General features: G+C 71.3%; 51 protein-coding genes and 3 tRNA genes (2 of these 54 cut by a window edge). 18 read left to right on the forward strand and 36 right to left on the reverse strand.

Annotation, left to right across the window (positions count from 1 at the left end; genetic code table 11):
• Both coaD and rsmD read right to left on the reverse strand, forming a co-directional pair.
• Positions 1-457 carry the 5' portion of a pantetheine-phosphate adenylyltransferase gene (gene coaD, locus F1721_RS16560; protein ID WP_150067598.1) on the reverse strand. It extends 26 nt beyond the left edge of the window, so the window shows 457 of its 483 coding nt (coding positions 1-457); it begins with the start codon at positions 455-457; its stop codon lies beyond the left edge, outside the window.
• A gap of 112 nt (positions 458-569) precedes the next feature.
• On the reverse strand, positions 570-1,124 hold the full coding sequence (gene rsmD, locus F1721_RS16565) for a 16S rRNA (guanine(966)-N(2))-methyltransferase RsmD (RefSeq protein ID WP_150067599.1): 555 nt from the start codon (positions 1,122-1,124) through the stop codon (positions 570-572).
• Positions 1,125-1,293: 169 nt separating this feature from the next.
• Here rsmD and F1721_RS16570 point away from each other — a divergent pair, with 169 nt between their 5' ends.
• The gene (locus F1721_RS16570) at positions 1,294-3,348 is read left to right on the forward strand and encodes a HelD family protein (RefSeq protein WP_150067600.1); all 2,055 of its coding nucleotides are present in this window, start codon (positions 1,294-1,296) and stop codon (positions 3,346-3,348) included.
• A 144-nt stretch (positions 3,349-3,492) separates the two neighbouring features.
• Here the strand turns inward: F1721_RS16570 and F1721_RS16575 are convergent, their stop codons facing one another.
• Entirely contained in the window at positions 3,493-6,870 is a 3,378-nt protein-coding gene (locus F1721_RS16575) for a pyruvate carboxylase (RefSeq protein ID WP_150067601.1), read from the reverse strand.
• A 405-nt stretch (positions 6,871-7,275) separates the two neighbouring features.
• Here F1721_RS16575 and F1721_RS34445 point away from each other — a divergent pair, with 405 nt between their 5' ends.
• Positions 7,276-7,449, forward strand: coding sequence for a hypothetical protein (locus F1721_RS34445; protein ID WP_170301511.1), 174 nt, complete (start codon positions 7,276-7,278; stop codon positions 7,447-7,449).
• A gap of 84 nt (positions 7,450-7,533) precedes the next feature.
• Here F1721_RS34445 and recG read toward each other — a convergent pair whose 3' ends face one another.
• The 6 genes from recG to F1721_RS16605 all read right to left on the reverse strand — a co-directional run bounded on the left by recG (position 7,534) and on the right by F1721_RS16605 (position 14,238).
• A complete protein-coding gene (gene recG, locus F1721_RS16580; protein ID WP_150067602.1) occupies positions 7,534-9,771 on the reverse strand; it encodes an ATP-dependent DNA helicase RecG in 2,238 nt (745 codons plus the stop codon).
• Between the two features lie 48 nt (positions 9,772-9,819).
• Positions 9,820-10,296, reverse strand: a complete 477-nt coding sequence (locus F1721_RS16585; protein ID WP_150067603.1) for a hypothetical protein — start codon at positions 10,294-10,296, stop codon at positions 9,820-9,822.
• Between the two features lie 51 nt (positions 10,297-10,347).
• On the reverse strand, positions 10,348-11,229 hold the full coding sequence (locus F1721_RS16590) for a CPBP family intramembrane glutamic endopeptidase (RefSeq protein WP_150067604.1): 882 nt from the start codon (positions 11,227-11,229) through the stop codon (positions 10,348-10,350).
• Between the two features lie 10 nt (positions 11,230-11,239).
• The gene (locus F1721_RS16595; protein ID WP_150067605.1) at positions 11,240-12,196 is read right to left on the reverse strand and encodes a DUF1648 domain-containing protein; all 957 of its coding nucleotides are present in this window, start codon (positions 12,194-12,196) and stop codon (positions 11,240-11,242) included.
• 25 nt (positions 12,197-12,221) lie between these two features.
• On the reverse strand, positions 12,222-12,569 hold the full coding sequence (locus tag F1721_RS16600) for a GntR family transcriptional regulator (protein ID WP_170301512.1): 348 nt from the start codon (positions 12,567-12,569) through the stop codon (positions 12,222-12,224).
• A gap of 109 nt (positions 12,570-12,678) precedes the next feature.
• On the reverse strand, positions 12,679-14,238 hold the full coding sequence (locus F1721_RS16605; protein ID WP_150067606.1) for a DAK2 domain-containing protein: 1,560 nt from the start codon (positions 14,236-14,238) through the stop codon (positions 12,679-12,681).
• Positions 14,239-14,517: 279 nt separating this feature from the next.
• Between F1721_RS16605 and rpmB the strand changes: the two genes are divergently transcribed.
• Complete coding sequence (gene rpmB / locus F1721_RS16610) at positions 14,518-14,709, forward strand: 50S ribosomal protein L28 (protein WP_150067607.1); 192 nt, start codon at positions 14,518-14,520, stop codon at positions 14,707-14,709.
• 61 nt (positions 14,710-14,770) lie between these two features.
• On the opposite strand, the gene F1721_RS16615 is transcribed toward rpmB, so the two are convergent.
• Positions 14,771-15,355, reverse strand: coding sequence for an Rv1733c family protein (locus tag F1721_RS16615; RefSeq protein WP_150067608.1), 585 nt, complete (start codon positions 15,353-15,355; stop codon positions 14,771-14,773).
• Between the two features lie 97 nt (positions 15,356-15,452).
• Positions 15,453-16,127, reverse strand: a complete 675-nt coding sequence (locus F1721_RS16620; RefSeq protein WP_150067609.1) for a uracil-DNA glycosylase — start codon at positions 16,125-16,127, stop codon at positions 15,453-15,455.
• A gap of 363 nt (positions 16,128-16,490) precedes the next feature.
• Between F1721_RS16620 and F1721_RS16625 the strand changes: the two genes are divergently transcribed.
• On the forward strand, positions 16,491-17,825 hold the full coding sequence (locus F1721_RS16625; RefSeq protein ID WP_150067610.1) for an MFS transporter: 1,335 nt from the start codon (positions 16,491-16,493) through the stop codon (positions 17,823-17,825).
• Between the two features lie 65 nt (positions 17,826-17,890).
• On the opposite strand, the gene F1721_RS16630 is transcribed toward F1721_RS16625, so the two are convergent.
• Positions 17,891-18,856 (reverse strand): thiamine-phosphate kinase, encoded by a 966-nt coding sequence (locus F1721_RS16630; RefSeq protein ID WP_150067611.1) that lies wholly within the window; start codon positions 18,854-18,856, stop codon positions 17,891-17,893.
• A 97-nt stretch (positions 18,857-18,953) separates the two neighbouring features.
• On the opposite strand from F1721_RS16630, the gene F1721_RS16635 reads away from it, so the two are divergent.
• From F1721_RS16635 to F1721_RS16645, 3 genes are all read left to right on the forward strand, one after another.
• Complete coding sequence (locus F1721_RS16635) at positions 18,954-19,187, forward strand: Lrp/AsnC ligand binding domain-containing protein (RefSeq protein ID WP_150067879.1); 234 nt, start codon at positions 18,954-18,956, stop codon at positions 19,185-19,187.
• Between the two features lie 180 nt (positions 19,188-19,367).
• On the forward strand, positions 19,368-19,901 hold the full coding sequence (locus tag F1721_RS16640; protein WP_342782933.1) for a DUF3515 domain-containing protein: 534 nt from the start codon (positions 19,368-19,370) through the stop codon (positions 19,899-19,901).
• A 21-nt stretch (positions 19,902-19,922) separates the two neighbouring features.
• On the forward strand, positions 19,923-20,630 hold the full coding sequence (locus F1721_RS16645) for a metallophosphoesterase family protein (RefSeq protein ID WP_150067613.1): 708 nt from the start codon (positions 19,923-19,925) through the stop codon (positions 20,628-20,630).
• Between the two features lie 48 nt (positions 20,631-20,678).
• On the opposite strand, the gene F1721_RS16650 is transcribed toward F1721_RS16645, so the two are convergent.
• Together F1721_RS16650 and pdxR are read right to left on the reverse strand one after the other, a co-directional pair.
• Complete coding sequence (locus F1721_RS16650) at positions 20,679-21,770, reverse strand: D-alanine--D-alanine ligase family protein (protein ID WP_150067614.1); 1,092 nt, start codon at positions 21,768-21,770, stop codon at positions 20,679-20,681.
• Positions 21,771-21,993: 223 nt separating this feature from the next.
• Positions 21,994-23,400, reverse strand: a complete 1,407-nt coding sequence (gene pdxR, locus F1721_RS16655) for a MocR-like pyridoxine biosynthesis transcription factor PdxR (protein ID WP_150067615.1) — start codon at positions 23,398-23,400, stop codon at positions 21,994-21,996.
• 45 nt (positions 23,401-23,445) lie between these two features.
• Here pdxR and F1721_RS16660 point away from each other — a divergent pair, with 45 nt between their 5' ends.
• Complete coding sequence (locus F1721_RS16660) at positions 23,446-24,123, forward strand: pyridoxamine 5'-phosphate oxidase family protein (RefSeq protein WP_150067616.1); 678 nt, start codon at positions 23,446-23,448, stop codon at positions 24,121-24,123.
• The gene (locus F1721_RS16665) at positions 24,120-24,530 is read left to right on the forward strand and encodes a GNAT family N-acetyltransferase (protein ID WP_150067617.1); all 411 of its coding nucleotides are present in this window, start codon (positions 24,120-24,122) and stop codon (positions 24,528-24,530) included. Before F1721_RS16660 ends, F1721_RS16665 begins: the two co-directional genes overlap by 4 nt.
• Positions 24,531-24,558: 28 nt before the next feature.
• Here F1721_RS16665 and F1721_RS16670 read toward each other — a convergent pair whose 3' ends face one another.
• From F1721_RS16670 to F1721_RS16685, 4 genes are all read right to left on the reverse strand, one after another.
• The gene (locus tag F1721_RS16670) at positions 24,559-25,041 is read right to left on the reverse strand and encodes a cysteine dioxygenase (protein WP_150067618.1); all 483 of its coding nucleotides are present in this window, start codon (positions 25,039-25,041) and stop codon (positions 24,559-24,561) included.
• 578 nt (positions 25,042-25,619) lie between these two features.
• Entirely contained in the window at positions 25,620-26,726 is a 1,107-nt protein-coding gene (locus tag F1721_RS16675) for a cystathionine gamma-lyase (protein WP_150067619.1), read from the reverse strand.
• A 135-nt stretch (positions 26,727-26,861) separates the two neighbouring features.
• Positions 26,862-27,869 carry an NAD(P)H-dependent glycerol-3-phosphate dehydrogenase gene (locus tag F1721_RS16680; protein WP_150067880.1) on the reverse strand — a complete coding sequence of 336 codons (1,008 nt, stop codon included), beginning with the start codon at positions 27,867-27,869 and terminating at the stop codon, positions 26,862-26,864.
• Positions 27,856-28,632 (reverse strand): lysophospholipid acyltransferase family protein, encoded by a 777-nt coding sequence (locus F1721_RS16685; protein ID WP_150067620.1) that lies wholly within the window; start codon positions 28,630-28,632, stop codon positions 27,856-27,858. The genes F1721_RS16680 and F1721_RS16685 overlap by 14 nt, the downstream gene beginning before the upstream one ends.
• A 112-nt stretch (positions 28,633-28,744) precedes the next feature.
• On the opposite strand from F1721_RS16685, the gene cofC reads away from it, so the two are divergent.
• The 3 genes from cofC (at position 28,745) to F1721_RS16700 (ending at position 32,868) form a co-directional block, all read left to right on the forward strand.
• Positions 28,745-29,407, forward strand: coding sequence for a 2-phospho-L-lactate guanylyltransferase (cofC, locus tag F1721_RS16690; protein WP_246155040.1), 663 nt, complete (start codon positions 28,745-28,747; stop codon positions 29,405-29,407).
• A gap of 129 nt (positions 29,408-29,536) precedes the next feature.
• Positions 29,537-31,825, forward strand: coding sequence for an RNA degradosome polyphosphate kinase (locus F1721_RS16695; RefSeq protein WP_150067621.1), 2,289 nt, complete (start codon positions 29,537-29,539; stop codon positions 31,823-31,825).
• A 38-nt stretch (positions 31,826-31,863) separates the two neighbouring features.
• Positions 31,864-32,868, forward strand: coding sequence for an NUDIX hydrolase (locus F1721_RS16700; RefSeq protein WP_150067622.1), 1,005 nt, complete (start codon positions 31,864-31,866; stop codon positions 32,866-32,868).
• Positions 32,869-33,266: 398 nt separating this feature from the next.
• Here F1721_RS16700 and F1721_RS16705 read toward each other — a convergent pair whose 3' ends face one another.
• From F1721_RS16705 to leuC, 3 genes are all read right to left on the reverse strand, one after another.
• Complete coding sequence (locus F1721_RS16705; RefSeq protein WP_150067623.1) at positions 33,267-33,959, reverse strand: HU family DNA-binding protein; 693 nt, start codon at positions 33,957-33,959, stop codon at positions 33,267-33,269.
• A gap of 232 nt (positions 33,960-34,191) precedes the next feature.
• Positions 34,192-34,794 (reverse strand): 3-isopropylmalate dehydratase small subunit, encoded by a 603-nt coding sequence (gene leuD, locus F1721_RS16710; RefSeq protein ID WP_150067624.1) that lies wholly within the window; start codon positions 34,792-34,794, stop codon positions 34,192-34,194.
• Positions 34,795-35,018: 224 nt separating this feature from the next.
• The gene (gene leuC / locus F1721_RS16715) at positions 35,019-36,422 is read right to left on the reverse strand and encodes a 3-isopropylmalate dehydratase large subunit (protein WP_150067625.1); all 1,404 of its coding nucleotides are present in this window, start codon (positions 36,420-36,422) and stop codon (positions 35,019-35,021) included.
• Between the two features lie 88 nt (positions 36,423-36,510).
• Here leuC and F1721_RS16720 point away from each other — a divergent pair, with 88 nt between their 5' ends.
• Positions 36,511-37,212, forward strand: coding sequence for an IclR family transcriptional regulator (locus F1721_RS16720; RefSeq protein ID WP_170301514.1), 702 nt, complete (start codon positions 36,511-36,513; stop codon positions 37,210-37,212).
• Positions 37,213-37,351: 139 nt separating this feature from the next.
• Here the strand turns inward: F1721_RS16720 and F1721_RS16725 are convergent.
• The 5 genes from F1721_RS16725 to gltX all read right to left on the reverse strand — a co-directional run bounded on the left by F1721_RS16725 (position 37,352) and on the right by gltX (position 40,891).
• Positions 37,352-37,424 (reverse strand) — tRNA-Glu (locus F1721_RS16725).
• Between the two features lie 675 nt (positions 37,425-38,099).
• Positions 38,100-38,172: transfer RNA gene (locus tag F1721_RS16730), tRNA-Glu, on the reverse strand.
• Positions 38,173-38,221: 49 nt separating this feature from the next.
• A tRNA-Gln gene (locus F1721_RS16735) sits at positions 38,222-38,293 on the reverse strand.
• 155 nt (positions 38,294-38,448) lie between these two features.
• Positions 38,449-39,198: an HAD family hydrolase gene (locus tag F1721_RS16740; protein ID WP_246155043.1), complete on the reverse strand. Its 750-nt coding sequence runs from the start codon at positions 39,196-39,198 to the stop codon at positions 38,449-38,451.
• A gap of 193 nt (positions 39,199-39,391) precedes the next feature.
• A complete protein-coding gene (gene gltX / locus F1721_RS16745; RefSeq protein ID WP_150067626.1) occupies positions 39,392-40,891 on the reverse strand; it encodes a glutamate--tRNA ligase in 1,500 nt (499 codons plus the stop codon).
• Positions 40,892-40,995: 104 nt separating this feature from the next.
• Between gltX and F1721_RS16750 the strand changes: the two genes are divergently transcribed.
• Entirely contained in the window at positions 40,996-42,225 is a 1,230-nt protein-coding gene (locus F1721_RS16750) for an FAD-dependent oxidoreductase (RefSeq protein ID WP_150067627.1), read from the forward strand.
• Positions 42,226-42,286: 61 nt separating this feature from the next.
• Here F1721_RS16750 and F1721_RS16755 read toward each other — a convergent pair whose 3' ends face one another.
• The 10 genes from F1721_RS16755 to F1721_RS16800 all read right to left on the reverse strand — a co-directional run bounded on the left by F1721_RS16755 (position 42,287) and on the right by F1721_RS16800 (position 53,512).
• Complete coding sequence (locus F1721_RS16755; protein ID WP_150067628.1) at positions 42,287-43,069, reverse strand: fumarylacetoacetate hydrolase family protein; 783 nt, start codon at positions 43,067-43,069, stop codon at positions 42,287-42,289.
• 166 nt (positions 43,070-43,235) lie between these two features.
• Positions 43,236-44,861 (reverse strand): citramalate synthase, encoded by a 1,626-nt coding sequence (cimA, locus tag F1721_RS16760; protein WP_150067629.1) that lies wholly within the window; start codon positions 44,859-44,861, stop codon positions 43,236-43,238.
• A gap of 276 nt (positions 44,862-45,137) precedes the next feature.
• Positions 45,138-45,458, reverse strand: coding sequence for an ArsR/SmtB family transcription factor (locus F1721_RS16765; RefSeq protein ID WP_150067630.1), 321 nt, complete (start codon positions 45,456-45,458; stop codon positions 45,138-45,140).
• A gap of 5 nt (positions 45,459-45,463) precedes the next feature.
• Positions 45,464-45,901: an SRPBCC domain-containing protein gene (locus tag F1721_RS16770; protein WP_150067631.1), complete on the reverse strand. Its 438-nt coding sequence runs from the start codon at positions 45,899-45,901 to the stop codon at positions 45,464-45,466.
• Positions 45,902-46,028: 127 nt separating this feature from the next.
• Positions 46,029-47,072 carry a 3-isopropylmalate dehydrogenase gene (locus F1721_RS16775; protein WP_150067632.1) on the reverse strand — a complete coding sequence of 348 codons (1,044 nt, stop codon included), beginning with the start codon at positions 47,070-47,072 and terminating at the stop codon, positions 46,029-46,031.
• Positions 47,073-47,367: 295 nt separating this feature from the next.
• Entirely contained in the window at positions 47,368-48,963 is a 1,596-nt protein-coding gene (gene serA / locus F1721_RS16780) for a phosphoglycerate dehydrogenase (protein ID WP_150067633.1), read from the reverse strand.
• A 368-nt stretch (positions 48,964-49,331) separates the two neighbouring features.
• On the reverse strand, positions 49,332-49,577 hold the full coding sequence (locus tag F1721_RS16785) for a DUF397 domain-containing protein (protein ID WP_150067884.1): 246 nt from the start codon (positions 49,575-49,577) through the stop codon (positions 49,332-49,334).
• A gap of 352 nt (positions 49,578-49,929) precedes the next feature.
• Complete coding sequence (gene ilvC / locus F1721_RS16790) at positions 49,930-50,925, reverse strand: ketol-acid reductoisomerase (RefSeq protein ID WP_150067634.1); 996 nt, start codon at positions 50,923-50,925, stop codon at positions 49,930-49,932.
• Positions 50,926-51,168: 243 nt separating this feature from the next.
• On the reverse strand, positions 51,169-51,675 hold the full coding sequence (gene ilvN / locus F1721_RS16795; RefSeq protein ID WP_150067635.1) for an acetolactate synthase small subunit: 507 nt from the start codon (positions 51,673-51,675) through the stop codon (positions 51,169-51,171).
• 7 nt (positions 51,676-51,682) lie between these two features.
• Positions 51,683-53,512: an acetolactate synthase large subunit gene (locus tag F1721_RS16800; RefSeq protein ID WP_150067636.1), complete on the reverse strand. Its 1,830-nt coding sequence runs from the start codon at positions 53,510-53,512 to the stop codon at positions 51,683-51,685.
• A 396-nt stretch (positions 53,513-53,908) separates the two neighbouring features.
• On the opposite strand from F1721_RS16800, the gene F1721_RS16805 reads away from it, so the two are divergent.
• The 4 genes from F1721_RS16805 to F1721_RS16820 all read left to right on the forward strand — a co-directional run.
• Positions 53,909-54,370 carry a PH domain-containing protein gene (locus tag F1721_RS16805; RefSeq protein WP_150067637.1) on the forward strand — a complete coding sequence of 154 codons (462 nt, stop codon included), beginning with the start codon at positions 53,909-53,911 and terminating at the stop codon, positions 54,368-54,370.
• Positions 54,371-54,519: 149 nt separating this feature from the next.
• The gene (ilvD, locus tag F1721_RS16810; protein ID WP_150067638.1) at positions 54,520-56,364 is read left to right on the forward strand and encodes a dihydroxy-acid dehydratase; all 1,845 of its coding nucleotides are present in this window, start codon (positions 54,520-54,522) and stop codon (positions 56,362-56,364) included.
• A gap of 129 nt (positions 56,365-56,493) precedes the next feature.
• Positions 56,494-57,558: an RNA polymerase subunit sigma-70 gene (locus F1721_RS16815; protein ID WP_150067639.1), complete on the forward strand. Its 1,065-nt coding sequence runs from the start codon at positions 56,494-56,496 to the stop codon at positions 57,556-57,558.
• 89 nt (positions 57,559-57,647) lie between these two features.
• Positions 57,648-57,671: the beginning of an alpha/beta fold hydrolase gene (locus tag F1721_RS16820; RefSeq protein WP_150067640.1), read on the forward strand. The gene runs 789 nt beyond the window's last position; 24 of the gene's 813 nt are visible here — the first part of the coding sequence; its start codon is at positions 57,648-57,650; its stop codon lies off the right edge, out of view.

The following is a 57,671-nucleotide window of genomic DNA, read 5'->3' on the forward strand; positions in this document are numbered from 1 at the left end:
GGAGGCGCTGCTCGATCTTCGCCGGGACGAGGTCGGAGACGTCGCCGCCGTAGGTGGCGACCTCCTTGACCAGCGAGCTGGCCAGGAAGCTGTACTGCGGGTTGGTGGACATGAACATCGTCTCCACCCCGGACAGCTGCTGGTTCATCTGCGCCATCTGCAGCTCGTAGTCGAAGTCGCTGACCGCGCGCAGGCCCTTGACGATCGCGCCGATGCCGTTGGTCCTGCAGTAGTCCACCAGCAGGCCGTGCCAGGCGTCGATGCGCACGTTCGGCCACGGCTCGGTGACCTCGCGCAGCATCTCCAGCCGCTCCTCGACGGAGAACAGGCTCTTCTTGCTCTTGTTGATGAGCACGGCGACGACGACCTCGTCGAACAGCTTCGACGCTCGCTCGATGATGTCCAGATGACCGTTGGTGACGGGGTCGTAGGAGCCTGGACACACGGCACGCCTCATGGCTCCGGACGTTAGCAGCCACCAGCGGATTCCCCACGGCGACGTGGTGCGCCTCACCGGCAGGTGGTCGTGCGTGCGCAACGGTGTTCGAACGCTGTTGCGCACTCACGACCTACTCGCGCTCGGCCCAGTGGACCGCGGTGTCGCCGTAGCGCTTGGTGCGCAGCGGCTGCAGGTGCGGGGGCCAGTCCGGTTCGCCGCTGCGGACCGCGCGCTCCACGACCACCAGGCTGCCCGGCGCCGTCCAGCCGTTGTCGACCAGCGCGGTCAGGACCTGCTGCAGCTTCTCCTGGGTCAGGTCGTACGGCGGGTCGGCGAGCACCACGTCGAAGGGCCGGTCGGTCGGGGTGCTCAGCAGCGTCTCGGCCTTCGCCTGCGCCACGTGCACGTCGCGGAAGCCCAGCGCAGCAGCGTTGCGGCGCAGCATCCCCGCGGCCCGGCGGTCGGATTCGACGAAGGTGGCGTGCGCGGCCCCGCGCGAGAGCGCTTCGAGACCGAGGGCCCCGGAACCGCCGTAGAGGTCGAGCACCCGGGCACCGGGGAGCTCCATCGCCGATTCCAGCGCGCTGAACAGGGCTTCCCGCACCCGCTCCGAGGTGGGTCTGGTGCCTCTCGGGGGCACCTCGATGCGCCGCCCGCCCACGCTTCCGGCCACGATCCGCGTCACCCGTCCATCGTGGCGCACGGTCGGCGGGGCGCCGTCCGGCGGGGCTCGGTTGCGGTCATTTTACGCCGGTGCCCGCGCCTTCTGAGCTGCCGGGAGCGCAGAGCGCGACAGCGCCACGGGCGTACGCTGATTGGTCTGCCCACTGCGCCAGACGGGGAGAAAGACACAGGTGTCCGAAGCGTCCATCAAGCAGGCCGAGATCGCGGTCGAGCAGCAGCACGTCGACCGGGTCTACGCCCGGCTCGACGAGTTGCGCGCCGAAGCCGAGGCGATGCGCGACAAGAGCTACGAGTACGGCCGGGAAGCGACGCCCGAAGCGCTCAACGAGCGCGACGTGATGCTGCACCACGCCAACCGGACGTTGCAGGCGCTCAACGCCGAGTCCGAGGGGCTGGTGTTCGGCCGCCTGGACTTCGCCAACGGCGACGCGGTGCACATCGGCCGGTTGGGCATCCGCGACCCGCAGTTCGAGAACCTGCTGGTGGACTGGCGCGCCCCGCTGGCCGCGGCCTTCTACCAGGCGACCCCGGAGCACCCGCTGGACGTGGTGCGCCGCCGGGTGATCCGCTCCTCCCGCGAGCAGGTCGTGGACCTCTCCGACGACCTGCTGGACCCGGAGCGCGCCCCCGCCGACATGCGGGTGATCGGCGACGGCGCGCTGATGGCGGCGCTGACCCGCTCGCGCGGCGACTCGATGCGCAACATCGTCGCGACCATCCAGAAGGAGCAGGACGACGCGATCCGCGCCCCCGAGGGCGGCGTCACCGAGATCACCGGCGGTCCCGGCACCGGCAAGACCGCGGTCGCGCTGCACCGCGCCGCCTACCTCCTCTACCGCGACCAGCGGCGGCTCGGCGGACCGGGAGTGCTGGTGGTCGGCCCGTCGCCGGTGTTCATGTCCTACATCTCGCGGGTGCTGCCGTCGATGGGCGAGCACAACGTCGAGCTGCGCGCCCTCGGCGAGGTGCTGGACGGCATCAGCACGGCCAAGATCGACGACCCGCGCACCGCGGAGATCAAGGGCTCGTCGCGGATGGTGAAGGTGCTGCGGCGCGCGCTGCGGCTGCCCCCGCCGGACGCCCCCGAGCAGCTGCAGATGTTCTACCGGGGCACGGTGCTCAAGCTGCAGGCCGACGAGCTGAAGCGGATCCGCCGCTCGCTGCACAACAAGGGCGGGCAGCCCAACCGGAACCGGATGCGGGCCGCGGACGCACTGCTGGAGGCCCTGTGGCAGAAGGCGAAGCAGGCGGCCGACGAGAACTTCCAGCCCGACCGCGACCAGCTGATCACCGAGATCGGCGACCGCATCGAGTTCCACCGGTTCCTGGTCGCCTGGTGGCCGCCGGTGTACCCGATGCAGGTCCTGCGCTGGCTGTCCGACCCGGCGCGGTTGTCGCAGGCGGCGCGGCGGCTGCTGTCGGCCGAGGAGGTCGGCCTGCTGGCGAAGTCGTGGACCGAGGTGACCGAGTGGACGGTCGCCGACATCGCCCTGATCGACGAGCTGCGGGTGCTGGCCGGTCCGCCGCCGAAGCGCCGCCGCACCGAGGGCGAGGCCGAGCAGCCGCAGCGCGCGGTCAACTACGACGAGTACGCGCACGTGGTCGTCGACGAGTCCCAGGACCTGTCGCCGATGCAGTGGCGGATGGTGGGCCGCCGCGGTCGGCACGCGAGCTGGACGATCGTGGGCGACCCGGTGCAGTCGTCCTGGCCGGACGCCGAGGAGGCGGCGGCCGCTCGGCAGGAGGCGCTGAGCGCGCAGCGCACGCACCGCCGCTTCACGCTGCGCACCAACTACCGGAACTCGGCGGAGATCTTCGCGCTGGCCGCGGACGCCGTCCGGGACCTGGTGCCCGCGGACGACCTGCCGGTGGCGGTGCGCACCACCGGCGTCGAGCCGTCGGTGCGCGAGGTGTCCGCCGAGCAGCTGCCGGAGGCGGTGCGCACGGCCGCTGCGGAGCTGGTGGCCGCCGCGGAGGGCACCGTCGGCCTGATCACCACGATGGCCCGCCGCGACGAGGTCCGGGAATGGCTGTCCACTTCGGACATCGCGGACGCGGACCGGCTGCGCGTGGTCGGCAGCCTGGAGGCCAAGGGCATGGAGTACGACGCGGTGGTGGTCATCGACCCGGACGGCCTCGCGGCGGAGTCCAGCACCGGCCGCCGAGCCCTCTACGTCGCGCTGAGCCGCGCCACCCAGCTGCTCACCGTCCTGAAGACCTCGTGAGCGGTCGTGGGTGCGCAGCGGTCCTGGAACACCGATGCGCACTCGCGACTCAGCTGCTGCAACGTTTCCTGGTGAAGAACCCGTTCCATCCCTGAAAAGCAAAGCGGGCCGCCCCGGTGGGACGGCCCGCTTTCGCGTTGCAGGTCAGCCGAGTTCGATGATCAGGTCCCCGCCCTCGACCTGCTGGACCTTTCCGATGGCCAGGCGCTTGACCTGACCCGCGGACGGGGCGGTGATCGCAGCTTCCATCTTCATCGCTTCGATGGTGGCGATGGTCTGCCCGGCCTCCACCGCGTCGCCCTCGCCGACCGACAGGGTCACCACACCGGCGAACGGTGCGGGCACGTGGCCGGGGTTGGACCGGTCGGCCTTCTCCGCGACCGGCAGGTCGGTGGCCACCGAGCGGTCGCGGACCTGGATCGGCCGCAGCTGACCGTTCAGCGTCGCCATCACCGTGCGCAGGCCGCGCTCGTCCGGCTCGCTGATCGCTTCGAGGCCGATGAGCAGCCGCACGCCCGGTTCCAGGTCGACCGGGAACTCCTCCCCCGGCCGCAGGCCGTAGAAGAAGTCCTTGCTGCGCAGCAAGGAGGTGTCGCCGTAGGCCTCGCGGTGCTCGGTGAACTCCTTGGTGGGCTTGGCGAACAGCAGCCGGTTCAGGGTGGCGCGGCGGTCGTTCGCCAGCCCCGCCCGGTCCTCTTCGGACAGCTCCGCGACGCGGCGGACGGCGGTGCGGCCCTCCAGCGCGCGGGTGCGGAACGGCTCCGGCCAGCCCGCCGGCGGCTCGCCGAGCTCGCCCTGCAGGAACCCGATCACCGAGTCCGGGATGTCGAACTTGCGCGGGTCCGCCTCGAAGTCCGACGGGTCCACCCCGGCGCCGACCAGGTGCAGCGCCAGGTCGCCGACCACCTTCGAGGACGGGGTGACCTTGACCAACCGGCCCAGGATCCGGTCGGCCGCGGCGTACATCGCCTCGATCTCCTCGAACTTGTCGCCGAGACCGAGCGCCACCGCCTGGGTGCGCAGGTTGGACAGCTGGCCGCCGGGGATCTCGTGCTTGTAGACCCGGCCGGTCGGCGAGGCCAGCCCCGCCTCGAACGGCTGGTAGATCTTGCGCACCGACTCCCAGTACGGCTCCAGGTCGCAGACCGCCTGCAGGTCCAGCCCGGTGGCCTGCTCGGTGTAGTCGGTGGCGGCGACCACCGAGGACAGCGCGGGCTGCGAGGTGGTGCCCGCCATCGACGCGGTCGCGGCGTCCACCGCGTCCACCCCGGCCTGCACCGCCGCCAGGTAGGTGGCCAGCTGGCCGCCCGGCGTGTCGTGGGTGTGCAGGTGCACCGGCAGGTCGAACTCGCGGCGCAGCGCGGTCACCAGCTTCGCCGCGGCCGGTGCGCGCAGCAGCCCGGCCATGTCCTTGATGGCCAGCACGTGCGCCCCGGCGTCGACGATCTGCTCGGCCAGCCGCAGGTAGTAGTCCAGCGTGTAGAGCTGCTCGTCCGGGTCGGACAGGTCGGCCGTGTAGCACAGCGCCACCTCGGCGACCGACTTCCCGGTGGCCCGCACCGCCTCGATGGCCGGGCGCATCTGCTCGACGTCGTTGAGCGCGTCGAAGATGCGGAAGATGTCGATGCCGGTGTCGGTGGCCTCCTGCACGAAGTGCTCGGTCACCTCGGTCGGGTAGGGCGTGTACCCGACGGTGTTGCGGCCGCGCAGCAGCATCTGCAGGCAGATGTTGGGCACCGCCTCGCGCAGCTTGGCCAGCCGCTCCCACGGGTCCTCGGCGAGGAACCGCAGCGCCACGTCGTAGGTCGCGCCGCCCCAGCACTCCAGGGACAGCAGCTCCGGCGTCATCCGCGCCACGTGCGGGGCCACGGCGAGCAGGTCCTTGGTGCGCACGCGGGTGGCCAGCAGCGACTGGTGGGCGTCGCGGAAGGTGGTGTCGGTGACGCCGACGGCCTTGGACTCCCGCAGCCACCGCGCGAAGCCCTCCGGGCCGAGCTCGACCAGCTTCTGCTTGGAACCGGCGGGCGGCTCCACCGACAGGTCGGTGGCCGGGAGCTTGAACACCGGGTCCGGGGTGGTCGGGCGCTCGCCGTTGGGGCGGTTGACGGTGACGTCGGCGAGGTAGTTGAGCAGCCTGGTGCCGCGGTCGGCGGAGTGCCGGGCGGTCAGCAGGTGCGGGCGCTCGCCGATGAACGAGGTGGTGACCTTGCCCGCGGCGAAGTCCGGGTCGTCCAGCACGGCCTGCAGGAACGGGATGTTCGTGGACACCCCGCGGATGCGGAACTCGGCGACCGCGCGCCGCGCCCGCGCCACCGCGGTGGCGAAGTCCCGGCCCCGGCAGGACAGCTTGACCAGCATCGAGTCGAAGTGCGCGCTGACGCTGGTGCCCGCGAAGGCGGTGCCGCCGTCGAGCCGGATGCCCGCGCCGCCCGGCGAGCGGTAGGCGCTGATCATGCCGGTGTCCGGGCGGAACCCGTTGGCCGGGTCCTCGGTGGTGATGCGGCACTGCAGGGCGGCGCCGCGCAGCCGGATCGCGTCCTGGGTCATGCCGAGGTCTTCCAGCGTCTCCCCGGCGGCGATGCGCAGCTGCGACTGCACCAGGTCGGCGTCGGTGACCTCCTCGGTGACCGTGTGCTCGACCTGGATGCGCGGGTTCATCTCGATGAACACGTGGCGGCCCTGCTCGTCGACCAGGAACTCCACGGTGCCCGCGTTGACGTAGCCGATCTTGCGGGCGAAGGCGACCGCGTCGGCGCAGATCCGCTCCCGCAGCTGCGGGTCGAGGTTGGGGGCCGGGGCGATCTCGATGACCTTCTGGTGGCGGCGCTGCACCGAGCAGTCCCGCTCGTAGAGGTGGATCACGTTGCCCGCGGCGTCGGCGAGGATCTGCACCTCGATGTGCCGCGGGTTGACCACGGCCTGCTCCAGGAACACCGTGGGGTCGCCGAAGGCCGACTCGGCCTCGCGCATCGCGGCTTCCAGCGCCTCGCGCAGCGCCTCCGGCTGGTCGACGCGGCGCATGCCGCGCCCGCCACCACCGGCGACGGCCTTGACGAACACCGGGAAGGTCATCTCCCCGGCGGCGGCCAGCAGCTCCTCGATGTCGCGGGAGGGCGCCGAGGAGTCCAGCACGGGTACCCCGGCCTCGCGGGCGGCGGCCACCGCGGTCGCCTTGTTCCCGGTCATCTGCAGGATCTCGTGGCTCGGGCCGACGAAGGTGATCCCGGCCTCCCGGCAGGCCCGGGCCAGCTCGGGGTTCTCGGACAGGAACCCGTAGCCGGGGTAGACGGCGTCGGCACCCGCCTGGCGCGCGGCCTTGATGATCTCCTCGACGGAGAGGTAGGCGCGGACCGGGTGGCCGGGTTCGCCGATCTCGTAGGACTCATCGGCTTTCAAGCGGTGCAGCGAGTTGCGGTCTTCGTGCGGGAACACCGCCACGGTGCCCGCGCCCAGCTCGTAGGCGGCGCGGAAGGCGCGAATCGCAATCTCACCGCGGTTCGCGACGAGAACCTTGCGGAACATACCGGCTCCTCGGTTGGCGGGTGTCGGTCAGTGCCCAGCACAGTACCGCGAAAATTCCCCCTACCGGGAGAACCTCCCGAGTGATGGACACCTCGAAAGCCTCATGACCTGCCCAAACCATGAGATCTCACAAGGTCTGGACCAAAAGAAACTCGCCGAAATTTTCCTTGATCGCAATTTCGGACCTCTTCTTCAGCGCCTGCTTCTGGCGCGGTTCAGGATCGGCGCCCGGATCGAAGGATGGACGCCCGGCGGAACGGCAGGACAGTGGACGGAACCGGAAGCTCGCCCCCGTACGACCCGACCCCGACAACGCGTGAGCCCCGAGCGGAGCAGTGGCCGGCTTCTGCGGTGGCGGTAGGGATCGGACGCCTCAGCCGAACCAACACCACATGAGATCACCACGTGGAGTATCACAGCCAGTGGGTGCAGATGGCGGATCTCGTCGCCTACGCCGCATACATGCGTCTCGCCCGGATTCCCGCCAAGGCACACGCATGGAGGTGGTTCGACATCGCTGCGGCTGGCGCCTGCACCGGCCCTGAACCGCTTGACCTCAAGCACGCCGAAAAAAGCTAGACCCGTGATCCCATGTACATGGGGACGGGTCCGCATCAGCAACGATGCACACTGCTTGCAACGAACGCCAAGTGCCCCCTCGGGTCAGGTCTTCTCCAGGTATTCCGCCCGGTCTTCGTCGACCACTTCGGCGACCATGCGGGCCAGGCCCGGGTGGTTCCGGAGGGTGGGGTCCGCCGCGATGACCTGGGCCGCTTCTTCGCGGGCTTGGGCGATCACGTCCTCGTCGCGGAGGAGGGAGAGCATCTTCAGGCCGGACTTGCGGCCGGACTGGGCCGCGCCGAGGATGTCGCCCTCGCGGCGCAGCTCCAGGTCCAGGCGGGCCAGTTCGAAGCCGTCGGTGGTGGAGGCGACCGCGTCCAGGCGCTCGCGGGTGGTGGTGCCGCCCACGGCCTCGGTGACCAGCAGGCACAGGCCCGGCGCGCTGCCCCGGCCGACCCGGCCGCGCAGCTGGTGCAGCTGGCTGACGCCGAACCGGTCCGCGTCCATGATCACCATCACCGTGGCGTTCGGGACGTTCACGCCGACCTCGACCACCGTGGTCGCCACCAGCACGTCCACCTCACCGGCGGCGAAGGCGCGCATCACCGCGTCCTTGTCGTCGGTGGGCAGCCGCCCGTGCAGCACGCCCAGCCGCAGGCCCTTGAGCGGGCCCGCCGCGAGCTGCTCGGCGACGTCGAGCACCGCCAGCGGCGGGCGGCGCTCCTCGCCGTCCTCCGGCGGCGGCTCCTCGCCGCCCTCGTCGCTGTCGTCCACCGCCGCCTTGCGGGTCTTCTTCTTGCCCTTGCCCGAGCTCTCCTCGTCGTCGCCGATCCGCGGGCACACCACGTAGACCTGGTGCCCGGCCGCGACCTCCTCGTGGATGCGCGCCCACGCGCGCTCCAGCCAGGTCGGCTTCTCCGCCACCGGCACCACGCTGGTGCTGATCGGCGACCGCCCCTGCGGGAGCTCCCGCAGCGCCGAGGTCTCCAGGTCGCCGTAGACGGTCATCGCGACCGTGCGCGGGATGGGCGTCGCGGTCATCACCAGCACGTGCGGCGAGGTCTCCTCACCGCCGCGGGCGCGCAGCGCGTCGCGCTGCTCCACGCCGAACCGGTGCTGCTCGTCGACCACCACCAGGCCCAGGTCGGCGAAGGAGACCCGGTCCTGGATCAGCGCGTGCGTGCCGACCACGATCCCGGCCTCCCCGGAAGCCGCCTCCAGCAGCGCCTTCTTGCGCTGCGCGGCACCGAGCGAACCGGTCAGCAGCGTCACCCGGGTGGCCTTCTCGGCGGCGCCGAGCTCGCCCGCCGCAGCCAGGTCGCCGAGCAGTTCCCGCAGCGAGCGGGCGTGCTGCGCGGCCAGCACCTCGGTCGGGGCGAGCATCGCCGCCTGCCGACCGGCGTCCACCGCCTGCAGCATCGCGCGCAGCGCCACCACCGTCTTGCCGCTGCCGACCTCGCCCTGCACCAGGCGGTTCATCGGGTGCTCGGCGGCCAGGTCCGCGGCGATCTGCTCGCCGATCTCCTGCTGGCCCTTGGTCAGCTCGAACGGCATCCGCTGGTCGAACGCGGCCAGCACGCCGTCGTCGCGGCGCGGGCAGACCGGCGCCGGGTGCGACTTGGCCGAACCGCGCAGCTGGGCCAGCACCAGCTGCACCGACAGCGCCTCGTCCCACTTCAACCGCTCCTGGGCGGTCGCCACGTCGGCGAAGCTCTGCGGGCGGTGGATCTTGCGCAGCGCCGACTCCAGGGTGGCCAGCCCGAGCCGGTCGCGCAGCTCCGCGGGCAGCGGGTCGTCGGCGCCGTCCCAGACGTCGAGCACCTGCGACACGCACCGCGCGATGGACCACGACGGCAGGCCCTGCGCCGACGGGTAGACCGGGATCAGCGCCGCGGCGAACTCCTCGGCGGCCGAGCCGAGGTCGGTCGCCTCGTCGTCGAACAGCTGGTACTCGGGGTGCGCGAGCTGCAGCTGCTGCCGGTAGGAGGTGACCTTGCCCGCGAACATCCCGCGCCGCCCCGGCAGCAGCTCCCGCTCCCGCCACGCCTGGTTGAAGAAGGTGCAGCTCAGCGAGCGGTGCCCGTCGGTGATGCGGGCTTCGACGATGGTGCCGCGGCGGGACTTCATGGTCCGCTTGGTGACCCGCTCCACCTTCGCCAGCACGGTGGCGTGCTCGCCGATCTCCAGACCGGCGATGGCGGTCAGCTCGCCGCGCTCGGCGTAGCGGCGCGGGTAGTGGCGCAGCAGGTCGCCCACGGTCACCAGGCCCAGCGCCGAGTCGAGCGCTTTGCCGGACTTGGCGCCGAGCACCCGGTCGAGCTTCGCGTCCAATGTGGTCACAGCTGGTCCTCCGCCGCGCGCGTCGTCACCGGTCAGGGCACTCGCAAGTTAGCGGACCGCACCGACGCCGCGATCAGTCGGTGGCACCTCCGCGCTCCGGCTTCCCAGGCGCCAGCCGAGCCAACCCGCGAGCGCGCCCGCCAGCAGGAGCCAGCCCGAACCGGGCGGGTCGACGACGTCTCGGAAGCTCGGCGCGTCCAGGTTGGCCACGGTGGTCAGCACCACGGTGCCGAGCATCGTCGACCCGAACACGCCCAGCGCGGCTCCGGCCCAGGCCAGACCGCGGCGCTGCAGCACGCCGCCGAGCCCGAACACGCTCCAGACCGCGGCGACCACCAGCCACCAGACGAGCTTGCCGAACAGGAAGTCGCGGAGCGGGCTGGAGTCCTCCGGCGCCCCGGAGAACGTCCACTCGACCGCGATCGGGTCGGGCAGCCGGGAGCTCACCGCCATCGGCACCGCGAGCATCAGCAGGGCGACGAGCAGCGTCCAGCCACCCACGAACCAGAGGTACCGCCTCCGCACGCCGCCCTCCCGCAACAACTCGACCGGTGACGACAGTACCGGCTGCCCAGGTCAGGCCGCCGCGACCGGCTCAGGTCGAGCCGTCGGCCACCGCCGCAGCAGGACCGCGGCCAGCAGCGCCATCAGCACCCACCCGACCACTCCGGTCAGCCCGGCGAGGGCCAGGTTCGGCGGTTCCTCGGCCGAGCCCAGCAGCATCGGCAGCCCGGCAGAGGCGTTGATCGCGCCGTGGCCGACGACCGCGGGCCAGATGCTGCCGGAGCGAAGTCGCAACCAGCCCAGCAGAATGCCGAAGAGCACGCAGGTGCCGGTGAACATCAGCGCCGCCCACGGGCCGAGGTTGGCGTAGTTGTAGCCGAGCAGGGTCAGCGGCGCGTGCCACACGCCCCAGATCACCCCGGAGATCAGCAGCGCGGGCCACGTCCCGCGCTCGGCCAGCGCCGGGAGCAGCCAGCCGCGCCAGCCCCACTCCTCGCCGAATGCCAGCACGGAGTTGATCAGCGGCGCGATCAGGAGCATCGCCGCCAGCTGGATCGCCACCAGCGCCCCGACGTCGAGCGGCACGTCCAGGCCGCCCAGCGCCGACGCGAACAGGCTGAACCCGTCGAGGTCAACCGCGAGCAACCCGAGCGCAGCGCTCACCGCAACGGCGGCCGCGCTGAGCACGGCAGTGCCGAACCACGCGGCGACCAGCAGCGCGACGGTCCGCCCCGGGCGCGGTCCGAAGGTCAAGCCGGTGTCCCGCGCCCACTGGCGGGCGGGCGTGCGGCGGTCCAGCAGCCGCACCGCGAGCACACCGAGGGTCGGCGTGAGCATCATCGCGGAGCCGGTCAGCGCGATCGAGCTGGTGAGGCCGAGCCACAGCGGCGCGGCGACCAGCCACGCACCGCCCAGCGCCACGGCCAGGAACACCCACAGGTCACGGTGGTTCACGGCACTCCCCTCACAGCGCGGAGCGTTCGGTGATGAGCGCGTTGACCAGTTCGGCACCGCGCTCCGGGTGGTCGACGCTGATGTAGAAGTCGCGGCCGGAGGTCAGCCGGAGAGCGAGGCACTCGCCGCCGCGGAGCATGATCGCGGTGCTGTTCGGGAGCACCCGGTAGCCCCAGCCGCCGACCTCCAGCGCGCGCCGGGTCTCCACCCGCGCGCGGTCGATCTGCTCGAGCCGGATCCGGCGCACCGGCCATCGCAGCGGGCCGAAGGAGGTGTGCACACCGCGCTCGTCGACCTGCACGCGCGCCGAGGAGAGGGCGAAGACGACCACCCCGGCCAGCGCGGACACCACCGCTGCCACCCAGGCCTGCGCCAGCAGCGGCACGACCGAGGACAGCACCGCTGCCCCGCCGATGACCAGCATCGTCCGGCTCCGCACCGAGGACACCCACACCGCGCGCTGCCCCGGCTTCAGCACGAGCTCGGCGACCTCCCCGTCGTCCCCCTCGGGCCGGGCGTCCGGGCCGCGGTTGCCCGCCCACCAGCCGAGCCAACCGCCGAGCGCGGCCCCGGCCAGCACCGGGAGCACCTGCCAGACCGGCAGCGGGCTCGCCTGCCGCCAGTCGGCGGCGTCCAGGTTCGCCCACGTGGTCAGCGCCGACATGCCGACGACGAACACCGCACCGGCGCCGAGGACCGCCGCGGTGGTCGCCCGACCGGCCCGCCGCTGCGCCCCGCGCACCGCGGTGGCCACCGCGACCAGCGCGATGACCAGCCAGGTGATCAGCTCGACCGCCAGCAGACCGGTGAACGGCATCGACCCGTCGGGAGCGCCGGAGAACCCCCAGTGCGAGGCGACCGGATCCGGCACCCGGTCCCGCACGGCCAAGGCCCCGGCGAGCAGCACCGCGGTCACGGCAACCGCCCAGAGGCCCGACGCGGCGAGGAATCGGGTGCGGTAGGTCATCTCGGCCTCCTGAGGTCGTCCCGTCCTACTTCTCGGCTGCTATCCACCCGGCGACGTCGTCCGGCCGGTAGCCGTGCCGCCCGGCCTCCGCCAGCAGCTCCCGGAGCTTCTGCCGCAACGCAGCCTCGGGGTCCGGGCGGCGCAGCACGGTGACGCCGCGCCCGCGCCGGAACTCCAGCAGCCCCTCCTCCCGCAGCTCGCGCAGCGCGCGGAGCACGGTGTTGGCGTTGATCTGCATCGCGACCGCGAGGTCCCGCGCGGGCGGCAGCCGGTCCCCCGGCTCAACCTCGCCAGCCGCGATGGCGCGCCGGATGGCGTCCGCCGCCTGCTCGTGCAGGGGACGCTCGTCGTGCAGGTCCAACGAGAGCAACATGGTGCTAATAAGACTAGCACCATTCATGTCTTACTCGCGACCGCCTCGACCGAGGGGACTAGAAGGGCCTTCCTGACCAGCGAAGATGCGGAGATGTACCGGGTGCGGGCTACTCCACGCCGAGGAGCAGCAGCGCGCCGAGTTCGCCCGCCGGGTACTCGGCGAACTCGACCTCCGGGTGGGACCGGCGCAGGTGGTCGGCCAGGCCTTCGGCCAGACCGGCCGGGGCCTCGGCGTGGATCAGCGCGGTGACCAGCTCGCCACCGGTGCTGAGCATGCGCGCCGCGAGGTCCTGGGCGGCCGTCGGCACGTCGTCGCCGATCAGCACCACCTCGCCGTCGATCAGCCCCAGCACGTCCCCCGGTCGGCAGCGCCCGACCCAGGTCAGCGCCTCGGCGTCGGCGATGCGCAGCTCGCCGCGCCGGGTCGCCGCCGCGGCTTCGGCCATCGCCACCTGGTCGTCGGCCCGGCGCCGCGTCGCGTCGTGCACCGCCAGCGCGGCGAGGCCCTGCACCGGGGACGCCGTGGGCACCACCACCACGTCCGGCCCGCCGTCGATCACCTCGGCCGCGGCCCGCTCCACCAGGGCCGCCGTCTCCGGGTCGTTGGGCAGCACCACGACGTGCGCCGCACCGGTCGTCCCGACCGCCTCGGCGAACCGCTCCGCCACCTGCTCCGGACCGACGACGAGCACGTCGGCGCCCTCCGCCGCGAACAGCTCCCCCAGCTCCGCGCTGGGCACGCAGGCCAGCACCGCGGCGTCCCGCGCGAACGCGGCCCGCTGGTCGGCGAACCGGGTCACCTTGATGTTGCGCACCCGGCCGCTGTCGATGCCCGATTCGATCGCCGCGCCGATGTCGTCGCAGTGCACGTGCACGGCCCACGCGCCCGCGCCGTCACCGACCACCGACACGCAGTCGCCGAGTCCGCACAACGCCGCCCGCAGCGCCGCCGCGCGCTCCTGGTCGGTGTCGCCGAGCAGGTACATGACCTCGTACTCGTACTGCGATTCGTGCTCCAGGGCACCCGAATCGCCGGGCAGCGGCACCTCCGGGGCCAGCCGCTCGCCGTCCCGGACGACCGCGTGCAGCGCGTCGAGCACCACCACGAACCCCCGCCCACCGGCATCGACGACCCCGGCGTCCGAGAGCGCGGCCAGCTGCGCGGGCGTCGCGGCCAAGGCGTCGACGGCCGCGCGGGTCGCGCCGTGCACCACCGCGTCCAGCCGGTCCGCCCCGGCCGCACCGCGCGCGGCGGCGCGCAGGACCGACAGCACGGTGCCCTCGACCGGGTCGGCGAGCGCCTCGCGCGCGAGCTCGTCCGCCCGGGCCAGCGCCGCGCGCAGATCGCGCCCGTCCGCGGCGGTCACGTCCCGGAGCTGCTCGGCCACGCCGCGCAGGGCCTGCGAGAACAGCACCCCGGAGTTCCCGCAGGCGCCGCCGAGCGCACCCTTGGCAAGGGCGCCGAGCACTCCGCCGAGCGTGTCCGGGGCGGTCGCGTCCAGCTCGGCCACCGCGGCCCGCATCGTCTGCAGCAGGTTGGTGCCGGTGTCGCCGTCGGCGACCGGGTAGACGTTGATCCGGTCGATCGCGGCGCGCTCGGCGACGAGCGCCGCCAGGGCGAGGTCCGCCCAGCGCCGGGCCGCCGCCGCATCCAGCGTCCGCAACAACCGGACCTCCTCCCACGATCGGATCCACCCGAGACTAGATGAGCGGTTCCGCGCGGCGACCCGGCCGCTACCCGCAGCGACGCGCCCCCACCGCCTCGAGCGGCGTCGGCGGTGGGCTACACTGATCCGGTCCCAGGGTGGCGATGACCCAGGGCGACCGGATCCTCTCCGGGCTCAGGCCGCCGCCAACGGCGGTGAACAGCAAGCTCTCACGCAAGTGGGGGTCGCTTGCGTGGCTCTCATCGCTGTAACCGTCAAGCAAAGTAAGGGGTGTCTGACGTGGCTGCCGTCTGCGACGTCTGCGGCAAGGGACCAGGCTTCGGCAACTCGGTCTCGCACTCCCACCGGAAGACTCGGCGCCGGTGGAACCCGAACATTCAGACCGTGCACGCCAAGATCGGTGTCTCGCAGCGCAAGCGCATCAACGCGTGCACCTCGTGCCTGAAGGCCGGCAAGGTCGTTCGCGGCTGAACCGCACAGCGCACAAGAACCCCGAGGTCGAGCACCTCGGGGTTTTTGCTGCGCCCAGGCGCTAAGAAGCGTGGTTGCGCCACTGGGGCTCCACCTTCGCCCACTCCGCCTCCCAGGCGACGAGCCTCCGGTGCTGGACCCAAGCGCGGGAGGCGAGCAGCGCCAGCGTGGTGCACATGGCCGAGCCGAGCAGGACCCCCGCTCCGGCCAGCCCTGCCGCCTGCGTCGCCTCACCCCTGGTGAGCGGCGGATCGGTCAGCTGACCGCGCTCGTCGAGCCAGACCGGGAGCGTGCCGGCGGCCGGGACGCGGGCCGGGAGGTCCAGCACCGCGAAGTGCTCATCGGGCGGCTGCCCCCAGCGCACCGCGACCGGGCGGTGCGTGGTCGTGCTGCTGGGCAGCTCGGCGACCACCGACACCACCACCTGGTGCTTGCTCAGCTGCTCGTGCTCGACCACGGCGAGGCGGCGGTTCAGCTCGCCCTGCGCCGCGGCGAAGGCCAGCACCGCGGTGACCACCGCGATCAGCACGACGAGCAGCAGCGCGATCGGTTCGAAGAGGTCGGTGCGCCGGCGCAGCGGGTTCGCGCCCGGAAATGCCCTGCGGATCAGGCACCGCAGGCCGCTGGTGTTCCGGTCGGCTCCCATGACGAGCCTTCTTCCGCCCCGAGCGCAACTTCCGGCAAGGGTCAATGTACGACTGGGCGGAACCGAAATCCATACGGCGCGACCTGCGAAAACGCCGCTACGGGAGCTTCCAGTCGATGGGCTCGACGCCCTTGGCGGCCAGCAGCTCGTTGACCCGGCTGAACGGCCGCGAGCCGAAGAAGCCGCGGTCGGCCGACATCGGGCTGGGGTGCGGCGACTCGACGCAGTCCACGCCCGGCATCAGCGGGCGCAGGTCGCGCGCGTCGCGGCCCCACAGGATCGCCACCATCGGCGTCTCGCGGGCGGCCAGCGCGCGGATGGCCTGCGCGGTGACCTGCTCCCAGCCCTTGCCGCGGTGCGAGCCGGGCTTGCGCGGCTCGACCGTGAGGCTCCGGTTGAGCAGCAGCACGCCGCGCTCGGTCCAGGGCGTCAGGTCACCGCTGGTGGGCAGCGGGTGCCCCAGGTCCTCGGTGTACTCGCGGTAGATGTTGACCAGGCTGCGCGGCGGCGCGACGCCGGGGGCGACCGAGAAGCTCAGGCCCACCGCGTGACCGGGCGTCGGGTACGGGTCCTGGCCGACGATGAGCACCCGCACCTCGTGGAACGGCTGCTGGAACGCGCGCAGGACGTGCTCGGGCGCCGGAAGGTACTGCCGTCCCGCGGCGACCTCGGCGCGCAGGAACTCGCCCATCGCCTTGACCTGCTCGGCGACCGGGGCGAGCGCTTCGGCCCACCCGGCCTCTACGAGTTCGTGCAGTGGACGCGCGGTCATGCAGAGCACCCTAGCGAGCGACCGAGATCGACCGCCGACACCCCCGAGATCCCGTCAACGTGATGCACATCACACACGATCGAAGTAACACTTGCTGCGATATTGCCCACGACCGCCAAACGGCCGTCACCCGAAGGTGTCATCTTCGCCTGTCATCCGGCGAATTCGGCTGTCAAATCCGCGACCCACCGGAGCGCCGTTCCGGGCGCCGGAACGGCGCCGCTTTGCATAAAGGAAATACCATCGGAATGCGCCGATCACGGTCATTTGGTGGCCTGCAAGTGGCCACTCGGCTAGGTTCTGGCGAAGTTGTCGATCGACCACGGCCGTGGACGGCATGACCCGGAGGTGGGCCGCAAACTCATGACTTCGCAGGAAACCGAAACATCGCCCGAACAGCGGTCACTGCTGCGCCGCGCGGTCGGCGCCGCCGCAATCGGAAACTGCACGGAGTGGTACGACTTCGGCGTATACGCCTACGTCGCGGTCTACATCGGTCACCAGTTCTTCCCCGGCCCGCTGGAGACGGTCTCCGCGTTCGGCGTCTTCGCCATCTCGTTCCTGTTCCGGCCGCTGGGCAGCCTGTTCTTCGGGCCGCTCGGCGACCGAATCGGGCGGCAGAAGGTGCTGGCGCTGACGATCTTGCTGATGTCGGGCTCCACATTCGTCATCGGATTGTTGCCGACCTACGACGCCATCGGGATCTTCGCCCCGATGCTGCTGCTCCTGTGCCGGTTGTTGCAGGGCTTCTCCACCGGCGGTGAATACGGTGGCGCGGCCACCTACATCGCCGAGTTCGCGCCCAACCGCAAGCGCGGTTTCTGGGGCAGCTGGCTGGAATTCGGAACCCTCGCCGGATTCGGGCTGGGCGCCCTGGTGCCGACAATCCTGATCTTGACCATGGGCACCCAGGCAATGGAGGACGGCGGCTGGCGCATTCCGTTCCTGATCGCCGGTCCGCTCGGCGGCGTCGGCCTCTACCTGCGCAGCAAGCTGGAGGACACCCCGGCGTTCAAGGAGCTGGAGGCCAACCACCAGGTCGCCAAGTCGCCGCTGAAGGACCTGGTCAAGGAGTGGTGGCGGCAGCTGCTGATCCTGATGGGCATCGTGGTCCTGATCAACATCGCGAACTACACGATCCTGACCTACATGGAGACCTACCTGAAGGACACGCTCAACGTGCCGGACGGTCAGGAGTACCAGGTGCTGGTGCCGCTGCTGCTCACCGTGGTCTTCATGATGGTGATCATCACGCCGGTCGGCGCGCTGTCGGACCGGATCGGCCGCAAGCCGCTGTTCCTGTCCGCGGCGATCTGCTTCCTGGTGCTGCCCATCCCGGCGTTCATGCTGATCTCCCAGGGCACCGTGCTGACCACGGTGTGCGGTCTGGGGCTGCTGGCGATCGGGCACGTGCAGCTGATCGGCCCGCTGGCCGCGACGCTGCCCGCGATGTTCCCGACCAAGGTCCGCTACGCGGCCTTCTGCATCGGCTACAACATCTCCACCGCGGCCTTCGGCGGCACCGCGCCGCTGGTCAACGACGCGGTCGTCAAGAGCACCGGGAACACCTTCTTCCCGGCGTTCTACCTGATGGCGGCGGCGCTGGTGGCCCTGGTGCCGATCCTGCTGATGAAGGAGACCGCGCGGCAGCCGCTGATGCAGGACGCGCCGTCCCCGGCGAAGTCCTCGACGAGCTGACCCGCACAGCGGAAGAGCCCCGGTGCGCTGCGGCGCGCCGGGGCTCTTTGCCGTCTCGTCGCGGGCTACCGCCAGTGCTCCCAGCCGCTCGGCCCCTCGTACTCCGCACCGTCCACCGTCACGCCCGCGCCCTCGGCGACCACGCCGATCTCGCGCCAGCCCTCCGGCAGCTCCTGACCGGCCGGGAACGTCGCGATCAGCGCCTGGTCCTCGCCACCGGTGAGCACCCAGTGCCGGGCGTCGGCGCCGAGCGCGGAGGCGACCTCGGTCAGCCGCTGCGGGACCTCCACCTGCTCGGTGCGGACGTCGATGGCGACCTGCGAGGCCGCCGCGATGTGGCCGAGGTCGGCCAGCAGCCCGTCCGAGGTGTCCACCATGGACGTCGCACCGGCCAGCGCCGCCTGCGGCCCGGCCGAGTACGGCGGCTCCGGGACGCGGTGCGCGCCGACGACCGCGACCGGTGACCGGAAGCCCCGCCCCAGCACCGCCAGCCCGGCCGCCGACCAGCCCAGCCGCCCGGCCACCGCGACCACGTCGCCGGGCCGCGCGCCGGAGCGGGTCACCGGGGCCCGGCCCTGCAGGTCGCCGAGCGCTGTGACGGAGATCGTCAGTGAGGTCGCCGACACCATGTCCCCGCCGATGATGCTGATGCCGACCTGCTGTGCTTCTTCCCACATGCCGTCGAGCAGCTCGTCGACGACGTCCGCGGGCATGTCCGGGGAGCAGCCCAGCCCGACCAGCAGTCCGGTGGGCACCGCGCCCATCGCGGCGATGTCGGAGAGGTTCACCGCCACCGCCTTGCGCCCCACCTGGTGCGGCGTGGACCAGTCGAAACGGAAGTGCACCTGCTCGACCAGCACGTCGGTGGTGGCCACCACCCGCCCATCCGGCGCCGCCATGACCGCGGCGTCGTCCCCCGGTCCGAGCAACGTGCCGGGTGACTGAGCCCGCCCCGATGTCACTCGATCGATGAGACCGAACTCACCCAACTGGGAAACGGTCTGTGCGTCCTGCGACGAATCAGGACCCAACTGGGACCTTCCTTCCTTGAGCATCCGCTCGGTCCGATGGGGTAGCTTTCTGCCAGTTTCCTACCCCGAGCACATCGGCAAGACGAAGGGGCACGCCGTGGTTCAGGCTTACATCCTCATCCAGACCGAAGTCGGCAAGGCCGCTGCGGTGGCCGGCGAGATCAAGGACTTCCAGGGCGTCATCAGCGCCGAGGACGTCACCGGTCCGTATGACGTGATCGTGCGCGCCGAGGCGGACAACGTCGACCAGCTCGGCAAGATGGTCGTCGCCAAGATCCAGAACGTGGAAGGCATCACCCGCACCCTCACCTGCCCGGTGGTGCACCTCTGACCTTCCGGCGGTGACGAGCACCCTCCGGTCCCGTGCGGGCTGCGGCTCAACGGGATCCGAGGGTGCCCCTCATCCCCGGAGGACGTGCACAGGCCGGTGTCCAGCGACGACGGCGGCCGTGCTGTAGTGGACGACGTGGTTCACCAATCAGCGACCGGAGTGCCCCGGCCGGTGTTGATCGTGGCGATCACGCTCGGAGCACTCCTCGCCCTGGCGGTCGCCGGAATCGGCACCTACGGCTGGTACACCGCCCGACAGGAGCAGCAGGCGGCGGAGGCCGCCGAGCAGGCCCGCCGCACGGGTCCGCTGGCCCTCGCCCCGATCCCCGCGCCGGAGGCGGAGTCGGCGGAGTGCGCCGCGGTCATCGGCGCGCTGCCGCGCGAGCTGAAGGTCGGCGACGCCGCGGTCCCGCGCCGCGAGGTGGCGCAGCCCGCGCCCGCCGCGACGATCGCGTGGGGCGATGCGGAGCACGACCCGATCACGGTGCGCTGCGGAATCGACGCGCCCGCCGAGCTGACGCCCACCTCGCAGCTGGTCGACGTCTCCGGCGTGAGCTGGCTGGAGATCAACCAGGGCGGCGACACCTCGTGGCTGGCGGTCGACCGCCCGGTCTACGTCGCGCTGAGCGTCCCCGGCGGCACCGGGACCGGTCCGCTGCAGGACCTCTCGGCGATCCTGCGCGAGAAGCTCCCCAAGCAGCCGGTCTTCCCCTGATCCGGGGCTAGCGTGGCGATCATGAGTGCCACGCTGCTCCACGTGAGCGATCCGCACCTGACCGCCGACCCCGCCTCCGCGGAGCGGCTGCGGCAGGTGCTCGACCTGGCCGCGCCGCGCCGCCCCGATGCGATCGTGGCGACCGGCGACATCAGCGATCACGGCGAACCCGCGGAGTACCGCGCCTTCGCCGAGGTGATGGCGGACCGGCCGCCGTGGCTCGCCATCCCGGGCAACCACGACCACCCGGCCACCCTCCGCGCCGAGCTGCGGCAGGACCGCTGCCCCGTCCTCGAAGCGGGGCACGTGCGCGTGATCGGGCTCGACGTCACCGTGCCCGGCGAGGACCACGGCTTCCTCCGCGACGACGCGGCGCAGGCCGCTGAAGCCGCCGCGCGGGGCGCGCACCAGGTCGTGCTGGCGCTGCACCAGCCGCCGGTCCTGATCGGCCACTCCTACGTCGACGCGATCCCGCTGACCAACCCCGAGGCCCTGGTGGGGCTCTTGGGGCGGCTCCCGCGCGTGGTGGCCGTCCTGTCCGGCCACGTGCACACGCCGCTGGTGTCGTCGCTGGCCGGGGTGCCGGTGCTCGGCGCTCCGGGCGTCGCGTCCGAGCTCGCCGTCGACCCGGACCGCCGACCGCTCATGTTCGGCGGTGCACCCGGGATGGCCCTGCACCGCATCGGCGACGACGGCACCGTCACCACGACCTTCCACCACGCCGCTTGACGTGGAACGGCCCCGGTCCCCGCAGGCGGGAGGCCGGGGCCGGTCGGGTCAGCGCAGCCCGGTGCCGCGGGCGATCGCCGTGTCGATGAGGGTGCTCAGCAGGGTCGGGTAGTCCACGCCGCTGTGCGCCCACATCCGCGGGTACAGCGAGATCGCCGTGAAGCCCGGCATGGTGTTGACCTCGTTGACGATCAGCTCGCCGTCCTCGGCGAGGAAGAAGTCCACCCGCGCCAGGCCCTGGCACTCCAGCGCGCGGAAGGCGCGCACCGCGTCCGAGCGCAGCTGCTCGATCGCGTCGTCGCCGATCTTGGCCGGGATGTCGAACTCGGTGACGTCGTCGAGGTACTTGGACTCGTAGTCGTACCAGTCGGATTCACCGGTCACCCGCAGCTCGGCGGGCTGCGAGGCCTCGATCCGGCCGTCCGGGAACTCCAGCACGCCGCACTCGATCTCGCGCCCGACCACCGCGGACTCGATGATCACCTTGGGGTCGGTGCGCCGCGCCTCGGCGATCGCGGCGTCCAGGTCGGCCCAGTCGGTGACCTTGCTGATGCCCAGCGACGACCCGGCGCGCGCGGGCTTGACGAACACCGGCAGCCCGAGCCGCTCCCGCTGCGCGTCGTCCAGTGTGGACTGGTCGCGGCGCAGCACCTCGTAGCGGCCGACCGACAGGCCCTCCGCGGCGAGCAGCTTCTTGGTGTACTCCTTGTCCATCGACACCGCGCTGGACAGCACGCCCGGCCCCACGTAGGGCACGTCGGCCATCTCCAGCAGGCCCTGGATGGTGCCGTCCTCGCCGAAAGCGCCGTGCAGCACCGGGAACACCACGTCCACCGACGACAGCACCTCGCCGCCCCGCTCCGGGCCCAGCAGCACCAGGTCGCGCCGCGTGGGGTCGCCGGGCAGCGCGATGGCTGTGCCGGACTCGACCGCGGGCTCCTTGCGGTCCCGGATCTCCAGCTGCTTCGGGTCGTCGGTGCCCAGCACCCAGGCACCCTCGCGGGTGATGCCGACCGGCACGATCTCGAAGCGGTCCTGGTCCAGGTGCGCGAGGACGCTGCCGCCGGACACGCAGGAAATGCCGTGCTCGGTGCTGCGCCCGCCGAAGACGACCGCCACCCGGGTCTTGCGCTGTGTCATGCGCCGGACCATACCTGCCGAACCGGGTGCCCGTTTCACAACCTGCGCCCTCCCCCGCGCCCCAGCACCTACCGCGACCAGCCGTATCCCGCCCGCGAGCAGCCCCGTCCCGCCTCCTCGCACCGACCGCCACCTCCGGCGCGGAGGATCACAGTTTCAGCGGAAACTGCGGTCTTCCCCCACGTCCAATCACAGTTTCAATTGAAACTGCGGTCCCGGACGCTCAGGGACGGCACAGCTGGGCGACGATCGGCAGCGCTCGCACCAGGTCGTCCCGCGAGCACGCGGCGTACCCGAGCGCCAGGCCGAACCACTGCTGGGGCCCGCAGTGGTGGCGCCGCAGGCCGTCGATGACCAGCCCGCGCTCCCCCGCCTCCGCGACCACCCGCTGCTCGGTCGCGGCGTCCGGCAGGGGCAGCACCACGTGCGCGCCCGCGCGGTCGCCGAACACCTCCACGCCTTCGGCCGCCAGGCCGTCCACGACCAGCGCGCGGCGCTGCGAGAGCTCCCGCCGCAACCGGCGCAGGTGCCGCCCGAGGTCTCCGTTGCGGGCGAACTCCGCCAGCACGCGCTGGCCCGCGGGCGCCGGGCTCGTGCCGGTGAGCTCGCGGTACTCCACCACGGCCGAGACGACCCGGTCCGGGGCGAGCATCCAGCCCACGCCCAGCGTCGGCGAGATGATCTTGCTCGTGGTGCCCAGGTGGACCACGACGTCCGGGGCCATCGACGCGAGCACCGGCAGCGGTGCGACGTCGTAGCGCAGCTCCCCGTCGTAGTCGTCCTCGACGATCAGCCACCCCTCGGCGCGCGCCCGCTCCACGAGCGCGATCCGGCGCTCCGCGGGCAACCGGCCGCCGATCGGGAACTGGTGCGCCGGGGAGCAGTAGACCCCGCGCACGCCCGACGGGATGGCGTCGACCACGATCCCGGCGTGGTCCACCCGCGCCGGGACGACCCGCACCCCGAGCGACTTCAACGCGCCGACCGCGCGCTGGTACCCGGGCTCCTCCACGGCGATCGCGTCGCCCGGCTCCAGCACGGCGGACGCCAGCTCGATGACCGCAGCGGTGGTGCCCCCGGTGGCCAGGACGTTGTCGACCGTGAGCCCGCCGAGCACGAGACCGCGGTGCCGCAGCAGGTGTTCGACGACGGCTTCCCGGTAGGCGGGCACGCCCGCTCGGTGCCGCTTCAGGTCCGGAGCCACGTCGGCCGCCGCGCGCCAGGCCCGCCGCCACGCCGCCCGGTCGATGCCCTCGGCCCACGGCACACCGGCCGTCAGCTCCACGTTCGGCTCCTGCGGTTCCCGCGCGCCCAGGTTGGCACCGTTCGGTGTTCCGACCTGCGCACCGGGCGGGCTCGTCGTGACGTACGTTCCCGACCCGTGCCGCCCGGCGATCCAGCCCTCGGCGTGCAGCTGCTCGTAGGCGGCAGCCGTCACCGTGCGGCTCACCGCCAGGTGTCGTGCGAGCGCGCGGGTGGACGGCAGGCGGTCGCCGCCGCGCAGCTGGCCGACGGTCGCCGCGTGCCGGAGGGCGTCCGCGAGCTGGACGGCGAGCGGTCGCGGATCGTCGCGTCGCAGGTCGATGGCGAGCTCCAGCAGCGGTGAGCTCGCGGGTACGGCATGTGGCATTTCGGAATTCTCCCCGATTGGCACTTCGATAATGCCACTTGCCGGATGATCCTGGTGCCCGTGACCCCACAGCTCTCCACCACCGAACGGTCCACCATCCGCCGCGGCAGCAAGCGCGCCCGAACCGACCGCAGCGAGCTGCACGCCGTGCTCGACGCCGCCCTGATCTGCCACCTCGGCATCGTGGTCGACGGCGCGCCGCGAGTGCTGCCCACCGGCTTCGGCCGCAGCGGCGAGACGCTCTACCTGCACGGCTCGACGGGCGCGCGGAGCCTGCGGGAAGCCGCCGAGGAGCCGGAGATCTGCGTCGCGGTGACCCACCTCGACGGCATCGTCTACGCGCGCTCGGCGTTCCACTTCTCCGTGAACTACCGGTCCGCGGTGATCCACGGCCGCCCGCGCCAGGTCACCGATCCCGACGAGAAGTGGCGGGCGCTGCAGGTGATCACCGAGCACCTGGCCCCCGGGTCCTGGGAGCACGCGCGGCAGCCGAACAAGCGGGAGCTGGCCGCGACCGCCGTCATCGCCCTCGACCTCGCCGAGGCCGCGGTGAAGATGCGCGGCGAAGGTCCCAACGACGAACCCGAGGACGTCGAGGCGAACAAGGCGTGGGCCGGGGTTCTGCCGCTGGAGACGCGGTGGGGTGCACCGGAACCGTCCGGCGACCTCGCGCCGGGGTTCGAGGTCCCGGCGCACGTGCTGGAGCGGAGGTGCTCGGCATGACGATCCGCGAGCTCGACGACTTCACCCCCGCCTACCCGGTCCTGCGCGAGCTGCGCCCGAACCTGGGCTCGCTGGAGGACTTCCTGGCCCAGGCGAAGCAGCAGCGGGGGCAGGGCTACCGGATGATCGCCGCCTTCGACGGCGGCGAGGTCGCTGCGGTGGCCGGGTTCCGGTCCGGGCTGTGCTTCGCCTGGGGCCACCACATCTACGTCGACGACCTGGTCACCGCGCCGAGCGCGCGGCGGAAGGGCCACGCGGCCGCGCTGCTGGCGTGGATCGACGAGGAAGCGCTGCGGCTCGGCGCCGACCAGGTGCACCTCGACTCCGGCACCCACCGGCACGAGGCCCACCGCCGCTACCTGACGTCCGGCTTCGCCATCTCGTCGTTCCACTTCACCAAGGCGTGACCACACCGTCCGCTGTGGACGGTGCCGCTCAGCCAAAGTGGGTGCCCACCGGGTGCAGACCGGTGACCGGGTCGTGCGCGTAGGTCGTCATCGGCGAGCGGACCGGGCGGTAGACGTGGATGCTCACCGCCGGGTCCGCGCCGGTGTTGGACACCTGGTGCACGTAGTCCGGGCCGAACACGCGGGACTGCCCGGCGGTCAGCTGGTGCAGCACCTCGGTGGTCCCGCCGCGCACGACGCGCTCGGTGAGGTCGCCGGAGACGATGGTGAAGGCACCGGTGGCGCCACCGTGGTCGTGCAGCTCGGTGCGCTGGCCGGGCAGCCAGCTCAGCAGCCAGGCCTCGTAGTTCTCGGTGCGGGCCAGCAGGCCGAACCAGCGCTGGTCCGGGTCGTAGCGCAGCAGGTGCGTCCACGAACCGCGGTCGGCGGCGAGCTCCCGGGCGATGCGGACCGGGTGCGCGGAGGTCAGATCGGCAGCGGCGGCGAGGGTATTCGGCGGAACGGCGAACACGTGCGGAAGTCCTTCGGGATCGGGCGCGGATCCCGGGCACCGGCGCACGACGGCGCGCAGCAGCACCCGGGGGATTACCTGGGATCGATCAGCACGAAGAACACGAACAGAGCGCGCTGGCGACGCGGTGGAGGTCGATGTGACCCCGCCGTCCGGTCATGGCGCGCAACAACATGCCCCGAACTCAACCAGCCCCGCCAACCCCGCGTCAACACGCCCCGGCGAGATCTCACACCACGGAGTGTGCCCCACCCCACACCCCACCGCCGTTGGCGCGATTTCAATGGAAATCAGGTGTCCGATTTCCATTGAAATCGCATCCTGCCCGTGGACCGCAGCCGCGAAGGGCGACCGGCACCGGCCGGCAGGTGTCGCATGCGCCGCAGGCGCATAACCCACCCTCGCAACCGGCACCGCCGTGGGTTCTCAGCGTTCGCCCGGCGAGGACGACCCTGACGCCGTGTATCGGCATACACAAGTCAGGGCACCCACAGCCAGGCGGGCGCTGAGGTTCCGCCACCCGCACCGCCGCTCAGAACGAGGTTGGAAAAACCTCAATGGAAATCGCGGCGGTCCTGTCAGCTGAGGGCTTGGAGGACGTCTGCGACCAGGTCGTCGGGGTCCTCGCAGCCCGCGGAGAAGCGGACGAAGCCCTCGGGCACCGGGTCGCCCCACTGGGCCCGGCGGTCGACGGTGCTGTGCAGGCCGCCGAAGCTGGTCGCCGCCACCACCAGCTCGCTGCGCCGGACGAACTCGTCCACCGCGGCCGCGTCGGCGAGCTCGAACCGGAACACCCCGCCCCAGCGGCGCATCTGCCGCCGTGCGAGATCGTGCGACGGGTCGTCGGGCGCGCCGGGCCAGCGCAGGCCGGAGATCGCGGGGTGCCCGCGCAGCGCCGCGACGAGCGCGGCGGCGTTCTCGGCCTGCCGCGCCAGGCGCAGGTCGAGGGTGCCCATGCTGCGGTGCACCAGCCAGGTCTCGAACGGCCCCGGGATGGAGCCGGACAGCGTCCGCGCCCGCACCAGCCGCTCGGCCAGCTCGGGGTCGCGCACCGAGACGTGGCCCATCAGCAGGTCGCTGTGCCCGGCCAACGCCTTGGTGTCGCTGGCGATGACGATGTCCGCGCCCAGCTCCAGCGGGCGCTGCCCCAGCGGCGTCGCCGTGGTGTTGTCCACCGCCAGCAGCGCGCCCGCCCGGTGCGCGCGCTCGGCGAGCTCCGCGATGTCGCACACGTCCAGCCCGGGGTTCGACGGGGTTTCCAGCAGCACCAGGCGTGCTCCGGCGAAGACGTCGTCGGTCCACGGGCCGGGGGTGCCGATCTCCCGGACGTCCAGCTCCAGCTCGGTCAGCTCGTCGCGCACGAACTGCCGGGTCGCGTAGTAGCCGTCGCTGGGCAGCACCAGCGCGTCGCCGCGCCGCAGCAGCGCGCGCAGCACCGTGCTGATCGCGGCCATGCCCGAGGGCAGCAGCAGGCAGTGCCCGCCGTCGAGCTCACCGATCGCGGCTTCCAGCGCCCGCCAGGTGGGATTGCCCGCCCGCCCGTAGAAGTCCCCGCCCTGGAAGTCCTCGCCGAGGTGGAACGGAGCCGCGAACACCGGCCCCGGCAGCATCGGGGTCCCGCTGACCGGCTCCGGGTGCCCGCCCCGCACGCACCGCGTGCCGTCGCCGAGATCGGACTTGCTCACAGCTCACCTACCACTTCACTTGGCCGACAATCCCGGCGAACGCCATCGGTCGCCGCCCCAAACACTCGCACGTCCCGAGCCCGCGCAACGCTCCACCGGCACCGCCACGCAAACCAGCCGCTGGAATCAACAAGATCACTCGGGCTTGCGCTCGCGGCCGAGGAGTTCCGCCGCTGCCGGGCCGGGCTGCAGGCCTTCGTGGCAGACGCGGTGCACCACGTCGGTGATCGGCATCTCCACGCCGTGGCGGGCCGCAAGCTGGCGGATCGACGAGCAGGACTTGACGCCCTCGGAGACCTGGCCGTGGGCCGCTTCCTGCGCCTGGGCCAGGGTCTCGCCGCGGCCGAGGCGCTCGCCGAAGGTCCGGTTGCGCGACAGCGGCGACATGCACGTGGCCACCAGGTCGCCCAGCCCGGCGAGCCCGGCGAAGGTCATCGGGTCCGCGCCCAGCGCGACGCCCAGCCGCGTGGTCTCGGCCAGGCCGCGGGTGATCAGCGAGGACATCGTGTTGTGCCCGAAGCCGAGGCCGACCGCCATGCCGCAGGCCAGCGCGATCACGTTCTTGCACGCCCCGGCGATCTCGATGCCGATCAGGTCGGTGTTGGTGTAGGGCCGGAAGTACCGCGTCGAGCAGGCGTGCTGCAGGGCGATCGCGCGGTCGTGGTCGGCGCAGGCCACCACGGTCGCGGTCGGCTGCTCGGCGGCGATCTCCTTGGCCAGGTTCGGCCCGGACACCACCGCGACCTGCTCCATCGGCACGTCGGCGACCTCGGCGATGACCTCGCTCATCCGCTTGAGGGTGCTCAGCTCCACCCCCTTGGCCAGGCTCACCAGCGTCGCGTCCGCGGGCAGCAGCGGTTGCCAACCGGCGAGGTTCTCGCGCAGCGTCTGGCTCGGCACCGCCAAAACCACCACGTCGGCGTCGTGCACCGCGGCGGCCGCGTCGTCGGTGGCGCGCAAGGACTCCGGCAGGCGCACGTCCGGCAGGTAGCCCGCGTTGCGGCGGGAGCCGTTGATCGCCTCGGCGACCTCCGCGCGGCGGGCCCACAGGACGACGTCGTTGCCCGCGTCGGCGAGCACCTTCGCGAAGGTGGTGCCCCAGGATCCGGCGCCGAGCACCGCGATCCGCTCAGGCCGCGCCATCATCGTCCCGCTTCTTGCGGGCGGAGCTGTAGAACTCGGTCGGCGGCTGCTCGTCGCGGATCTCGCCGAGCATGTCCCGCACCCGGCGCATGGCCAGGTGGGTGACCTCGCGCAGCGCCTGCCCGTCGTGCTCCATGCCGCGGTAGGCCGACAGGTCCAGCGGCTCGCCGAAGGCGAACTTGACTGTCTTGCGCGGGAACGGGCGGAAGCGCTTGGTGTAGTGGTTGTAGATCTCCTTGGTGCCCCAGCGGGCGGCCGGGATCACCGGGATGTCGTGGGCCAGCGCCAGCCGAGCCACCCCGACCTTCGGCGTCATCGGCCAGCCGTCGGGGTCCTTGGTGATGGTGCCGTCCGGGTAGATCACGATCGTCTTGCCGCGCTCCAGCGCCTCGTGCGCGTCCCGCAGGCTCTTCTGCGCGTCGGCGGTGCCGCGGTAGACCGGAATCTGCTCCACGCCGACCAGCACGTTCTTGAGCACCGGGACGTTCCACAGGGTGTGCTTGGCCAGGAAGCGCGGCACCCGCCCGGCGCGGTGCACGGTCACCGCGTCGAACACCGGGTCCAGGTGGGAGACGTGGTTGAGCACCACCAGCGCCGGTCCGTCGGCCGGGATGTTGTGCAGCCCGCGCACCTCGGTGCGGGCCAGCGCGGCGGTCAGCGGGTAGAACACCGCGCGGGCCAGGCCGAGCCAGAACTTGCCCGTGCCCCGCGCCTTCTCGCTGGTCTTCCTCCGCTGGCGCCGGAGGCTCCTCGGTTCCGCCACGGCATCTCCTCATCTCTCCTCGCGAGCGCCCGCAAAGTTACCCCGAGCCCGGCCGCGCACCGGCAACCAGTCGGTTCCGCGGCCCCGTCGACCGAGCCGGGAAGATGGGTGCGTGACCGCCAACGACGACCGGCCGAGCCGCCGGTTCCCGCAGCAGGACTGCCCTGCGGTGCACCTCATCGTGCCGATCAAACCGCTGCACCTGGCCAAGTCGCGGCTGCTCAGCGGCGGTGCCCGCCTCCCGGCCGCGCACGCCGAGCTGGTCGCGGCCGTGGCGTTGGACACAGTGGCCGCCGCGCGCCGCGCAGCGGGCGTCGCCGACGTCGTCGTGATCACCTCCGACCCGCGGCTGACCGCCGAGTTCACCGCCGCGGGCGTGGAGGTGCTGGCCGACGTCCCGGCGGCCGGGTTGAACCCGGCGCTGCGGCACGGCGACACCGAGCTCAGCCCGCGGGGGGCCCGGATCGGTGCGCTGCAGGCGGATCTGCCCGCGCTGCGGCCGGACGACCTCGCGGCCGCGCTCCGCGCCGCCGGGGCGGACCGCTCGTTCTGCCCGGACCGGCACGGCACCGGCACCACGCTGCTGCTGGCCGAGCCGGGGCGACCGCTGGATCCGCACTTCGGCCCCGGTTCGGCCGACGCGCACGCCGAGTCCGGGGCCAAACCGCTCCTCGGCCCGTGGGACTCGCTGCGCTGCGACGTCGACACCGAGGACGACCTGGCCGCCGCCCGCGCCCTCGGCCTCGGCCCGCGAACCGCGGCGGCGATCGCGTAGCGGAACACCCCGGGCGAACCGCTGATTCCGCGCGAAATCGGCCCGAACCGCGCAAATCAGCACCACGGGTGCGACCGTGATGCGAAACGACCATGAACTCTTTTCACAGACATCGGCTGAACCGGTTCGATGAGCGACAATGGACGGGTGAGCACCGACAGCACCGGCCGGGCCAAGCAGCCCGCCAAGCGAACCACCACTGGCCGGTCCACGCGCCGCGCACCGCGCCCGGCACGTCGCGCCGGTGACCCGAGCGCTGCCACCACCCCGGCGGCGTCGCGGCGGAACGGCAACCCGAACTCCGAAGGTGCCCGCGTCCCCTCCGCGCCACCCGCGGTGACGCGCGCAGCGGCCTCCACCGACCTGCCCGAGGACCGCTACCTCAACCGCGAGCTGTCCTGGCTCGACTTCAACGCCCGGGTGCTGGCCATCGCCGAGGACACGTCGCAGCCGGTGCTCGAGCGCGCCAAGTTCCTCGCGATCTTCGCGTCCAACCTGGACGAGTTCTACATGGTGCGCGTCGCCGGGCTGAAGCGCCGCGAGGAGACCGGGCTGTCGGTGCGCAGCGCCGACGGGCTCACCCCGCACGAGCAGCTGACCCGCATCGCGGCCCGCAACCAGGACCTGGTGGAGAAGCTCAGCCGGGTCTTCCTCGACGAGCTGCTGCCGGAGCTGGAGGCGCACGGCATCCGGATCCAGAACTGGTCGGAGCTGGAGACCGCCGACCAGGAGAAGCTCACCCGCTACTTCGAGGACCACATCTTCCCGGTGCTCACCCCGCTCGCGGTGGACCCGGCGCACCCGTTCCCGTACATCTCCGGGCTGTCGCTGAACCTCGCGGTCACCGTCGCCGACCCGGACGCCGGGATCCGGCGCTTCGCCCGGGTGAAGGTGCCGGACAACGTGCCGCGGCTGATCCGCGTCGAGTCCGACCGGGAGACCGAGCGCGCCACCTTCCTGCCGCTGGAGGAGCTCATCGCCGCGCACCTGGGGAAGCTGTTCCCCGGCATGCGGGTCGCCGAGCACCACATCTTCCGGGTCACCCGCAACGCCGACCTGGAGGTCGAGGAGGACCGCGACGAGGACCTGCTGCAGGCCATGGAGCGGGAGCTGGCGCGCCGCCGGTTCGGGCCGCCGGTGCGCCTCGAGGTCACCGACACGATGAGCGAGAACATGCTGGAACTCCTGCTGCGCGAGCTGGAGGTCGACCAGCACGACGTGGTGGAGGTCAAGGGCCTGCTGGACCTGTCCTGCCTGTTCCAGCTGGAGCGGCTGCACCGGCCGGACCTCAAGGAGTCGCCGTTCGTGCCCGCGACGCACCCGGCGTTCGCCGAGGGCCAGACGCCCAAGAGCATCTTCTCCACGCTGCGCGAGGGCGACGTGCTGGTGCACCACCCCTACGACTCGTTCTCCACGTCGGTGCAGCGGTTCATCGAGCAGGCCGCGGCCGACCCGCACGTGCTGGCCATCAAGCAGACCCTGTACCGGACCTCCGGCGACTCGCCGATCGTCAACGCGCTCATCGACGCCGCCGAGGCGGGCAAGCAGGTGGTGGCGCTGGTGGAGCTCAAAGCCCGGTTCGACGAGCAGGCGAACATCCAGTGGGCGCGCACCCTGGAGCGCGCCGGGGTGCACGTGGTCTACGGCCTGGTCGGGTTGAAGACGCACTGCAAGACCGCGCTGGTGGTGCGCCAGGAGGGCTCCACCATCCGCCGCTACTGCCACCTGGGCACCGGCAACTACAACCCGAAGACCGCGCGGATCTACGAGGACCTGGGGCTGCTGACCGCCTCCCCGGAGATCGGCGCCGACCTCACCGACCTGTTCAACGTGCTCACCGGCTACGCCCGGCACGGCGAGTACCGCCGAATCCTGGTGTCCCCGCAGGGCATCCGCAACGGCATCGTGGAGCGCGTGGAGGCCGAGATCGAGCGGTCCCGGCAGGGCCTGCCGTGCGGCATCCGGATGAAGGTGAACTCGCTGGTCGACGAGCAGATCATCGACGCGCTGTACCGGGCGTCGCTGGCCGGGGTGCCGGTGCAGGTCGTGGTGCGCGGCATCTGCTCGCTCAAGGCCGGTGTCGAGGGCCTCAGCGAGAACGTCGAGGTGCGGTCCATCCTGGGCCGGTTCCTGGAGCACTCCCGGGTGTTCCACTTCGTCGGCATCGACGAGCACTGGATCGGCAGCGCCGACATGATGCACCGGAACCTGGACCGCCGGATCGAGACCCAGGTCCGGGTCACCGATCCGAAGCTGACCGCCCAGCTGGACGCGATGCTCGACTCGGCGCTGCACCCGGCGACCCGCTGCTGGGTGCTCAACGCCAAGGGCGACTGGGAGGCGTCCCCGCGCAGCGGCGAGCAGGTCCGCGACCACCAGGTGGAGATGCTGCGCTTGCACGGGGCGAAGGTCTCGTAGACCGTTACCGGACCCGAGCGCTGGAGTGCTTCAGGACGATGAGCGTGACCGAGAACCAGCCGGCTTCCGAGCCGATCGACGGCGAACCGACTGATGCTCCCGGCCGCACGGTGCGGGCCGCCGGAGCCGTGCTGTGGCGCGACGGCCCCGGTGGTCCGGAGGTGGCGGTGGTGCACCGCCCGCGCTACGACGACTGGTCGCTGCCGAAGGGCAAGCTCGACCCCGGCGAGCTGCCCGCGCACGCCGCGGCCCGCGAGGTCGCCGAGGAGACCGGGTTTTCCTGCGTGCTGTCCCGGTTCCTCACCCGGGTGACCTACGCGGTCCCGGCCCCGGGCGGCACCGCGCCGAAGGTCGTGGACTACTTCGCCGCCCGCGCGAACGGCGGGGCGTTCGCCCCGAACGGCGAAGTGGACGAACTCCGGTGGCTGCCCGCCGCCGCGGCGCGCGAACTGCTCAGCTATCCGCACGACGGGCGCGTGCTGGACGCCTTCGAAGAACTGCCCGCGGAGTTGGCGACGGTATTGCTGGTCCGCCACGCTAAAGCGGGCAAACGATCCGAATGGGCCGGGGACGATGTGCTCCGCCCGCTCACCGAAGCGGGGCAGCAGCAGCGGGACGCATTGCATTCGCTGTTGCCGTTGTTCGGACCGGTCCGCGTCTATTCCGCGCCCCGGCTGCGCTGCGAGCAGACGGTGGCGCCGATTGCGGCGGACCTGGGAATCGGGATCGGCACCGAGCCGCTGTTCTCCGAGGAGGGCTACCTGGCCGACCCGGCGGCCGCGGTGGCGCGGATGCTGCGGGTGGCGGCCGGGACCGGACCGGCGCTGGTGTGCAGCCAGGGCGGCGTGATCCCGGACCTGGTGGCGCGGCTGGCGGATTCCGGCGCGCTGAGCGGTCGGCCGGGGCTGCGCCCGGGCGAGGTGGCCAGCCGCAAGGGCAGCGTCTGGACGCTGAGCTTCCGCCGAACCCCGGTCACCGGCAACGGCAGCGCGCCGCAGCTGCACCTGGTCGCGGCGGACTACCTGACGGACCCGATTCCCTGACCGGGCGCTGATTCGCGCGGCGGCGGCCGGGATCCCGGCCGGTTCGCGGGTCGGAAGCGTCGGCGTCCGGATTCGCCGACGCCCCGGCTCCGGCAAGCAGCGGTCTCGTGCCGCTGTTCGGCGCTGATCGCGCCGTGTGGGCGTCGCGCGCCGCCCACCGGGGCTCGGGCGCGGCTAGCCGGTTCTCCGGCGGCCACGGCCCGCTCAACCCCGAACGCACTGCGGGCGGGCGTCCTGCGCGGTGTCGCACCCGGACGCCGCACCACTCGGCGGAACCGCCTCCCCGCCTCGCGGGTCGGGGGGCGACCTGGCCGAAGAGCGGGCGGTATCCCACCCCGTTGCCCGGGGTCAGATCACCGCCCGCTCGGTCCACTGGTGCTCGCTGCTGGGGCGAGCACTCACTTCTTGGTGGACTTGCGAGTAGTCGTCGCCTTCTTGGTCGCCGGACGGGTCGTCTTGGCCGCGGCCTTGGTGGTGCTGGCCTTGGCCGTGCTCGCCCGCTTCGGGGTGGCCTTCGCCGTGGTGGCCTTCGCGGTGCTCGCCTTGGCCGTGGTGGCCTTGGTGGTCCGCTTCGGCGCAGCCTTGGTGGCGGTGGCCTTCGTGGCCGCGGCCTTCGTGGTGGCCTTGGTCGCCTTGGTGGCGGTCGCCTTGGTGGTGGCGGCCTTCGCGGTCGTGCGACCGGCGGTCTTGGTCGCAGCGGCGCGCGTGGTGGTGGCCTTGGCCTTGGTGCCGGCGGCAGCCTTGGTCGCGGTGGCGGTCCGGGTGGTGGCACCGCGGGTGGTGGCCGCCTTGACCGAGGACTGGCGCGGCAGTTTCCGCTGCCCGCCCACGACTTCCTTGAACTGGGTGCCGGCGCGGAAGGCGGGGACGTTGGTCTTCTTGACCTTCACGGCCTCACCGGTGCGCGGGTTGCGGGCGGTACGCGCAGCACGGGCCCGCTTCTCGAAAACCCCGAAGCCGGTGATGTTGACCTTCTCGCCTTTGTTGACGTTGCGAACGATGATGTCCACGACGTTTTCCACAGCCTGGCTGGCGGTCTTCTTGTCTCCGAGGCGTTCTGCCAGAGCCTCGATGAGTTGGGCCTTGTTCACTTCAGTCCCTCCCAGGACACAACAACGGCCCCGTTGGGCCGACTCAATGTCAACGGTAAAGCCCCGGATAAACAAATGCCAATCGCCACGCCCCATTTTTTCGTTCAGGGCGCGGGCATTCGTGTCCGGGCAACGGGGCCGCAGTGCTCGTGGAGCAACTGTTCAGTTGTGCCCCGGATGGCGGGATTTTCCTTGCACCGCAGAAGGAATCCGCCATCCGGGGAGCGCGCGATCAGCCCTGCGGGGCGGGCAGGGTGGCCGGCTTGAAGCTCGGCCGCGACTGCTCAAAAGTGTCGATCGTCTCGGCGTGCCGCAGGGTCAGGCCGATGTCGTCGAGCCCTTCCAGCAGCCGCCAGCGGGTGTAGTCGTCGATGCTGAAGGCCACGGTGAGATCCTTGGCGTGCACGGTCCGTTGCTCCAGATCCACCGTCACGGCGGTACCGGGCTCGTTCTCCAGCAGCTTCCACAGCAGCTCCACATCGGACTGCTCGCACTGGGCCGCCAGCAGGCCCTGCTTGCCCGAGTTGCCGCGGAAGATGTCGGCGAAGCGGCTGGAGATGACCACCCGGAAGCCGTAGTCCTTCAGCGCCCACACGGCGTGCTCGCGGGAGGACCCGGTGCCGAAGTCGGGACCGGCCACCAGCACGCTGCCGTTGCGGAACGGCTCCTGGTTGAGGATGAAGTCCTGGTCGCCCCGCCAGGCGGCGAACAGGGCGTCCTCGAAGCCGGTCCGGGAGACCCGCTTGAGGTAGACCGCCGGGATGATCTGGTCGGTGTCCACGTTGGACCGGCGCAGCGGGACGCCGACCCCGGTGTGCGTCTTGAACGGTTCCATCGTCACTGCTCCTTATGAGCGCTCTGAGAGCGGCTGTCTTTGAAGCGGCGCAGCCGCTTAGCCCACCCCCGCAGCCGGCACCGCCGCGGGTTCTCAGCGTTCGCCTGGCGAGGACGGCCCAGCCGCCGTGTATTGGCATACATAAGGCTGGGCACCCGCAGTCCAGGCGGACGCTGAGGTTCCGCTACCGGCACCGCTACGCAAGGTGAGTTCAATGTCAGCTTTCAGTCGAGGTCTTCGGGCGAGGACAGGGTGCCGCGCACGGCGGTGGCGGCGGCGACGAGCGGGGAGACCAGGTGGGTGCGGCCGCCCTTGCCCTGCCTGCCCTCGAAGTTGCGGTTGGAGGTCGACGCGCTGCGCTCGCCCGGGGTGAGCTGGTCCGGGTTCATGCCCAGGCACATCGAACAACCGGCCGAACGCCATTCCGCGCCGGCGGCGGTGAAAACCTCGTGCAGCCCCTCGGACTCCGCCTGCTTGCGGACCTTCATCGAGCCCGGCACCACCAGCATCCGCACGTCCTGCGCGACCTTGCGGCCCTTCAGGACCTCCGCGGCGGCGCGCAGGTCCTCGATGCGGCCGTTGGTGCACGAGCCCAGGAACACCGTGTCGACCGACACCTCGCGCAGCGGGGTGCCCGGCTCCAAGCCCATGTAGGCCAACGCCTTCTCCGCGGCGAAGCGCTCGCCCTCGTCGGCGATCTGCTCCGGGTCCGGCACCCGCTCGCCCAGCGGCAGGCCCTGGCCCGGGTTGGTGCCCCAGGTGACGAAAGGCGTGAGCTCGTCTGCGTTGAGCGTGACCTCTGCGTCGAATGTGGCGTCGTCGTCGGTGCGCAGCGTCTTCCAGTACTCGACGGCGGCGTCCCACTCGGCGCCCTGCGGGGCGTGCGGACGTCCCTTCAGGTACTCGAAAGTCGTTTCGTCCGGCGCGATCATGCCCGCCCGGGCGCCCGCCTCGATCGACATGTTGCAGATCGTCATGCGGGCTTCCATGGACAGCTGGCGGATCGCCTCGCCGCGGTACTCGAGCACGTAGCCCTGCCCGCCGCCGGTGCCGATCTTGGCGATCACGGCCAGGATCACGTCCTTGCTGGTCACTCCTGGCCGCAGGGTGCCCTCGACGTTGATGGCCATGGTCTTGAACGGCTTCAGCGGCAGCGTCTGGGTGGCCAGCACGTGCTCGACCTCGGAGGTGCCGATGCCGAAGGCCAGCGCGCCGAACGCGCCGTGCGTGGAGGTGTGGCTGTCGCCGCAGACCACCGTGGTGCCGGGCTGGGTCAGCCCGAGCTGCGGACCGACGACGTGCACGATGCCCTGCTCCGCGTCGCCCATCGGGTGCAGCCGGATGCCGAACTCCGCGCAGTTCTTCCGCAAGGTGTCGACCTGGGTGCGCGACACCGGGTCGGCGATCGGCAGGTCGATCCCGGTGGTGGGCACGTTGTGGTCCTCGGTGGCCAGCGTCAGGTCGGGGCGGCGCACCTTCCGGCCGGCCAGCCGCAGCCCCTCGAAGGCCTGCGGGCTGGTGACCTCGTGCACCAGGTGGAGATCGATGTAGAGCAGGTCTGGCTCGTGCCCCTCACCGCGGCGCACGATGTGCGCGTCCCAAACCTTCTCCGCGAGCGTTTTTCCCATCGCTGCTCCCAGTCGAGCCTGCCGAGACCCCGGAACGGGTCTTCCCACAGAGTGGACTTCCCAGATGCCGGGAAGCTAGTATCGGTACGTGGGACAGCATAGCGGCATCGGAGTACTGGACAAGGCGGTGGCCGTTCTGCAGGCCGTTGCCAACGAACCGTGCGGCCTCGCGGAACTGTGCAGCCGCACGGGCCTGCCGAGGGCGACGGCGCACCGCTTGGCGGTGGGCCTGGAGGTGCACCGCCTCCTGCGCCGGGATTCGGACGGGCGCTGGCGCCCGGGCGCGGCCCTCGCGGAGCTGGCCGGCGGAGCGGTGGACCCGCTGCTGGAGGCAGCGACCACAGTACTGCCCAAACTCCGGGACATCACGGGCGAAAGCGTCCAGCTCTACCGCCGGGACGGCATGCAGCGCCTGTGCATCGCGACCGCAGAACCTCCCAGCGGCCTCCGCGACACGGTCCCGGTGGGCACGGCCCTCCCGATGACGGCGGGCTCGGGAGCGAAGGTCCTGGCGGCCTGGGCGGACCCGGCAACCCAAAGAGCGGTCCTCGCGGAGGCGGTCTTCGGCGAACGAACCCTCATGGAGGTCCGCCGCCGGGGCTGGGCCCAGAGCGTGGCGGAACGGGAATCCGGCGTGGCGAGCGTGAGCGCCCCCGTCAAGGACGCCCAAGGAGCGGTAGTAGCGGCGATCTCGGTCTCAGGCCCGATCGACCGAATGGGCCGCCGCCCAGGAGCCCGCTGGGCAGCAGACCTCCTAGCAGCAGCGGACGCCCTCCAGAACCGCCTGTAACAACGAAGCAGAAGCACCAGGAGCGGTGCGGAAACCCCGCACCGCCACCCCAACCGAACACCGAGGGGGCATGAGCCCAACCCGACGCAAAACGAAAAGGGCCCCACCTGCGCTCACCGCAGATGGGGCCCTCCACCTGTAGTCCCGACGGGATTTGAACCCGCGCTACCGCCTTGAGAGGGCGGCGTCCTAGGCCGCTAGACGACGGGACCGCGTTACGACAAGAACTCTACAACACCCGAGAACCCCCAGAACACCCACCCCCCTCCAACCCCAAACAACACCCCGGACCTGCACCAACGCGGCAACGAGAACCGAAGAACAAGCCCCACCACCCCGAACCTGGCCGCGAAGGCGCAGCCGAGCCCAACAGAGGCCCGCATCACACACAACGACGCCCCACCAAGACAGCCGCAGGCGACAACCGGAAGAGCAGTGGTGACGCCGGTGGACGGCGATGACATCGGGAGAAGCGGTGGCGACACCGAAGGATCAGCGGTGACACCGGCCGGAGCCGCCAAGGAGAAGTCCCGCAACGCACGGGATCGGCAGTGTTCAAAGCGGTAGGTGGTCGCCTCGCGCAGTGCAGTTTCAATCGAAATTGGCACCGCCCTCGACGAACCCCCGGCACCGAGCAGAGCCAATTTCAATCGAAACTGCAACCCCACCACCCCCTCCCGGAGAAGCCGGAAAGGCAACACCCGACCACACCCGCGATACGGCTCCGCGATACGGCTGGTCCGTGAGCAGGCCGGGTACGAACCCCTCGCAAGGAGCACTCGAAAGCAACCCCCGCACCGTGGGGGGCTTGGGGGGCTCGGCCCCCCAATACAAAAACGGAAAGGGCCCTGTCTACGCCTTCCGTAGACAGGGCCCTCCCACCCTTGTAGTCCCGACGGGATTTGAACCCGCGCTACCGCCTTGAGAGGGCGGCGTCCTAGGCCGCTAGACGACGGGACCACGCTTGAGCGATCTTCCGCTCGGCAGTGCCGAGCTTCGGAGCTGCTCGCTGGGGTACCAGGACTCGAACCTAGACTAACTGAACCAGAATCAGTCGTGCTGCCAATTACACCATACCCCATGGTGCCGCGCGGCCAGTTTGCCCTTTTTCCGATCTCCCCGGGGAGTTCGGCTTCCGGACTGCTGTCCGCTGCGTTGATAAGAATATTAGACCATCGCTCCGGGGGCCTTGGAATGGGGGGTGGGTTAACGGGATCGTCGCAGGTCGCGGCGGGTTCAGCGGATCAGTTCGGGCACCGCGGGCAGGGCTGCCAGGTCGCCGACGAGGAGTTCGGGGAGCTCGTGCAGGCTCGTGATGGCGGGCACACCGGCGTCCTCCGGTGCGCGCTGGTCGCGGTTGAGCCAGATGCCGTGCAGACCGGCGCGGGTCGCTCCTTGGGCGTCGGTGTCGAGCCGGTCGCCGACGTGGGCGACTTCGTCGGGGCGCAGGCCGAGCGCGTCGCAGGCGGTGTGGAAGATCCGCGGGTCGGGTTTGGCGACGCCGACCTCGCCGGAGATGACGAGCACGTCGAAGGTGTCGGCGAGGCCGACGGCGGCGATCTTCTTGCGCTGGTAGGCGCTCGGGGCGTTGGTGACGACCGCGAGCCGCAGGCCGCTGTCGCGCATCCAGTCCAGGCAGGGGCGGGCGTCGTCGAACAGCCCCCAGGAGCGCTGCATGGCGGCCATCCGGAGGTTTTCGCGGCGGGTGGCTTCGGCGTCGTCGATCTGCTCGCCGAAGGCGGCGAAGAAGGCCTTGGTGCGTTCGACGCACATCACGTCGAAGTCGAGCTCGTCGTTGACGTACCGCGCGTAGTAGTCGTCGGTGGTGCGCTCCCACACCGGCCAGGCCCGGTCGGTGCCGAGCAGCTCCCGGAGGCCTTGCCGCGCCGCGCGCTGGCTGTCCAGGAGGGTGTCGTCGACGTCCAGGCACACGGCCTTGAGCTGTCCGGGTGCGTGGGTGGGGGAAGGCTTCGGCGCGGATGTCACCCCGAGAGGCTAGGCGCTCACCCGCTGCGTCCGATTCGGCCAACACGGTGATCCTGTCGGCCCATTTCCGCTTGGGCGCGACAGGTGGTTCCGCCCGGCTCGCCCGGTCGGGCGGGAACCACCCCGGCAACGCCGCACGCCCCGCCGCGGCGTCCGCGAGGACGGCCACGACGGGGCGTGCGGGATCGGATTCTCAGGCGCCCAGGGCCTTGTTCAGGCGGGCGAGGGAGACCTCACGTCCCAGGAGCTCCATCGACTCGTACAGCGGCGGCGACACCGTGCGGCCGGTGACCGCGACGCGGACCGGGGCGAAGGCCTTGCGCGGCTTGATGCCCAGGCCGTCCACGACCGAGTCCTTCAGCGCCTGCTCGATGGCCGCCGAGGTCCACTCGGGCAGCGCGCTGAGGGCGCCGATGGCGGCTTCCAGCACCGGCTTGGCGTCCTCGCCGAGGGCCTTGTCCGCGGAGGCTTGCTCCGGGGTGAAGTCGTCACCGGCGAACAGGAATCCCATCATGCCGACCGCGTCGGAGAGCACCACGAGCCGCTCCTGCACCAGCGGTGCGGCGGCGCGCACGATCGCCAGCTGCTGCTCGGTCGGCTCGGCGGGCAGGACGCCGCCGTCGACGAGGTAGGGCACGATCCGCGCGACGAAGTCGTCCGGCGCCAGCGCCCGCAGGTGCGCGGAGTTGATCGCGTCGGCCTTCTTCTGGTCGAAGCGCGCCGGGTTGGAGCTGACCCGGCCGATGTCGAAGGCCTCGACCATCTCGTCCAGGGTGAACACGTCGCGGTCCTCGGAGATGGACCAGCCGAGCAGCGCCAGGTAGTTCAGCAGGCCCTCGGGCAGGAAACCCCGGTCGCGGTGGTGGAACAGGTTGGACTGCGGGTCGCGCTTGGAGAGCTTCTTGTTGCCCTCCCCCATGACGAACGGCAGGTGGCCGAACTCGGGCGTGAAGTCGGTGACCCCGATGCGCTGCAGCGCCTCGTAGAGCGCGATCTGCCGCGGCGTGGAGGACAGCAGGTCCTCGCCGCGCAGCACGTGGGTGATGCGCTGCATGGCGTCGTCGACCGGGTTGGTCAGGGTGTAGAGCGGATCCCCGTTGCCGCGCACCAGGACCGGGTCGGGCACGCTGCCCGCGGGGAAGGTGATCTCGCCGCGCACCAGGTCGGTGAAGGTGATGTCGCGGTCGGGCATCCGCAGCCGCAGCACCGGGGTGCGGCCCTCGGCGCGGAACGCGGCCACCTGCTCCTCGGTGAGGTCGCGGTCGAAGTTGTCGTAGCCGAGCTTGGGGTCGCGACCGGCGGCCTTGTGCCGGGCTTCGACCTCCTCGGGCGTGGAGAAGGACTCGTAGAGCTCACCGGCGGCCAGCAGGCGCTGCGCGACGTCGGCGTAGATGTCGCGCCGCTCGCTCTGCCGGTAGGGCCCGTAGGGGCCGCCGACCTCGGGGCCCTCGTCCCAGTCCAGGCCCAACCAGCGCAGCGCGTCCAGCAGCGCCTGGTAGGACTCCTCGCTGTCCCGGGCGGCGTCGGTGTCCTCGATGCGGAACACCAGGGTGCCCTTGTTGTGCCGGGCGAACGCCCAGTTGTAGAGGGCGGTGCGGATCAGGCCGACGTGCGGGACACCGGTCGGCGAGGGGCAGAACCGGGCCCGGACGGGCCTGGTGTCGGCTGTTGCTGCTGCTTCTGGCGTGCTCATAACACATCCAGCGTAGCCACCGGTCGGCGGCGCTTGACGGGCACGTCCCGGCGGGTGCATGCTGACCTTATTCAACACGCGTTGAAAAACTGGAGGGGATCGCGATGGAGCGAACCACCTGCTGCATCGTCGGCGGCGGACCGGCGGGCATGGTCCTGGGACTGCTGCTGGCCCGCGCCGGCGTCGAGGTGACCGTGCTGGAGAAGCACAACGACTTCCTGCGCGATTTCCGCGGCGACACGGTGCACCCCACGACCCTGCACCTGCTCGACGACCTCGGCCTGGCGGAGCGGCTGAACGAACTCCCCCAACGCCGGTTGAACCGGGTGTCGGTGCCGATCGGCGAGTCCGGCGAGCTGTTCACCTTCGGCGACTTCAGCCAGCTGAAGATGAAGTACAACTACATCGCGATGGTCCCGCAGTGGGACTTCCTGGACCTGCTCGCCGACGTCGGCAAGCAGGAGCCCTGCTTCGAGCTGCGGATGGACACCGAGGCGACCGAGCTGATCCGCGAGGGCGGCCGGGTCAACGGCGTGCGCTACCGCACCGCCGACGGCAGCACCGGCGAGATCCGCGCCACCATCACCGTGGCCTGCGACGGCCGCAAGTCGTTCGTGCGCACGATGCCCGAGCTGGGGCTGCGCGACTTCCCGACCCCCATGGACGTCCGGTGGTTCCGGGTGCCGCGCCACCCGGACGACCCGGTGGGCGCCATCGGGTTGATCCGCGAGCGCACCTTCATGGCGCTGCTGGACCGCGGCGACTACTTCCAGGTCGCCGCCATCATCGCCAAGGGCACCGACGCGCAGGGCCGCAACCGGCCCATCGAGGAGTTCAACGCCGAGCTGGTGCGCAGGCTCCCCTGGCTGGCCGGGCGGGAGCTGGTCGCGAGCTGGGACGACGTCAAGCTGCTGCACGTCACGCTGGACCGGCTCCGCAAGTGGCACGTGCCGGGCCTGCTGTGCATCGGCGACGCGGCGCACGCGATGTCCCCCGTCGGCGGCATCGGCATCAACCTCGCCGTGCAGGACGCGGTCGCCGCGGCGCGCTACCTCGCCGAGCCGCTGCGCGAGGGGCGCTTGGAGCGCAAGCACGTCGCCGCGGTGCAGCGGCGGCGGTGGCCGACGACGGTGCTGATCCAGCGGCTGCAGCGCGTGATCCACGACAACGTGGTCGCACCGGCGCTGCGCGGCGAGATCGACTTCGGCAACACGGCGCGCCTCCCGCTCCCCCTGCGCGCGGTCTCGAACGTCCCGTGGCTGCGCAAGATCCCGCCGTACGTCCTCGCCTACGGCGCGGTCCGGGAGCGCCCGCCGAAGGCCGCGCTCCGCTGAGCGCGCGAACCGCGGAGGGCACCTCCCACCTGCCGCACAGGTGGGAGGTGCCCTCCGGACTTCAGCCCTGCTGGACCGGGTTGGTGAGGGTGCCGAGGCCGTCGATGGAGACCGAGACCTTCTGGCCCGCCCGCATCGGGCCGACGCCCGCCGGGGTGCCGGTGAGGATCACGTCGCCCGGCAGCAGGGTCATCACGCGGGAGATCCAGGACACCAGCGCGCCGACGTCGTGCAGCAGCAGCGAGGTGCGCGAGTCCTGCTTGAGCTCGCCGTCCAGCTCGGTGCGGATGGCCAGGTCCGCCGGGTCGGCCGCGGTGTCGATCCACGGTCCCAGCGGGCAGAACGTGTCGTAGCCCTTGGCGCGGGTCCACTGCCCGTCGGCCTGCTGCTGGTCGCGCGCGGTGACGTCGTTGGCGATCGTGTAGCCGAGCAGCACGTCGGTGCCGCGCGCCTCCGGGACGTCCTTGCACGGCTGGCCGACCACCGCGGCCAGCTCGCCCTCGAAGTCCACCCGCTCGGAGCTCGGCGGCAGCTTGATGGGCGCGTTCGGGCCGATCACCGAGGTGGACGGCTTCATGAAGATCACCGGGTGCGCGGGCGGTTCACCGCCCATCTCCCGCGCGTGCTCGGCGTAGTTCTTGCCGACGCAGATGACCTTGGTGGGCAGGATCGGGGCGAGCAGCCGCACATCGGCCATCGGCCACTTGCGCCCGGTGAAGGTGGGGTCGCCGAAGGGGTGCTGGTCGATCTCGACCGCGAGCACCTTCTCCTGCGGCGCAGCCGGATCCGGCTCCAGGGCCACGAAGGACACCCCGTCGGAGTGGGCGACACGTGCCAAGCGCAAGACGAACCTCCGCGATCAACTGTGGACTCTCGGGTCAGAGCCTATCCCCGCGCTCCGCCCGCGGCTCCGGAGGCGGAGGCCTCCGGGCCCGGCACGCCGCGATTTCAATGGAAATCGGACCTCTGATCTCCATTGAAATCGCGGTGCACGGCACAGCCAGGAGGACTCAGCTCACGGCCGCGCGGGCGGACTTGTACACCAGGGCGTCGCAGAGGGCGAGCCAGCTGGCCTCGACGATGTTGGCGTGGACGCCCACCGTGGTCCACTCCTCCTCGCCGTCGCGGGACTCCACCAGCACCCTGGTCACCGCGTCGGTGCCCGGCGCGTCGACGAGGATGCGGACCTTGTAGTCGGCCAGCTCCACCGACTCCAGCCACGGCAGGTGCGGGACGAGCGCTTCGCGCAGGGCCGCGTCCAGCGCGTTGACCGGCCCGTTGCCCTCGGCGGTCGCGATGACCCGCTCCCCCGCGACGTGCACCTTCACGGTGGCTTCGGCGATCACCTCGCCGTCGGAGCGGTGGTCGAGCACCACCCGGTAGGACTCCAGCTGGAACGGCGCCTCCACCGGATCGGCGCCCCCGGCGGTCGCCATCTCGCGCCGCAGCAGCAGTTCCAGCGAGGCGTCCGCGGCTTCGAAGGACCAGCCGCGCGCTTCGAGCTCCTTGACGCGGCGGACCGCGCCGGTGACCGCGTCGGGCGCGGCGGACAGGTCGAGGCCGAGTTCGGCGCCCTTGAGCTCCAGGCTGGCCCGGCCCGCCATCTCGGTGACCAGGACCCGCATCCCGTTGCCCACCACGGCCGGATCGATGTGGTTGTACAGCTCGGGGTCCACTTTGATCGCGCTCGCGTGCAGCCCGGCCTTGTGCGCGAAGGTCGACTGCCCCACGTACGCCTGGTGCGTGTCCGGCGCCAGGTTGGCGATCTCGGCGAGGGCGTGGGAGGTCCGGGTGAGCTCGCGCAGCTTCCCGTCCGGCAGCACCGGCATCTCCAGCTTCGCGGCCAGATTCCCCAGCACCGCGAACAGATCCGCGTTGCCCGCCCGCTCGCCGTAGCCGTTGGCGGTGCACTGCACGTGCGTCGCACCGGCCTGCACCGCGGCGACGCTGTTGGCCACCGCGCATCCGGTGTCGTCCTGGCAGTGGATCCCGAGGCGGAACCCGGTGCGCGCGGCGACTTCGCCGACGGTCTCGGCGAGCTGCAGCGGCAGCTGGCCGCCGTTGGTGTCGCACAGCACCACCACGTCGGCGCCCGCCTGCACGGCGGACTCCAGCACGCGCAGCGAGGTGTCCGGGTCGAACGCGTAACCGTCGAAGAAGTGCTCCGCGTCGAGGAACACCCGGCGGCCTTCGCCGACGAGGTGGCGCACGGTGTCGGCGACCATCGCGCAGTTCTCGGCCACGTCGGTGCGCAGGGCGCGTTCGATGTGGCGCCGGTCCGATTTGGCCACCAGCGTCACCACCGGCGCGCGGGAGTCCAGCAGCGCCCGCACCTGCGGATCTTCGTCCACTTTGGCCCCGGCGCGGCGGGTGGAGCCGAAGGCGACCAGGGCGGCGTGCCGGAGTTCGAGCTCGCCCTCGGCGGCGCGGTGGAAGAACTCGGTGTCCTTGGGCAGGGCGCCGGGCCAGCCGCCCTCGACGAAGCCGACGCCGAGCGAGTCCAGCAGCCGGGCGACGGCGAGCTTGTCGGTGACCGAGTAGGAGATGCCCTCGCGCTGCGCGCCGTCCCGCAGGGTCGTGTCGTAGACGTGGAAGTCGTCGCCCAGGGGGGTTCCGGCCGGGGTGGTGCGGGTCACTGGTTCTTCTCCCGATGGCGTCGGAGGTGGGTGGGTGCGGCGGCGCAGGCAACAAAAAAGACCCCCCGCAGGATGCGAGAGGTCAGCGCGCCGGGGTGCGGAGTCGTCTACCCGGCGCGCTCGCCAATAATGATCACACTGCGGAGAGCCACGTCCCCATGCTGCCACAACGCGACCCCCGACCACCAGGTGATCGCGGATTCCCACCATCCGGACGCTCGGACTCGGCGGGACCGTCCGCAGTTTCAACTGAAACTGCGGTGGCCCGGTGGGCGCTCAGGACTCGGCGCGGCGCTTGATCGCGGCGAGCCTGCGGTCCCACTTGGCCGCTCGGGAGGACAGCCAGCGGGCGGTCGCCTCCAGCGGCTCCGAGCGGATCGCGAAGCGGACTTCGCGCCCGGCGCGGTAGGACGTCACCAGCCCGGCCTGCTCCAGCACCGCCAAGTGCTTCACGACCGCTTGCCGCGACACGGGCAGCGCGGCGGACAGTTCCGTCGCGGTCGCCTCGCCCCGCTCGCCGAGCAGGTCGACGAGCTGCCGCCGCGTCGGGTCCGCCAGCGCGGCCAGCACCTCGTCGACCCCACCCCGTTCCACCACGCCCGCTACTTCTCCACCTTCTGCTTGAGCTCGTCGAGGACCTCGCGCCAGCCGCCCGTGTTGTCCTCGTAGGAGCTTCGCCGGCGCTCCTCCGAGGCGGCAAGTCCCGCGAAGCCGCTCTCCACCACGCGCAGCCGAGTCGCCGCCCCCTCCTCGGTCAGCGTGAACTCGACCAGCGTGGAGTTGTCCGAATTCGGCTCCGCGTTGGGGAATCCGCTCGCCCAGCGGTAGGACAGGTAGCGGTTCGGTTCGATCTTCTCGATCCGCTGCGGGAAGCTGCCGCCGTGGTCGGGGTGCTCGGACACCAGCAACTGCCCCTCCCGCACCTCGACGCCGGTGGGATCCGCCTCCCCGAGCCAGAACTCGGGCTCCAGCAGGGCCGCCCACACCCGCTCGACGGGCGCTTCGATGAGGATCTCGCGTTCGATCCGGTCGGAAACCATGACCACTCCAATCGCTCCGCTGTGCAACCACAAGGTTGCACATCATCCGCCGAGTCGCAACTCGCGAGTTGCACATGACGGCCGCGAAGAGGGCGCCCCACCGGGACGCCCTCCGCACGACTGGAGATCAGGCCTGCGGCGCGACCTCGCGGGAGGAGACCAGGGCCGCGAGGCGGTCGCCGATGGCGAAGGTCGCCCCCGGCGCCGAGTGGTCGCGGGTGGCCAGGTCGAACGCCACCGAGGCCTCGACCCGCTTGGCCGCCTCGGCCAGGCCCACGTGGTCGAGCAGCATGGCCACCGACAGCACTGCGGCGGTCGGGTCGGCCACACCCTGCCCGGCGATGTCCGGGGCGCTGCCGTGCACCGGCTCGAACATGCTCGGGTTGCGGCGGGTGGCGTCGATGTTGCCGCTGGCGGCCAGCCCGATGCCGCCGGTGATGGCACCGGCCAGGTCGGTGATGATGTCGCCGAACAGGTTGTCGGTGACGATCACGTCGAACCGGCTCGGGTCGGTGACCATGTGGATGGTGGTGGCGTCCACGTGCTGGTAGGCGACGGTGACGTCCGGGTACTGCAGCGAGACCTCCTCCACCACCCGCGACCACAGCGAACCGGCGTGGGTGAGGACGTTGGTCTTGTGCACCAGCGTCAGGTGCTTGCGCGGCCGGGCGGCGGCGCGGGCGAACGCGTCGCGCACCACGCGCTCGACGCCGAACGCGGTGTTGATGCTGACCTCGGTGGCGATCTCGTGCGTGGTGTCCTTGCGCAGCAGACCGCCGTTGCCCGCGTACGGGCCCTCGGTGCCCTCGCGCACCACGACCATGTCGATCTCACCGGGGTCGGCCACCGGGCTCTTCACTCCCGGGTACAGCCGCGCCGGGCGCAGGTTCACGTGGTGGTCGAGCTCGAAGCGCAGCCGCAGCAGCAGCCCGCGCTCCAGGATGCCGCTGGGCACCGACGGGTCGCCCACCGCGCCCAGCAGGATCGCGTCGTGCTGCCGGAGCTCCCCGAGGACGGACTCGGGCAGCAGTTCTCCCGTCGCGTGCCAGCGCGCGGCTCCCAGGTCGTATCGAGTGATCTCGGTATCCGGCACGACCTCACCGAGGACCTTCAGTGCCTCGGCAATCACCTCCGGCCCGATCCCGTCGCCGGGGATCACAGCGAGCCGCATCTACACACCTCCCGAGAACCACCCCGACCCGCGGGGCTCGAACTGTTGAGCCGAAGGCTACCGGCATGGGCGCGGCCAGCGGCATGCCGGGCCCACCAAGTGGATGAACCGTCCCGAACTGTGGGACCCCCGAAAGAGTGAGAGGACCCCGGGTCCCTGCTCCGACGCTGAGGACGTCCCACATCGCGGAACGCCGCACCCGTCACCTGACCGAGCAGTAACGGCAGCCCAGCCCACGAAAAAGCGCGGGGTGCGCCGGAACCCCGGCACACCCCGCGCTGAACGGTCCTGCAGCTCACTCGAAGGTCACGGTGCGGACGATGCGGGCGCCGACGGCGGCGCCGATCGGCTCCAGGACGCCCGGCTCCACCGGCCGGTCCACGCGCAGGAGCATGATCGCGTCGGAGCGCTCGGTGGTCTGGCTGACCGTGGCCGCCTCGATGTTCACGCCGACCTCGCCGAGCAGGGTGCCGACCTTGCCCATCACGCCCGGCCGGTCCGGGTACTCCAGCAGCAGCACGTTGCCCTCGGCCCGCAGGTCGAAGTGGCGGCCGTTGACCTCCACCAGCTTCTCCACCAGGTTCGAGCCGGACAGCGCACCCGAGACGCGCGCGGTGCGGCCGTCCGCGAGCCCGGCGCGGACGGTCACCACGCTGCGGTGGTTCGGGCTCTCCGAGGAGGTCTCGACCTCGACCTGCACGCCCAGGTCCTCGGCCAGCTGCGGGGCGTTGACGAAGGTCACCTGGCTCTCCACCGCACCGGCGAACACTCCGCGCAGGGCCGCCAGCTGCAGCACCGAGACGTCCTCGTCGGCGAGCTCGCCGCGCGCCTCGACGGTCACCGAGCTCGGCGTGGTGCCCAGCAGCGCGGCCAGCAGCTGGCCGAGCTTCTGGGTCAGCGACAGGTACGGGCGGACCTCCTCGCCGACCGCGCCGCCCTGGACGTTGACCGCGTCCGGCACGAAGTCGCCGCGCAGCGCCAGCCGCACCGAGCGGGCCACGTCGGTGCCCGCGCGGTCCTGGGCCTCCGCGGTGGAGGCGCCCAGGTGCGGGGTGACGACCACGTTGTCCAGCTCGAACAGCGGGCTCTCGGTGGTCGGCTCGGTCTTGAAGACGTCGATGCCCGCGCCGCCGATCTGGCCGTTGCGCAGCGCGTCGACCAGCGCGTCCTCGTCGATCAGGCCACCGCGGGCGGCGTTGACGATCAGCAGCCCCGGCTTGGCCTTCTTCAGCTCCTCGGCGCCGATCAGGCCCAGCGTCTCGGCGGTCTTGGGCAGGTGGATGGAGATCGCGTCGGCGCGGGCCAGCAGCTCGTCCAGCGACACCAGCTCGATGCCGAGCTGCGCGGCGCGGGCGGCCGAGACGTAGGGGTCGTAGGCGATCAGCTTGGTGCCGAAGGCGGCCACCCGCTGCGCGAACAGCTGGCCGATCTTGCCCAGGCCCACCACGCCGATGGTCTTGCCGTTGAGCTCGACACCGGTGTAGGAGCTGCGCTTCCACGCGCCGCCCTTCAGGCTCGCGTCCGCCTGCGGGACGTTGCGGGCCACCGCCAGCAGCAGGGCCATCGCGTGCTCGGCGGCCGAGACGATGTTGGAGGTGGGGGCGTTGACCACCATCACGCCGCGCTCGGTGGCGGCGGGCACCTCGACGTTGTCCAGACCGACCCCGGCGCGGGCGACGACCTTGAGCTTCTTCGCCGCGGCCAGCACCTCGGCGTCGACCTTGGTGGCGGAACGGACCAGCAGCGCGTCGGCCTCGGCGACGGCGTCGAGCAGCGCCGGCCGGTCGGTGCCGTCCACGTTGCGGATCTCGACGCCGTCCCCGAGGGCGTCGATCACGGACGGAGCCAGCTTCTCGGCGATCAGGACGACAGGACGGCTTGCATTGGTCACGGGCGAACTCCAGGGGAAGATCACGGTCGGCACGACGATGTGCCCGGACGGATGGGGAGTTTAACGGGAGATTGAGAAAGCGTTCACAAGGGTGTTGCCCGGATCACCGGGTCGGAATTGCCCGCCCGAAAATCCGGTTCACCGGCATTGTCGCAGATCAACCCGGGTGCGAATACGACGGCACGAGTCCGGTGGGGCGAATTGCCACCAAATCGGACCAGCGGTTCGAACTGGTCGTGCACCCGCGGTGAACCCGTCCGGGGTTCGACCGGTCGAGTACCTCCCCGCAGGGCGGTCAGCGGAGCCGGGCGGGCGCCGAGGCCCCGCCGCCCGCGCTGCTCCGCGGACCGATCAGCGCGGTCGCCGGATCACGGCTCGTCGAACTCGCCGTCCTTGGCCCCGGCGACGAATGCGTCCCACTCCTCCGGGGTGAAGACCAGCACCGGCCCCTCCGGGTCCGCGCCGTTGCGCATGCCGACGTAGCCGTCGACGAACGCGATCTCCACGCCGGGCTCGTCGGGGTCGTCGGTGCTGGTGATCCACTCCGCCGTGGAGAAGTCCAGCTTGTGGCGGATGTGCGCCTTGTCGTCGACGATCTCGTTCTCACTCACGATGCGTACTGTAGACCTCACCCGCAGCGACGACGCCACCCCTGGCAAACGGGAAAATCCCCCGGCGCGGGCACCGGAACAGCACGAGGCCCGGTGCCCCTCGTGGGGTGCACCGGGCCGTTCGCACCGGCGGAGCGCGCGGGTGAGCGCGTCGGCCGGAACCTGGATCCGCAAGGATCAGCCGTCGTCAGGCAACCGGCGGAGCCGCTTCCGGCGGTGAACAGCCACCGCGAAGCTCAGCGGGCACCGATCGTCAGGTCTCGCATGCGCCGCAGGCGCACAGCCCACCCCGCAACCGGCACCGCCGCGGGTTCTCAGAGGCCGCCTGCACCGCCGCGCAAAATGAGCCTGGAACTTACTTCGAGGTCCAGGACATCAGCGAGCGCAGCTTCTTGCCGACCTCTTCGATCTGGTGGGCGTTGCCCTCGGCCTGCAGCTTGGTGAAGTTCGGGCGACCGGCCTCGTCCTCGGCCACCCACTCCTTGGCGAAGGTGCCGTCCTGGATCTCGGCCAGGACCTTGCGCATCGACTCCTTGACGTGGGCGTCGATCACCCGCGGGCCGCGGGTGAGGTCGCCGTACTCGGCGGTGTCGCTGCAGGAGTAGCGCTGCCCGGCGATGCCGCCCTCCCACATCAGGTCGACGATCAGCTTGAGCTCGTGCAGCACCTCGAAGTAGGCGATCTCCGGCTGGTAGCCCGCCTCGACCAGGGTCTCGAATCCGGCCTGGACCAGCGCGGAGGCACCGCCGCAGAGCACCGCCTGCTCACCGAACAGGTCGGTCTCGGTCTCCTCCTTGAAGGTGGTCTTGATGACGCCCGCGCGGGCACCACCGATGGCCGCGGCGTAGGACAGCGCCAGCGCCTGGGCGTTGCCGGAGGCGTCCTGCTCGACCGCGATCAGGCACGGCACGCCCTTGCCGTCGACGAACTGGCGGCGCACCAGGTGGCCCGGCCCCTTCGGGGCGACCATGGCCACGTCCACGTCGGCCGGGGGCTGGATCAGGCCGTAGCGGATGTTGAAGCCGTGGCCGAAGAACAGCGCGTCGCCCTGCTTGAGGTTCGGCGCGATGTCGTTGGCGTAGATCTCGCGCTGCTTGGTGTCGGGCGCCAGGATCATGATCAGGTCGGCCTCGGCGGCGGCCTCGGACGGGGTGAGGACCTTCAGGCCCTCCTCCTCGGCCTTGGCGCGGGACTTGGAGCCCTCCGGCAGACCGATCCGCACGTCGACGCCCGAGTCGCGCAGGCTCAGCGCGTGGGCGTGGCCCTGGCTGCCGTAGCCGATGACGGCGACCTTGCGGCCCTGCACGATGCCCAGGTCGGCGTCCGCGTCGTAGAAGATTTCAACTGCCATGGGAGTTCAGCGATTCCTTTCGAACTTTCGACCTGCTTTGAAGCGGCGAAGCCGCTCGGCCCACCCTCGCAACCGGCACCGCTGCGGGTTCTCAGCGTTCGCCTGACGAGGACAGCCCCAGCGTGGTGTATTGGACATACATGAGTCGGGGATCCCGGAGCTCAGGCGGGCGCTGAGGTTCCGCTGCCGGCACCGCCACGCAGATCGAGCATGGTTTTCAATTTTCGCGGCCTGTGGCGGGGGTTAGCGCACTGCTGTGGCCGTTATGGAGCGCGGGCCACGGCCGATCGCGATCGTTCCCGACTGCACCATCTCGCGGACGCCGTACGGTTCCAGCATTCGCAGCAACGCGTCGAGCTTATCGGCGGTACCCGTGGCCTCGATGGTCAGCGCCTCAGGAGAGACGTCCACCACCTTGGCGCGGAACAGCTGGACCGTCTCCAGGACCTGGCTGCGCACCGAGGCGTCGGCGCGGACCTTGACCAGCAGCAGCTCCCGCTGCACCGCCGCCTCCGGCTCCAGCTCCACGATCTTGATCACGTTGATCAGCTTGTTGAGCTGCTTGGTGACCTGTTCCAGCGGCTGGTCGCCGACCGCGACCACGATCGTCATCCGGGAGATCTCCGGGTGCTCGGTCGGGCCGACCGCCAGGGACTCGATGTTGAAGCTGCGCCTGGAGAACAGGCCGGACACCCGGGCCAGGACGCCCGGGACGTTCTCCACCAGCACGCTGAGCGTGTGTCGACTCATCGCGCGCTCACTCCTCGTCGTCGAACTGCGGGCGAACGTCGCGCGCCGCCATGATCTCGTCGTTGCTGGTCCCGGCGGCCACCATCGGCCACACCTGGGCGTCCGCGCCCACCACGAAGTCGATCACGACGGGTCGGTCGTTGATCTTCATCGCCCGCTGGATGACGCTGTCGACGTCCTCTTTGGACTCGCAGCGCAGGCCGGCGCAGCCGTAGGCCTCGGCCAGCAGCTTGAAGTCCGGGATGCGGTGCTTGTGGGTGCCGAGGTCGCTGTGCGAGTAGCGCTCGGCGTAGAACAGGTTCTGCCACTGCCGGACCATGCCCAGGTTGCCGTTGTTGATGACGGCCACCTTGATCGGCAGGTCCTCGATGGCGCAGGTCGCCAGCTCCTGGTTGGTCATCTGGAAGCAGCCGTCGCCGTCGACCGCCCACACCACCTTGTCCGGGGCGCCCGCCTTGGCGCCCATCGCGGCGGGCACCGCGTAGCCCATGGTGCCCAGACCGCCGGAGTTCAGCCAGGTGCGCGGGTTCTCGTAGCCGATGAACTGCGCGGCCCACATCTGGTGCTGCCCGACGCCCGCCGCGTAGATGGCCTCCGGCCCGGCGATCGCGCCCAGCCGCTCGATGACGTACTCCGGCGACAGGCTGCCGTCGCCCGGCCACTCGTAGCCCAGCGGGAACCGCTCGCGCCAGTCGTTGAGCTGCGCCCACCAGGGGGTCAGGTCCGCGGTGCCGTGCTCGGTGGTGGCGGTGGCGACCGCCTCGATCAGCTCGCCGATCACGTCCTTGCAGTCGCCGACGATCGGCACGTCCGCGTGGCGGTTCTTGGAGATCTCCGCCGGGTCGATGTCGGCGTGCACGACCTTGGCCTCGGGCGCGAACGACGACAGCTGGCCGGTGACCCGGTCGTCGAAGCGGGCGCCCAGCGCGATCAGCAGGTCGGCGCGCTGCATCGCGGTGACCGCGGCGACCGTGCCGTGCATGCCGGGCATGCCCAGGTGCTGGGGGTGCGAGTCCGGGAACGCGCCGCGCGCCATCAGCGTGGTCACCACCGGGATGCCGGTGCGCTCGGCCAGTTCGCGCAGCTCGGCGTGCGCCTCGGCCTTGATCACGCCACCGCCGACGTAGAGCACCGGGCGCTGGGCCTCGGTGATCAGCTTGGCGGCCTCCCGGACCTGCTTGCCGTGCGGCTTGCTGGTCGGCCGGTAGCCGGGCAGCTTCATCTCCGGCGGCCAGGCGAACGAGGTGGTGGCCTGCTGGACGTCCTTGGGGATGTCGACCAGCACCGGGCCGGGGCGACCGCTGGCGGCGATGTAGAACGCCTCGGCGATGGTGCGCGGGATGTCGTCGGGGTTGGTGACGAGGAAGTTGTGCTTGGTGATCGGCAGCGTGATGCCGCAGATGTCGGCTTCCTGGAAGGCGTCGGAGCCGATCATCGCGGTGCTCTGCTGACCGGTGATGGCCACCAGCGGCACCGAGTCCATGTGCGCGTCGGCCAGCGCGGTGACGAGGTTGGTCGCGCCCGGCCCGGAGGTGGCCATGCACACCCCGACCTTGCCGGTGGCCTGGGCATAGCCGGTCGCGGCGTGGCCGGCGCCCTGCTCGTGGCGGACCAGCACGTGCCGGACCTTCTGCGAGTCGAGCAGCGGGTCGTAGGACGGGAGGATGGTGCCGCCCGGAATACCGAAGACGATCTCGCAGCCCACGGATTCCAGGGAGCGCACCAGTGCCTGAGCACCGGTCACCTTCACTGGGGCACCGCTGGGCGGTGCGGGCTTGGGGCGGCGTCCAGGCGGGGGCGCCGGGACCGGATTCTGCCTGGTGTTGGCGCTGGTCATCGGGTCTGCCTCAAGGTCGGTAGGGTGGGCCGGGCACGAAAAAACCCCCGCGGACCACAAATGGCCCCACGAGGGTTGGCGCGTCGACGCTGCGAACTTCCTAGGCGTCGACGCGCCGGGGAAGTACGAGAATGTCGTGCAGTCGCAGCATGGCAAGGACGTTAATCAACGCGACCCGTTCCGTCAAACCATGCGAGACGATCCTCCCGCATGGTGGACACCTGAGACGCCCCGCGCACACCTGCGGAACGACGTAATCGCAGCTCAACGCCACCCCGGGGGCCAACCGTGTGACGTAGGACGCGCCCGAGCGGGTCATGGTTCCAACTGAAACTGTGACCCACCGCGCCACGGGACCTTGGCAGGCGCGCAACCGCAGGTGAGACCATCGACTGCGTGAGCGAGACCCCGCAGCAGCCCGAGCAGCCCGAAAACGACCAGGCCGCCGAGACCCCGCCGAGCTCCGAGCAGCCCAAGCTCCCGAAGTCGCTTACCTTCCGGATCACCCCGGTATCGCTGCTCGCGGTGGTCGCCATCCTGGTCTGCGCCACCCCGCTGGCCTGGGCCGCCTACCCGTGGGGCCTGCTGATCTACCTGCTCCCGCTCGGCCTGGCCTGGTGGATCCTGCGCACCCGGACCACGGTCAGCCCGGAGCAGGTCGCGGTGCGCACCGCGCTGAGCGGCGGCCGGTTCGGCTGGGACGAGATCGCCTCGCTGCGCCTGGACGAGAACCGCTGGCTCAAGGCGGTCCTGACCTCCGGCAAGGAGATCACCCTGCCCGCGGTGCGGGTGCGCGACCTGCCCCGCCTGTCGGTGATGAGCGGTGGGCGGCTCCCCAACCCGGAATCGCAGGAGTAATCTCGGCGGCACCGCCACTCCCCGCGCCCACAAGGTGCGTCCCCTCGGCGGCGGGTGTTTTCCAGCGGAAGTCGCCGCGCGCGTTCCCGCTGACACCACCGAACATCCGCGCCGGGTGAAATGCGCTCTTCCCGAACGAGAAGGTGGATATGCCTCAGCTGCGCTCTCGGACGACTACTCATGGACGAAATGCCGCTGGCGCGCGGTCGCTTTGGCGTGCCACCGGTATGACCGACGACGACTTCGGCAAGCCGATCGTCGCGATCGCCAACTCCTACACCCAGTTCGTGCCCGGGCACGTGCACCTGCGCGACCTCGGCGACGTGGTGGCCGAGACGATCCGCGAGGCCGGTGGCGTGCCGCGGGAGTTCCACACCATCGCGGTGGACGACGGCATCGCGATGGGCCACGGCGGCATGCTCTACTCGCTGCCCTCCCGCGAGCTGATCGCCGACTCGGTGGAGTACATGGTCAACGCGCACCAGGCGGACGCGCTGGTGTGCATCTCCAACTGCGACAAGATCACGCCGGGCATGCTCAACGCCGCGATGCGGCTGAACATCCCGACGGTGTTCGTCTCCGGCGGTCCGATGGAGGCGGGCAAGGCGGTCGTGGTGGAGGGCGTGGCGCACGCGCCGACCGACCTGATCACCACCATCGCGGCGTCCGCGAACTCCGCGGTGGACGACGCCGGGCTCAGCGAGGTGGAGCGCTCCGCCTGCCCGACCTGCGGGTCCTGCTCCGGCATGTTCACCGCGAACTCGATGAACTGCCTCACCGAGGCGCTCGGCCTGGCGCTGCCCGGCAACGGCTCGACGCTGGCCACGCACGCCGCGCGCCGCGCGCTGTTCCAGGAGGCGGGCCGGACCGTGGTGCGCATCGCCAAGCGCTACTACGGCGAGGACGACGAGTCGGTGCTGCCGCGGTCCATCGCGAACAAGAAGGCGTTCGAGAACGCCATGGCGCTGGACATGGCGATGGGCGGTTCCACCAACACGGTGCTGCACACGCTGGCCGCCGCGCTGGAGGGCGAGATCGACTTCACGCTGGACGACATCGCCGAGACCAGCCGCCGGGTGCCCTGCCTGTCGAAGGTCAGCCCGAACTCCGACTACCACATGGAGGACGTGCACCGGGCCGGTGGCATCACCGCGATCCTCGGCGAGCTGGACCGGGCCGGGCTGCTGCACCGCGACGTCTCCTCGGTGCACAGCGCGAGCCTCACCGAGTGGCTGTCCAAGTGGGACATCCGCGGCGAATCCCCGTCGCCGGAGGCCATCGAGCTGTTCCACGCCGCGCCGGGCGGGGTGCGCACCACCAAGGCGTTCTCCACCGACAACCGCTGGTCCTCTTTGGACACCGACGCGGCGAACGGCTGCATCCGCGACGTCGAGCACGCCTACACCGCCGACGGCGGGCTGGCCGTGCTCAAGGGCAACCTCGCCGAGGAGGGCGCGGTGGTCAAGACCGCTGGCGTCGAGGAGGACCTCTGGTACTTCCAGGGCCCGGCGCGGGTGCTGGAGAGCCAGGAGCAGGCCGTGTCGGCGATCCTGAACAAGGAGATCCAGCCCGGCGAGGTGCTGGTGATCCGCTACGAGGGCCCCGCGGGCGGTCCGGGCATGCAGGAGATGCTGCACCCGACGGCGTTCCTGAAGGGCTCCGGTCTGGGCAAGAAGTGCGCGCTGATCACCGACGGCCGGTTCTCCGGCGGGTCGTCGGGCCTGTCGATCGGCCACATCTCCCCGGAAGCGGCCAACGGCGGCGCGATCGGTCTGGTGGAGAACGGCGACCAGATCCTCATCGACGTCCGCGAGCGCAAGCTGGAACTGCTGGTCTCCGACGAGGTCCTGGCCGAGCGCCGGGCCAAGATGGAGGCCAGCGAGCAGCCGTGGACCCCGGTGGGCCGCGAGCGCAAGGTCAGCGCGGCGCTGCGCGCCTACGCCCGCCTGGCCACCTCCGCCTCCTACGGAGCGGTCCGCGACGTCAACAAGTGACCTCCCGGTGAAGAACGGGCCCGCGCCTCCCGCGCGGGCCCGTTCTCGTTTCCCCGAGGTTCTGCGCTGCGACTTTGTACTGTTGGCGCTGGATAGCGGGCGCACGCCCGGAGCGCTGGGAGGTAGCAGGTGGTTTCGGATGACGTCGACGCGCTGGTGGTGGCGGCGACCGGCGGTGATCAGCAGGCGTTCGGCGAGCTGACCGGGCGCTACCGCCGGGAGCTGCGGGTGCACTGCTACCGGATGCTCGGTTCGTTCGACGACGCCGAGGACGTCGTCCAGGAGACCCTGTTGCGCGCGTGGCGGCGGCGGGAGACCTACGCGGGGCGGTCGACGTTCCGCGCCTGGCTGTACAAGATCGCCACCAACGCGTGCCTGGACCTGATCGAGCGGAACAAGCGGATCGCCCGCCCCTACGCGGTCGCGCCGCTGGCCGAAGCCGACCGACCGGTGTCGCCGCCGATCGACGTGCCGTGGCTGCAACCAGTTCCGGACCGCCTGCTGGAACCGGTCGCGGACGCGGCGGAGGAACCCGCCGCGGTGGCCGTCGCGCGCGAGACGATCGAGCTGGCGTTCCTGGCCGCGATCCAGCAGCTCCCCGCCCGCCAGCGGGCCGCGCTGATCATCCGCGACGTGCTCGGCTGGTCCGCCACCGAGACCGCGGCGCTGCTGGAGACCAGCGTGGCCTCGGTGAAGAGCGCGTTGCAACGAGCTCGCGCGACGCTGAAGCAGCAGCTGCCCCGGGACCGGGACGGCTGGGCGCAACCCGGGGAACCGAGCGCGGACGAACGCGCCCTGCTCCGGCAGTACGTCGACGCGCACCAGCAGGCCGACCTCGACGCGCTCGCGGCGCTGCTGGCCGAGGACGTGCGGCAGACGATGCCGCCGCACCCGGCCTGGCTGGTCGGCCGGGGCGCGCTGCTCGACTTCGCCCAGCAGGTCTTCGACCCCGGCTCGCAGTGGTACCTGGGCGCGTGGCGCAGCGTGCTGACCAGCGCGAACCGGCAGCCCGCGGTCGCGCACTACGTCCAGCGCCCGTCGGCGGCGGAGACCGAACGCCTCCCCGGAGAGTTCCGCGCCCAGGTGCTCGACGTGCTGCGGATCGACGACGGCCGGATCACCGCGATCACCTCGTTCGAACCCCGTTGGTTCGCCGCGTTCGACCTGCCGCTGGTCCTGCCGAAGGACCGCTGAGGGGAAGTTCCGCACCGCACCGATTCCTTTTCCGCCGAGGGGCCGTCACACCAGCAGAAGACGGCGACAACACCCGAGACGGAGAAGCCATGCCCACCACGAACAACGCAGTC

The organism is Saccharopolyspora hirsuta (assembly GCF_008630535.1).
In the GTDB taxonomy this organism is placed as follows: domain Bacteria; phylum Actinomycetota; class Actinomycetes; order Mycobacteriales; family Pseudonocardiaceae; genus Saccharopolyspora; species Saccharopolyspora hirsuta.

What these genes read in the sequence shown, in the direction of transcription:
- F1721_RS16575 (WP_150067601.1), bottom strand. Translation starts at nt 6,870, where the DNA reads ATGTTCCGCAAGGTTCTCGTCGCGAACCGCGGTGAGATTGCGATTCGC.
- F1721_RS16595 (WP_150067605.1), bottom strand. Translation starts at nt 12,196, where the DNA reads ATGACCTACCGCACCCGATTCCTCGCCGCGTCGGGCCTCTGGGCGGTT.
- F1721_RS16600 (WP_170301512.1), bottom strand. Translation starts at nt 12,569, where the DNA reads ATGTTGCTCTCGTTGGACCTGCACGACGAGCGTCCCCTGCACGAGCAG.
- F1721_RS16615 (WP_150067608.1), bottom strand. Translation starts at nt 15,355, where the DNA reads ATGGGAGCCGACCGGAACACCAGCGGCCTGCGGTGCCTGATCCGCAGG.
- F1721_RS16620 (WP_150067609.1), bottom strand. Translation starts at nt 16,127, where the DNA reads ATGACCGCGCGTCCACTGCACGAACTCGTAGAGGCCGGGTGGGCCGAA.
- F1721_RS16625 (WP_150067610.1), top strand. Translation starts at nt 16,491, where the DNA reads ATGACTTCGCAGGAAACCGAAACATCGCCCGAACAGCGGTCACTGCTG.
- F1721_RS16645 (WP_150067613.1), top strand. Translation starts at nt 19,923, where the DNA reads ATGAGTGCCACGCTGCTCCACGTGAGCGATCCGCACCTGACCGCCGAC.
- F1721_RS16650 (WP_150067614.1), bottom strand. Translation starts at nt 21,770, where the DNA reads ATGACACAGCGCAAGACCCGGGTGGCGGTCGTCTTCGGCGGGCGCAGC.
- pdxR (WP_150067615.1), bottom strand. Translation starts at nt 23,400, where the DNA reads ATGCCACATGCCGTACCCGCGAGCTCACCGCTGCTGGAGCTCGCCATC.
- F1721_RS16660 (WP_150067616.1), top strand. Translation starts at nt 23,446, where the DNA reads ATGATCCTGGTGCCCGTGACCCCACAGCTCTCCACCACCGAACGGTCC.
- F1721_RS16665 (WP_150067617.1), top strand. Translation starts at nt 24,120, where the DNA reads ATGACGATCCGCGAGCTCGACGACTTCACCCCCGCCTACCCGGTCCTG.
- F1721_RS16680 (WP_150067880.1), bottom strand. Translation starts at nt 27,869, where the DNA reads ATGGCGCGGCCTGAGCGGATCGCGGTGCTCGGCGCCGGATCCTGGGGC.
- F1721_RS16695 (WP_150067621.1), top strand. Translation starts at nt 29,537, where the DNA reads ATGAGCGACAATGGACGGGTGAGCACCGACAGCACCGGCCGGGCCAAG.
- F1721_RS16700 (WP_150067622.1), top strand. Translation starts at nt 31,864, where the DNA reads ATGAGCGTGACCGAGAACCAGCCGGCTTCCGAGCCGATCGACGGCGAA.
- leuD (WP_150067624.1), bottom strand. Translation starts at nt 34,794, where the DNA reads ATGGAACCGTTCAAGACGCACACCGGGGTCGGCGTCCCGCTGCGCCGG.
- leuC (WP_150067625.1), bottom strand. Translation starts at nt 36,422, where the DNA reads ATGGGAAAAACGCTCGCGGAGAAGGTTTGGGACGCGCACATCGTGCGC.
- gltX (WP_150067626.1), bottom strand. Translation starts at nt 40,891, where the DNA reads ATGAGCACGCCAGAAGCAGCAGCAACAGCCGACACCAGGCCCGTCCGG.
- F1721_RS16750 (WP_150067627.1), top strand. Translation starts at nt 40,996, where the DNA reads ATGGAGCGAACCACCTGCTGCATCGTCGGCGGCGGACCGGCGGGCATG.
- F1721_RS16770 (WP_150067631.1), bottom strand. Translation starts at nt 45,901, where the DNA reads ATGGTTTCCGACCGGATCGAACGCGAGATCCTCATCGAAGCGCCCGTC.
- F1721_RS16775 (WP_150067632.1), bottom strand. Translation starts at nt 47,072, where the DNA reads ATGCGGCTCGCTGTGATCCCCGGCGACGGGATCGGGCCGGAGGTGATT.
- ilvC (WP_150067634.1), bottom strand. Translation starts at nt 50,925, where the DNA reads ATGGCAGTTGAAATCTTCTACGACGCGGACGCCGACCTGGGCATCGTG.
- ilvN (WP_150067635.1), bottom strand. Translation starts at nt 51,675, where the DNA reads ATGAGTCGACACACGCTCAGCGTGCTGGTGGAGAACGTCCCGGGCGTC.
- F1721_RS16800 (WP_150067636.1), bottom strand. Translation starts at nt 53,512, where the DNA reads ATGACCAGCGCCAACACCAGGCAGAATCCGGTCCCGGCGCCCCCGCCT.
- ilvD (WP_150067638.1), top strand. Translation starts at nt 54,520, where the DNA reads ATGCCTCAGCTGCGCTCTCGGACGACTACTCATGGACGAAATGCCGCT.